Source organism: Pseudomonas sp. MHK4, from assembly GCF_054600775.1.
In genome coordinates this window covers 563027-619978 of record NZ_BAAIAK010000003.1, presented here as the reverse complement: position 1 = coordinate 619978, position 56952 = coordinate 563027, and the positions used below count along the sequence as shown (strand labels likewise).

Below are 56952 nucleotides of genomic sequence, written 5' to 3'. Positions count from 1 at the left end.
TCGGGCCAGTCAGCGAGCGCATTTGCAGACGATCGCGAGCGTATTTCAGGCCGCCCTGGAAACCGATTTCGGCGTGGGCCAGGCCTTGCAGCGCGGTACCCAGGCGTGCGGTGTTCATGAAGGTGAACATGCAGTTCAGGCCTTTGTTCGCCGGGCCGATCAGGTAACCGGTGGCCGCGTCGAAGTTCATCACGCAGGTGGCGTTGCCGTGGATGCCCATCTTGTGTTCCAGGGAACCACAGGATACGGCGTTACGCGCGCCAACCGAACCATCGGCGTTCGGCAGGAACTTCGGCACGATGAACAGCGAGATGCCTTTGGTGCCAGCCGGTGCATCCGGCAGGCGGGCCAGCACGATGTGGACGATGTTGTCGGCCATGTCGTGCTCACCGGCCGAGATGAAGATCTTGGTGCCGGAAACTTTGTAGGAACCGTCGGCCTGAGGCTCGGCCTTGGTGCGCAGCATGCCCAGGTCGGTGCCGCAGTGCGGTTCGGTCAGGCACATGGTGCCGGTCCATTCGCCGGAAACCAGCTTGGTCAGGTAAGCCTCTTGTTGCTCAGGCGTGCCGTGCTCGGAAATGGTGTTCATCGCACCATGGGACAGGCCCGGGTACATGCCCCACGACCAGTTGGATTCGCCAACCATTTCGCTGATTGCCAGACCCAGGGACTCCGGCAAGCCTTGGCCGCCGTGCTCCACGTCGTGGGCCAGGCTTGGCCAGCCGCCTTCGACGAATTGCTTGTACGCCTCTTTGAAGCCAGTCGGGGTCTTAACACCGGACTCGCTCCAAGTGCAGCCTTCGAGGTCGCCCACGCGGTTCAGCGGAGCCAGCACCTGCTCACAAAACTTGGCGCCTTCTTCAAGAATGGCGCTAACCATGTCTGGAGTTGCGTCTGCACAAGCCGGGAGGCTCTGATAGTGCGCCTCGTAGCCGAGCAGTTCGTCACGAACGAAGCGAATATCACGCAAGGGGGCCTTGTAGTCAGGCATAGCGATAAACCTCTGCTGATGTAACCGGGAATGAGCGACCGTCGTCGAAACGATCAAACAGTTGTTTGAAACATACGTTTACGCCTAAATCTTGTCAAGCACCGATCTTTTGCCATTCGTCATGCCACCCCCCATCAGCGCGCACGCGGGCCTGACGCCGTAGACCTGAGCAACGCGCAGCGCGAGAAATATATTGGATAGCAGGACTCACGCTGAAAACGTACCCGTCAGATGGTGCGCTTTCAGCGTGAGTTCAGGCGTAGGTATCGATCAGGGTGCCAAGCATTTCGTCGGAAGCCTTGGCGACTTTGGCACCCAGCTCCACCTGAAACCGGCCTTCGGCCATGGCGATAGTACTGCTCACGAGGTCTGATTGCTGACTACGGTCGACTGAACGCAGGCGATCGGCCTGGGCTTCGGAAGATTGGCTGGTCACCGAACGCTCGATCGTCGTGTTGGCGATTTGTCCGGCGGCTTGATCGACACGGTTCTGCCCCGCCTGAACAGTGCTCAGACCGGCATAAAAAGCGGTGTTTCCCGAGATTTCCATGGAAGAACTCGTCCTTGCAAAGAGTCGTCAACGCTCAATAAGAGCCGTCAGTACTCATTGAAGCAGACATACCGGGAAATCGCCCGTCAAAAACACTAATGGCACAATGCCGTGCCATAGCCAAATACCTAGTCCAGCAGATCCAGTTGCAGATGCTCCGCCACCGCTTCAGCCGTGACCACCTTGAGTTTCGGTACCCGCCCAAGGCACGGCGCCGGGAGACGTTCGGCGAGGGTCGCGAGGTTTTCTTCAAGGCGCGCGGTCTTCGGATCGATGATGTTGGCCACCCATCCCGCCAGTTGCAAACCGTCCCGGGCAATCGCCTCTGCCGTCAGCAACGCGTGATTGATGCAGCCCAGGCGTATACCGACCACGAGGATGACCGGCAGGTCCAGCGCCATCGCCAGGTCCGACAGATTATCCTGGTCCGCCAATGGCACGCGCCAGCCGCCAGCGCCCTCGATCAGGGTGAAATCGGCCTGCATGTCGAGAATCTCCCGCATCGGCGTCAGCAGCGATTGCACGGTCAACGCGATGCCTGCCTCGCGGGCGGCCAGGTGCGGCGCAATCGCCGGCTCCAACGCCAGCGGATTGACCTGGGTGTAGGTCAGGGGCAGCGAACACTCGGCCATGAGCGCCAGCGCGTCGGCATTGCGCAGGCCCTTGGGCGTCACCGCGCAGCCAGAGGCCACCGGCTTGCCCGCTGCCGTGCTTAATCCGGCTGATCGCGCGGCGTACAGCAGGCCGGCGGCAATCGTGGTTTTTCCGACGTCAGTGTCGGTACCGGTGATGAAATACGCGGAGCTCATAAGGGTTTCTCCAAAACGGCATACACCACTTGATAAGTCGCCGGCAGGCCTTGGGCCTGACGAAACTGCTCATAAGCCTCGACCAGGCCGAGTATCCGCGCCCGACCGGTCAAGCCGCCCGGCCGCCCGGGGTTCAAGTTATGCGCGCCCAAGGCCTTGAGTTCATGGGTCAGGCTGCGCACGTCCGGGTAATGCAGCACATGCGGTTGGTTTTCCAGGCTGATCGCCCGCAAGCCGCTGGCCGCGCACAGCTGTTGATAAACGCCGAACTCGCGGAAGCGGTTGACGTGCACCATGCCATCCACCTGACGCCAGCTGTCACGCAGTTCGAACAACGTGCCCACGCATAGACTAGCAAATGCGAAAACCCCACCGGGTTTCAGTACCCGATGGGCCTCGCTGAGTACCGAAGCGAAGTCCGCACACCATTGCACCGCCAGGCTGGAGAAAATCAGGTCGCACGTCGCATCGCGCAACGGCATGCGCTCGGCGTCGCCGGCGATGAAGTGCGTGGCGCCGCCCAATGGCCGCGCGTGATTGAGCATGCCTTCGGCGATGTCCAGCGCCAAGCCCTGGCCCGCGGGAAAACGCTCGCCCAGCGCCCGACTGAAATGGCCGGTGCCGCACCCAAGGTCGAGCCAGCGCTGCGGCACGAACGCCTGCGGCAATCGGCTGAGCAACTGGCTACCGACATCACGTTGCAACTCGGCCACGCTGTCATAGCTTTGCGCTGCACGGGAAAACGAGGCGGCAACCTGGCGTTTGTCGGGCAAACCGCCTGGCAGTTGGAAAAAGGATAAATCAGTCATCGCCGCTCTCATGCAAAAAGGCCTGGATCGCCCCCGCCACACCGTGGGGATTTTCCAGGAGGAACGCGTGGCCGGCCTGTTCGATCAGACCGATTTCGACATCCGGCAGCAACGCCAGTAACGCCTCGGCGGCTTCGGCCGGTACCAGCCCGTCGAGGCCGGCATACAGATGCAATTGCGGACCGCGGAACGTCTGCAGGGCCTGGCGGGTGTCCAGTTGCGCGAGCAACGCCAGGCCACTCATCAGCACCCCCGCTGAAGAGTGTGGCGCGCCCCCGAGCAACAGCCTCGACAAGCCGCGCGGGTCTTCGGCACCTTGGGCGCAGAGCAGAGAAAAGCGCTTCAACGTCGCGCGAGGATCGGCTGCACAACCCGCCAGAAAGGCATCGAAGGTTTCGCCGGGCATTGCGTTTGGCCATTGTTCATGGCTGACAAAAGAAGGGTTGCTCGCCAGGGTCAGCAGGCCACAGCAACGGTCGCCACGGCGCGCCGCCAACTCGGAGGCGAGCATGCCGCCCAGCGACCACCCGCCCAGCCAGGCGTCCTGTGGCACGCTGGCGTCGAGTTCATCGAGCCAATGTTCGAGATGGCTCGAATCCAGCTCAGGCAGCGGCTCGATTTCCACCCGCAGGTGTTCGTCCAGCCCCTGTAATGCGGCGGCCAACGGTTCCAATGGTGAAACCCCGAGGCCCCAGCCGGGCAGCAGAATCAGTTGATCACGCATGGCCAGGCTCCGGTCCCAGTCGTTGATAACAATCGGCCAGTCCCTCTAACAATAGCTGTACTTGCGCCTCGCTATGGGCGGCGGTCAGGGTCACGCGCAGTCGGGCGCTGCCGGCCGGTACGGTTGGCGGGCGGATCGCGCTCACCATCAAACCGCGTTCGCGCAGCATCTGCGACAACCGCACCGCGCGCCCGGCGTCACCGATCATGATCGGCTGGATCGGCGTGAAGCTGTCCATCAGCTCCAGGCCGATCTGTTCGGCACCGTGGCGGAACTGGCGGATCAGCGCCTGCAAATGTTCGCGGCGCCAGTGCTCGCTGCGCAGCAGCTCCAGGCTTTTCAGGGTCGCGCAGGCCAGGGCCGGGGGTTGGCTGGTGGTGTAGATGTAGGGGCGGGCGAACTGGATCAGGCTCTCGACCAGCTCTTCGCTGCCGGCGACAAAAGCACCTGCCGTTCCGAACGCCTTGCCGAGCGTACCGACCAGCACTGGCACGTCTTCCTGGCTCAGGCCGAAATGCTCGACGCTGCCACCACCCTGAGCACCCAGGGGACCAAAACCATGCGCGTCATCGACCATCAGCCACGCACCTTTTGCCTTGGCTTCCCGAGCCAGCGCCGGCAGATCGGCGATGTCGCCATCCATGCTGAACACGCCGTCGGTGACCACCAGCGTATTGCCGGTGGCTTTTTCCAGGCGCGTGGCCAGGCTCGTCGCGTCGTTGTGCAGATAGCGGTTGAAACGTGCGCCAGACAACAGCCCGGCGTCCAGTAGCGAAGCATGGTTGAGCCGGTCTTCGAGCACCGTATCGCCCTGCCCCACCAGCGCCGTGACCGCACCCAGGTTGGCCATGTAGCCGGTGGTGAACAACAAGGCGCGCGGGCGACCGGTGAGGTCGGCCAGCGCTTCTTCCAGGGCGTGATGCGGGCTGCTATGGCCGATGACCAGATGCGAAGCCCCGCCACCCACGCCCCACTTCGCAGCTCCGGCGCGCCAGGCTTCGATCACTTGCGGATGATTGGCCAGGCCCAGGTAGTCGTTGTTACAAAACGCCAGCAATGGCTGGCCGTCGACCACCACTTGCGGGCCTTGTGGGCTTTGCAGCAGTGGACGTTGGCGATAGAGATTTTCAGCACGACGGGCAGCCAGGCGTGCGGCGAGATCGAAAGACATGCAGGCCTCGGTGTCAGATCGTAGGAGCCGGCTTGCTGGCGATGGCATCGCCTCGGTCAATTTGATCAGCCGTGGTGATGCCATCGCCAGCAAGCCGGCTCCTACAGGTTCAACATTGATTACACGGCAGCGTTATAGAACTGCTCGCTGCTCTTCTGCTCCACCAGCGCCTGCTCGATCGCGGCCTGATGCACTTCGTCGGCGTGTTCTTCGCGGGCTTCCGGCAGGATCCCCAAACGTGCGAACAACTGCATGTCCTTGTCCGCCTGCGGGTTGGCAGTGGTCAGCAGTTTGTCGCCGTAGAAAATCGAGTTGGCGCCGGCAAAGAACGCCAGGGCCTGCATCTGCTCGTTCATGGCTTCGCGGCCGGCGGACAGGCGCACGTGGGATTTTGGCATCAGGATCCGCGCAACCGCGAGCATGCGGATGAAGTCGAACGGGTCGATGTCTTCGGCGTTTTCCAGCGGCGTGCCGGCGACTTTCACCAGCATGTTGATAGGCACCGACTCCGGGTGCTCCGGCAGGTTGGCCAGCTGGATCAGCAGGTTGGCGCGGTCGTCGAGGGACTCGCCCATGCCGAGGATGCCACCGGAGCAGATCTTCATCCCCGACTCACGTACATAGGCCAGGGTTTGCAGGCGCTCGCTGTAGGTGCGGGTGGTGATGATGCTGCCGTAGAACTCAGGCGAGGTGTCCAGGTTGTGGTTGTAGTAGTCAAGGCCGGCCTTGGCCAGCGCTTCGGTCTGGTCCTGGTCGAGGCGACCGAGGGTCATGCAGGTTTCCAGGCCAAGGGCTTTGACGCCTTCGACCATCTTCAGCACGTAAGGCATGTCTTTGGCCGACGGGTGTTTCCACGCCGCACCCATGCAGAAACGGGTCGAGCCGATGGCCTTGGCGCGCGCGGCCTCTTCGAGGACCTTCTGCACTTCCATCAGCTTTTCTTTTTCCAGGCCGGTGTTGTAGTGACCGGATTGCGGACAATATTTGCAATCTTCCGGGCAGGCACCGGTCTTGATCGACAGCAGGGTCGATACCTGGACGCGGTTGGCGTCGAAATGCGCGCGGTGCACCGTCTGCGCCTGGAACAACAGGTCATTGAATGGCTGAACGAAGAGTGCTTTGACTTCGGCCAAAGACCAGTCATGACGCAAAGTTGCAGAGGTGCTGGCGCTCATGGGCGTTTCCTTTGTTTTATGCTTTGGCAGGCGACCGGGAAAGGGAATTTCCACTGGCGCATCACAGGTGTTTCGGCATATTTAAGGAAGAGTCATGCGCTGTCAACCACGATACGATGGACCGGTTTACATCTGGTCAATAAACAACCAACACTGTTTACTGTGTGATGAAGCCGCCGATGGCGCCACGCCAATTTGCATGGCGTGCGAATCCGAACTGCCCTGGCTCGGCGATCACTGCCAGACCTGCGCCCTGCCCTTGCCCGCTGCCGGCCTGACGTGCGGCCAATGCCTAAGCCAACCGCCAGCCTTCGAACGAGTAGTCTCTCCCTGGACCTACAGCTTCCCGATCGACAGCCTGATTACCCGCTTCAAACACAGTGCGAAATGGCCATTGGGCCACCTGCTCGGCGAACTTCTTGCTCAATCCCTGCAACATCGCTTCGACGATGACCTGCCCCGACCCGATGCGCTGGTACCTGTGCCGATGGCTGCCCGGCGTCTGCGCCAACGAGGCTTCAATCAGGCTGCAATGCTGGCGCGTTGGCTCAGCGAACGCCTCGACGTGCCTTGCGATGAACGGTTGCTATCGCGGCCCCAGGACACCAATGCCCAACAGGACCTGAACGCCGCGGCCCGAAAAAAGAACCTGCATCATGCCTTCTCCCTGGCGCCCGACGCCTTGGTGAAGGGTCGCCACCTGGCGCTGGTGGATGACGTGCTGACCACTGGCGCAACCGCGCAAGCACTGGCTCGACTGTTGATGGATGCGGGCGCCACGCGGGTCGATGTCTATTGCCTCGCACGCACACCCAAACCTGGTGAGTCGCCGTGACTTGACTCCCGGGGCCCGAGCCGCCAACGTCCGCACATCGCCCTAGCCCAAAGCGTCTTGCCATGTCCTTGCCTACGTTGTTGTCCCAGCACATTGTCCGCCGCCCGCAACGCATTGCCCTGCTGCAACACATCGCCGAACAGGGCTCGATCACCCGCGCGGCGAAAAGCGCGGGCCTGAGCTACAAGGCCGCCTGGGATGCCATCGATGAACTCAACAACCTTGCGCAGAAACCGCTGGTGGAGCGCAGTGTTGGCGGCAAAGGCGGTGGCGGCGCGAAGCTGTCCGCCGAAGGCGAGCGAGTGCTGCGCCTCTATCAAAAGCTGCAGGTGTTGCAGGCCCAGGTACTGGAAGCTGCTGAAGACGCCAGCGACCTCGACCTGCTCGGTCGCCTGATGCTCAGGACCAGCGCACGCAACCAGTTGCACGGCAAGGTCATGGCCATTGAAACCCAGGGTCATAACGACCGGATCCGCCTTGAACTGGCCGAAGGCCTGAGCATCGCTGTGCAGATCACCCACGACAGCACCGTGCGCCTGGACCTGCAAACCGGCACCGAAGTGGTCGCCCTGATCAAGGCCGGTTGGCTTGATGTGCTGGGCAGCGGCGACGAAGCAACACCCGGACACAATTGCCTCGAAGGCGTCATCGAGGAAATCCTCGACGCCGAAGACGGCCCCTGCGAAGTGCGCATCGGCCTGCCCAATGGCCAGACGCTCTGCGCTCTGGCCGAGCCCTGGCATTTGCAATCGCGCAAGCTGACCCCCGGAAAACCAGTACGCGCGCAGTTCTCGCCCTCCAACGTATTGCTCGGCACGCCACTTTAAATACAACTGCAACAAAAGCTTCATCGCCCACCATTAAGGTGACTGCAAAAATCGCAGGGAGCCTGATGTGAGCCTATTAGAAGACAACCAACCCACCGACCTCGAACAGATGGTCGGCCTCAGCCGCCGTGGTTTCATCAGCGCAGGTGCCTTGTGCGGTGCCGCCATGTTCCTCGGCGGCAACCTGCTGAGCCGCAGCGCATTGGCCGCCAGTGTCAGCGCCGGCACCAGCCGGTTGCTGGGTTTCGAGAGCATTCCCGCCGCGACCAGCGACGCGATCACCCTGCCAGCCGGCTACAAGTCTTCGGTACTGATCAGTTGGGGCCAGCCCCTGCAGAACAACGGCCCGGCCTTCGACGCGAGCGGCAACGGCTCCGCCGAGCATCAGGAAGTCCAGTTCGGTGACAACAACGACGGCATGAGCCTGTTCGCCTTCCCCAATGACAACAACCGGGCGCTGATGGCGATCAATAACGAATACACCAACTACCGCTACCTCTACCCCCATGCGGGCATGCCGCAATCGGCGCAAGAAGTGCACAAGGCGCTGGCCTGCGAAGGCGTGTCGGTGATTGAAGTGCAGCGCAAGGATGGCCATTGGCAGTTCGTCCAGGGCTCGCCCTACAACCGCCGCATCCACGGCAACTCGCCGATCAACCTGAGCGGCCCGGCCGCCGGTCACGCGCTGCTGAAAACCAGTGCCGATGCGCACGGCAAAACCGTCCTCGGCACGTTCCAGAACTGCGCCAACGGCAAGACGCCGTGGGGCACCTACCTGACCTGTGAAGAGAACTTCACCGATTGCTTTGGCAGCACCAATGCCGAGCAGAAGTTCGACGCCGCGCAGAAACGCTACGGCGTGGTGGCGCCCAGCAAAGACATCAACTGGCATCAACACGATCCGCGCTTCGACCTGGCGAACAATCCCAACGAACTCAACCGCCACGGCTGGGTGGTCGAAATCGACCCGTTCGACCCGAAATCGACCCCGGTCAAGCGCACCGCACTGGGCCGCTTCAAACATGAAAACGCCGCCCTGGCTGAAACCAAAGACGGCCACGCCGTGGTGTACATGGGCGACGATGAGCGCGGCGAGTTCATCTACAAGTTCGTCAGCCGCGACAAGATCAACCACAAGAACCCCAAGGCCAACCACGACCTGCTGGACCACGGCACCCTGTACGTGGCCCGTTTCGACGCGGGCGACGGCAATGCCGATCATCCCAAAGGCCAAGGGCAATGGATCGAGCTCACCCACGGCAAAAACGGCATCGACGCCAACAGTGGTTTTGCCGACCAGGGCCAGGTGCTGATCCACGCGCGTCTGGCGGCCAGCGTGGTGAAGGCCACGCGCATGGACCGTCCGGAATGGATCGTCGTCAGCCCCACGGACGGCCAGGTTTACTGCACCCTGACCAACAATGCCAAACGCGGCGAAGACGGGCAGCCGGTGGGCGGGCCGAACCCGCGCGAGAAGAATGTCTACGGGCAGATCCTGCGCTGGCGCACCGACCGCGACGACCACGCCTCGAACACCTTTGCCTGGGATCTGTTCGTGGTCGCCGGCAACCCGCAAGTGCATGCCGGCACGCCAAAGGGCGGTTCGTCGAACATCACCGCGCAGAACATGTTCAACAGCCCGGATGGGTTGGCGTTCGATAAGGCCGGGCGCCTGTGGATACAAACCGATGGCGATTCGAGCAATGCCGGTGATTTCGCCGGCATGGGCAACAACCAGATGCTCTGCGCCGACCCTGCGACCGGGGAAATTCGCCGGTTCATGGTCGGTCCGATTGGCTGCGAAGTGACGGGCATCAGTTTCTCGCCGGACCAGAAGACGTTGTTCGTCGGGATCCAGCATCCGGGGGAGAACGGTGGTTCGACCTTCCCGGAGCATTTGCCCAATGGCAAGCCGCGGTCTTCGGTGATGGTGATTACCCGGGAGGATGACGGGATAGTCGGCGCCTGACAGGGCCCCTTCGCTGGCAAGCCAGCGAAGGCGTCAGCACAGTCACAACCTATCCATGTCTGTCTGCGCTACCATGCCTGGCCGGACGCAGCAGCCTGCTGCGCGCAGGAGTCAGCATGGCCCACCCGTTTGAAACGCTCACCCCAGACCTCGTGCTCGATGCCGTCGAAAGCATCGGTTTTCTCAGCGATGCCCGCATTCTGGCGCTCAACAGCTACGAAAACCGTGTCTACCAGGTCGGCATCGAAGACGCCGAGCCGCTGATCGCCAAGTTCTACCGTCCACAGCGCTGGACCAACGAAGCGATCCTGGAAGAACACCAGTTCACCTTCGAACTCGCCGGGGTCGACGTGCCTGTCGTCGCGCCGCTGATCCACAACGGTGAAACCCTGCACGAACACAATGGCTTCCGTTTCACCCTGTTCCCCCGCCGCGGCGGCCGCGCGCCGGAGCCCGGCAATCTCGATCAGCTGTATCGCCTGGGACAACTGCTCGGCCGTCTGCATGCGGTAGGCTCGACCAAGCCGTTCGAGCACCGTGAGGCACTGGCAGTAAAAAACTTCGGCCATGACTCGCTGGCAACCTTGCTCGAAGGCAATTTCATCCCCCGCAGCCTGCTGCCGGCCTACGAGTCCGTGGCCCGCGACCTGCTCAAGCGTGTGGAAGATGCCTACAGCAATACACCGCACCAGAACATCCGCATGCACGGCGACTGTCACCCCGGCAACATGATGTGCCGCGACGAGATGTTCCACATCGTCGACCTCGACGACTGCCGCATGGGCCCGGCAGTGCAGGACATCTGGATGATGCTGGCCGGCGATCGCCAGGACTGCCTGGGCCAGTTGTCGGAACTGATGGACGGCTACAACGAGTTCCACGACTTCAACCCCCGGGAACTGGCGCTGATCGAACCCCTGCGCGCGCTGCGCCTGATGCACTACAGCGCCTGGCTAGCCCGGCGCTGGGACGACCCGGCCTTCCCGCGCAGCTTTCCGTGGTTTGGTACCGAGCGGTATTGGGGGGATCAGGTACTGGCGTTGCGCGAGCAGCTGGCGGCGCTCAATGAAGAACCCCTGAAACTCTTCTGACTACACGAATCCCCCTGTAGGAGCGAGCTTGCTCGCGAAAAACACAAGGGCAACGCGTTTATCCAGACAGTACGCGTTATCGTTGACTTCCGTCGCGAGCAAGCTCGCTCCTACAGATACCGATGTTCACAATTGCCCAACCTATTCAGGCAGGACATCCGTAGACAAATCTCCTTACAATCCCCCTCTTTGTTAGCTGCCTAAGCAAGGATTCTGCATGCAAGCCGCCAACCCGCGTCGCGGGTACATCCTGGGCCTGAGTGCCTATATCATCTGGGGACTTTTCCCACTCTATTTCAAAGCCATCGCCAGCGTACCCGCGGTCGAGATCATCATTCACCGCGTGCTGTGGTCGGCGCTGTTCGGTGCTTTGCTGCTGATGGTCTGGAAACACCCGGGCTGGTGGCGCGAGCTGCGGGAGAACCCTCGTCGGCTGGCGATCCTGGCCCTGAGCGGCACGCTGATCGCCGCCAACTGGCTAACGTATGTGTGGTCGGTGAACAACGGGCGCATGCTCGAGGCCAGCCTCGGTTACTACATCAACCCCTTGGTGAACGTGCTGTTGGGGATGCTGATCCTCGGCGAACGGCTGCGCCGCATGCAATGGCTTGCAGTGGGGCTGGCGGCGGTTGGCGTGGCGCAACAGGTATGGCAAGTCGGCAGCCTGCCCTGGGTGTCACTGGTGCTGGCATTGACCTTCGGTTTCTACGGGCTGATTCGCAAGCAGGCGCCGGTCAAGGCGCTCCCGGGATTGGTGGTCGAAACCTGGATGCTGGTGCCGATCGCGCTGGGCTGGTTGCTGCTCAATCCAACTGCGAGCAGCGCCCAGGCTGAATTCTGGACCACCTCCCAAGCCTGGTGGCTGGTGGCTGCCGGCCCGGTGACGCTGGTGCCGCTGGTCTGTTTCAACGCCGCCGCGCGGCATCTGCCCTACACGACGCTGGGATTTCTCCAGTACCTGGCGCCGACCCTGGTACTGCTGCAAGCCGTACTGCTGTTTGGCGAGCATTTGTCGTCCAGTACGCTGGTGGCGTTCATCTTCATCTGGGCCGGCCTGGCGGTTTACAGCGTCGATGCCTGGCTCAGCCTGCGTCGCCGCAGCTGATCAAAAAACGCACAAACCTCTGCAGGCCACGTTCTCCGTGGCCTGCATCGATCCTTCCCAAGGTTATCCACAGCGTGATCCCCGCCGTTTGTGCGCAAGTTACTGAAACTGCTGGTTTTTTGATCAATACTTGAAAAGCCCCGGCCGGCGTGGCCTCGCGGGCTGTCTCTACAGGTTATCCACAGGCGGGTGCACGATTAATCTGGATAACCCAGTCAAGGCTCACTGCGCAGCACCAATTCCACCATCAGATCGTCCGCCAGGGTTTCCAGGCGCGATTGCAGCACGTCCAGGGACAGCGTCAACGGCACGGCCAGTATCGCTTCGGCGTGGAACAGCGGCTCGCTGCTCATGGGGGCCGGACGCACTTCAGTCACCAATCGCTCCAGGTTGACCCCCTGCTCACTGAGCAAGCGCGTAATGTCGCGCACGATCCCCGGCCGGTCATTGCCCACCAATTCCATGGCGATCGGTTTCCAGGTGCACGATTGCTCGATGCCGCTTTCGGCGATCAATACGCGAATGCCATGGGCCGACAATCCTTGCAAGGCATCAACCAGAGAGTCGTAGGCTTCCGCCGGTACCCCGACCCGAAGAATCCCGGCGAATTGCCCGGCCATGCGTGACATGCGGCTTTCCAGCCAGTTGCCGCCCTGCTCGGCAATGCATTGGGCTATGCGCTCGACCTGCCCAGGCTTGTCCGGTGCAAAAACAGTGAGTACGAGGTGGTCCATGGCGCAGCCCTCTTTTGTTATTGAAAGAGAAGTATAGGCAAGGGTTGTTACCGTGCTGAATCGACTGACGCCATCGCCTGTTGGAGCTGGCTTGCCAGCGACCAAGTGCGCCACCGACCTACTGCCCAGCCATAAATCGTGTACAACTTTTTATATTTAACTGGAACAATCTCATGGTTTTTTGAGAACATCCCGATCCGCGACGTGACTGCAATGCGTCACGGGGTCGCAGAACGACGTAATTAGTCTAATTTTCACAACCGCAACTCATCATGTAGTATGCCGCTGCGCGCACTACATAACGTTGGATCGATGTCCGCCACAGGCGCAGTCGCATCCCTGAAAGCCCTGTCAGCAAGGCCCTAAAGCCGTTGATTGGTCCCCACCCAGCCGTCAGAAATGGCATGTACTGGTCGCAGGGTTTGTGGTTTAAATGGCCAGAGGCTTCATTGTTAATTTGAAGAGCTGAAAAGCGAAATAGCTGAGCAGAGTGAGGCAAGCAATGACTGAACACGTTCAAGTCGGTGGCCTGCAGGTCGCCAAAGTCCTGTTCGACTTCGTGAACAACGAAGCCATTCCCGGTACCGGCCTCACCGCCGATAAGTTCTGGGCCGGTGCCGACAAGGTCATTCATGACCTGGCGCCGAAGAACAAAGCCCTACTCGCCAAACGCGATGATTTCCAGGCTCGTATCGATGGCTGGCACCAATCCCGTGCCGGTCAGCCACACGACGCCGTGGCCTATAAAGCCTTCCTGCAAGACATCGGTTATCTGCTGCCAGAAGCGGCCGATTTCCAGGCAACGACGCAAAACGTCGATGAAGAAATCGCCCGCATGGCCGGTCCACAGCTCGTGGTTCCGGTGATGAATGCCCGCTTCGCGCTCAATGCCTCGAACGCCCGCTGGGGTTCGCTGTACGACGCGCTCTACGGCACCGACGCCATCAGCGAGGCTGACGGCGCGGAAAAAGGCAAAGGCTACAACAAGGTTCGCGGCGACAAGGTCATCGCCTTCGCCCGCGCCTTCCTCGACGAAGCGGCGCCCCTGGCAGCCGGCTCCCACGTCGATTCCACTCACTACAAAATCGTTGACGGCAAACTGGTCGTCGCCCTCAAGGGCGGCAGCAACACCGGCCTGCGCAACGACGCCCAGCTGATCGGTTTCCAGGGCGATGCCTCGGCGCCGACCGCAATCCTGCTGAAAAACAACGGCCTGCACTTCGAAATCCAGGTCGATGCCAGCACCCCGGTCGGCCAGACCGATGCTGCCGGCGTCAAAGACATCCTGATGGAAGCCGCACTGACCACCATCATGGACTGCGAAGACTCGGTCGCCGCCGTCGATGCCGATGACAAGGTGGTGATCTACCGCAACTGGCTCGGCCTGATGAAGGGCGACCTGTCGGAAGAAGTCGCCAAGGGCGGCAAGACGTTTACCCGCACCATGAACGCCGACCGCACCTACACCGGTGTCGACGGTAACGCGGTGAACCTGCACGGTCGTTCGTTGTTGTTCGTGCGCAACGTCGGTCACCTGATGACCATCGATGCGATCCTCGACAAAGACGGCAACGAAGTGCCTGAGGGCATCCTCGATGGCCTGGTGACTTGCCTGGCGGCGATGCACAACCTCAACGGCAACACTTCGCGCAAAAACACCCGCACCGGCTCCGTCTACATCGTGAAGCCGAAGATGCACGGCCCTGAAGAAGCGGCGTTCACCAACGAGCTGTTCGGGCGCATCGAAGACGTGCTGGGCCTGCCGCGCAATACCCTGAAAGTCGGCATCATGGACGAGGAGCGCCGTACCACGGTCAACCTCAAGGCCTGCATCAAGGCCGCCAGCGAGCGCGTGGTGTTCATCAACACCGGCTTCCTCGACCGTACCGGCGACGAAATCCACACTTCCATGGAAGCCGGCCCGATGGTGCGCAAGGCCGACATGAAGGCGGAAAAATGGATTGGCGCCTACGAGAACTCCAACGTCGATATCGGCTTGAGCACCGGCCTGCAAGGCCGCGCGCAAATCGGTAAAGGCATGTGGGCGATGCCGGACCTGATGGCGGCGATGCTGGAACAGAAAATCGCTCACCCATTGGCCGGCGCCAACACCGCTTGGGTGCCTTCGCCGACCGCCGCAGCGCTGCACGCACTGCACTACCACAAGGTTGACGTGTTCGCCCGTCAGGCCGAACTGGCCAAGCGTTCCCATGCGTCGGTGGACGACATCCTGACCATCCCGCTGGCCGTGAACCCGCAGTGGACCGCCGAACAGATCCAGAACGAACTGGACAACAACAGCCAGGGTATTCTCGGTTATGTGGTGCGCTGGATCGACCAGGGCGTTGGTTGCTCGAAGGTGCCGGACATCAATGACGTCGGCCTGATGGAAGACCGTGCCACGCTGCGTATTTCCAGCCAGCACATCGCCAACTGGCTGCGCCACGGCATCGTCACCGAAGAGCAAGTGATGGAAAGCCTCAAGCGCATGGCGCCGGTGGTGGATCGCCAGAACGCTGGTGATGCGCTGTACCGTCCGCTGGCCCCGAACTTCGACAGCAACATCGCCTTCCAGGCGGCCGTCGAACTGGTGGTGGAAGGAACCAAGCAGCCGAACGGCTATACCGAGCCGGTTCTGCACCGTCGTCGTCGCGAGTTCAAGGCTGCCAATGGCCTGTAACTGAGCGTTGACGCCGGACATGAAAAAGCCCTGATCTTGCGATCAGGGCTTTTTATTTGACCTGTAGGAGCCGGCTTGCTGGCTCCTACAGATGGGTCAGGGCTCCATGCCTAACTCATGTTTGACCAGCCCCAACAATTTGCCGCTATCAATCGGCTTGAGCAGAAAGTCCACCACGCTCAGGTGCATCGCGGCGATGGCGTCTTTCACGTCGGCATCGCCGGAGACGATGATGATCGGCAACGCCGCCCGCACCGATTCGCGCACCTGGCGAATCAGGTCCAGGCCGTCGACATGGCCCATGCGCAGGTCGGTGATCACCAGACCAATCGAGGGTTTCTCTTCCAACATCTTGAGCGCGGCTTCACCGCTGGCTGCCGTCATGCAACGAATACCATCCAGCGCCAGAATCTCCGACAGCAACTCTCGAGCGTCCTTGTCGTCGTCGACGATCAGTACCCGCTGCGGCGGCAGATCGGGTTCCAGCATGACGTCACTGAGCGCCTGGCGCTCGGCATCACTCAAAATATCGTGGTCGGACATGGCATTCTCTACATGTTCAATTCAATTCCCTAGCACAGTGGTGAGACATCGCTAAGCACGCCATCAATGTGCACTCCGTCGGAAAATTTTCCAATAGGGGAAAGGTGAGGTTTTTCTCACGTTTGAGTAGGTTCTTTCCGACACTGCATCACGTTTGCGGCCTACCTAGACTTACGTCCAATGGGCACCCCGACCGTAGGGGTCGACCATGGGTAAGTCATCCGACAACAACAATTCAAAAAAAGACTGCGGTAATGGTTATGAGTAAAGCGGACGCCTTCACACAGGCAGGGAAAACCGCGGTGTTGCAGAACATCCAGGGCACTTTGCAATTCCTTCAGCGCTTCCCGCCTTTCAACCAGATGGAACACGCCCACCTGGCGTACCTGGTCGAGCAATGCCAACTGCGCTTCTACGCCCCCGGCGAGAGCATCATCAAGCCCGCGGACGGCGCGGTTGAGCACTTTTACATCGTCAAGCAGGGTCGGGTCGTCGGCGAACGTCCGCACACGGCCAAGGGCGGAACCGAAACCACCTTCGAAATCACCACCGGCGAGTGTTTCCCCCTCGCTGCGTTGCTGGGTGAGCGTGCGACCCGCACCGAACATCTCGCCGCCGAAGACACCTTTTGCCTACAGCTGAACAAATTGGCATTCATCAAATTGTTCGCCATTTCCGGCACCTTCCGCGACTTTGCCCTACGTGGCGTGAGCAGCCTGTTGGATCAGGTCAATCAGCAGGTCCAGCAAAGAGCCGTGGAAACCCTGGGCACCCAATACTCGCTCAACACCCGCCTGGGCGAATTGGCCATGCGCCATCCCGTGATGTGCAGCCCAACCACGCCCCTGCGTGAGGCCGTGACCCAGATGCACGAGCAGCAGGTCGGCAGCATTGTGATCGTAGATGAACATAAGGCGCCGCTGGGCATTTTCACCCTGCGCGACCTGCGCCATGTCGTGGCCAGCGGCACCGGCGACTTCAACGAGGCGATCGAGCGGCACATGACCCGGTCGCCGTTTTTCCTGTCTCCGGACCACAGCGCCTTCGACGCCGCGATTGCGATGACCGAACGGCATATCGCCCACGTCTGCCTGGTCAAGGATCAGCGCCTGTGCGGCGTGGTTTCCGAACGCGATCTGTTTTCCCTGCAACGGGTCGACCTGGTGCACCTGGCGCGCACCATCCGCAGCGCCCAGCGCGTGGAAAACCTGGTGCTGCTGCGCGGAGAGATTGGTCAACTGGTGGAGCGCATGCTGGCCCACGGTGCGTCTTCGACCCAGATCACCCACATCATCACCCTGCTCAACGACCACACCGTGTGCCGGGTGATCGAGTTGACCCTGGCCGAGAAAGGCGACCCCGGCATTGCGTTCAGCTGGCTGTGTTTCGGCAGCGAAGGTCGCCGCGAACAGACGCTGCACACCGACCAGGACAACGGCATCCTGTTCGAAGCAACGGACGCGGCCCACGCCGCCGAGATTCGCGGGAAATTGCTGCCCATCGCCCATCAGATCAACCAGAGCCTGGCGCTCTGCGGTTTCACCCTGTGCAAAGGCAACATCATGGCCGGCAATCCCGAGCTTTGCCTGTCACGGGCCGAATGGGCGCGACGCTTTGCAGCGTTTATCCGTGAAGCCACGCCAGAGAACCTGTTGGGTTCGAGTATCTACTTCGATTTGCGCGTGGTGTGGGGCAGCGAGCAAGGCTGCGAACAGTTGCGTCGGGGGATTCTCGACCAGGTGGCCGATAACCGCCTGTTCCAGCGCATGATGGCGGAAAACGCGTTGCGCAATCGTCCTCCCGTAGGACGTTTCCGCGAGTTCGTGCTGGCGCGCAAAAATGGCGAGAAAGCCACCCTGGACCTGAAGATCCAGGGCCTGACTCCCTTCGTCGACGGGGCGCGGTTACTCGCCCTGGCCCACGGCATCGAAGCGAACAATACGTTGGAGCGCTTTCGCCAGCTGGTGGCCAAAGAGGTCATCGAGCCACTGGACGGCGCGGCGTACGAAGAGGCCTATCACTTCATCCAGCAAACCCGCATGCAGCAACATCAGCGACAGACCCGGGAGAATCTGCCCTACTCCAACCGGGTCGATCCCGACAGCCTCAACCATCTCGACCGACGCATCCTGCGCGAATCCCTGCGTCAGGCTCAACGCCTGCAAAGCAGCCTGACTCTGCGGTATCAGTTATGAGCTATCAGCCATGAGCCTGTTTTCCTGGCTGCGCCCCGCCGGCCCGAGCCTGTCCGCCGACCTGCAACATCGCCTGCAACAGCTGCCGCCGGTAAGCGGATTGAGTGAGTGCAGCCTGCGCGAACAGCGCTGGGTCGTGCTCGACCTGGAAACCACCGGGCTGAACATGAACAAGGACCGGGTCCTGTCCATCGGCGCCGTGGTGATCGAGGATGGCGCGATCGATTTCAGTCGCCAGTTCGAACGCACCTTGCAATGCGACGAACTCAAACTCGGCCCCAGTGTGCTGATTCACGGCCTGGGGCCCAGCGCCATTGCCGCTGGCAGTGATCCGGCCGAAGCGCTGCTCGAATTCATGGAGTTTGTCGGCGACAGCCCGGTGCTGGCCTTTCATGCGCCGTTCGACCAGCACATGCTCGGACGCGCATTGAAGGATCACCTGGGCTACAAGTTGCAGCATGCTTTCCTGGATGTGGCGGACATCGCCCCGCTGCTGTGTCCGCAGGCCAACATCCGCGAGGCCGGCCTGGACGAGTGGATCGACTGGTTCAAGCTGGAAGTCTTTGAGCGCCACAACGCCAGCGCCGACGCCCTGGCCACCGCCGAACTGGCGCTGATCCTGTTCAGCCGCGCGCGCCAGCAGCAGATTCATAGCCCGTTGAACCTGCAGCAACGGTTGAACCAGTGGAAGCGGCGACAGCAAACCCATTCCTTTTAATACCACCACCCCCTGTAGGAGCGAGCTTGCTCGCGAAAAAACATCAGGCGCATCGGTCTTACCGGCAAAACGCGTCATCGTTGACGTTTTTCGCGAGCAAGCTCGCTCCTACAGGGCCCTACGACAAACCCTACCCGACCGGCGTCAATTGCTTACCGCCCTCAGCTCTGACACAATCGCGAACTATTCTCGTTAGTTAACACTTCCCAATCGGTGATGCTGCGTGTCGTCAGTCCCAAGCCCCCAAAGTGAGCTCGTCGGCGCGTTATATCGCGACCACCGCGGTTGGCTATTGGCCTGGCTGCGTCGCAATGTCGCCTGCCCGCAACGGGCCGAGGACTTGAGCCAGGACACCTTCGTGCGCTTGCTTGGGCGTGAGGAGCTGAAAGAGCCGCGCGAGCCGCGGGCGTTCCTGGTGGCGATTGCCAAGGGCCTGCTGTTCGACTATTTCCGCCGCGCCGCGCTGGAACAGGCCTACCTCACTGAACTGATGCTGATTCCAGAAGCCGAGCAACCGTCGGTGGAAGAACAGCAAATGATCCTCGAAGACCTGAAGAACATCGATCGCCTGCTGGGCAAGCTGTCGAGCAAGGCCCGCGCGGCGTTTCTCTACAATCGTCTCGATGGCCTCGGCCACGCGGAGATTGCCGAGCGCCTCGGGGTGTCGGTGCCGCGAGTGCGTCAATACCTGGCCCAGGGCATTCGTCAGTGCTACATCGCCTTGTACGGGGAGCCGACATGAGCGCGGTCAGTTCCAAGCCGGTGTCGGCGCAGGTGCTCGATGCCGCCATCGCCTGGCAACTGTCCCTGGACTCCGGCAACCCGGTGGAACGCGAGGAGTTCGCCAAATGGCACGCCGCCCACGAAGAACACGCCCGCGCCTGGCGTCAACTGGGCATGCTCGACCAGCGCTTCAGCATCGCCAGCGGCCCGGCCCGCACCGCCCTGCTGCAATCGCGCGAAGGCATTCGCCGCCGGGTGCGCAAGCTCGGCAGCGGCCTGGCCAGTGTCGTTGCAGTGCTCGGCCTGGCACTGTTTGCCGGCGAGCGTTACCTGCCGATCGACTATTGGCTGGCCGACCAGCGCACCGCCACCGGCGAGCAACGCACCATCCGCCTGGACGATGGCACCCTGATCAACCTCAACACCCACAGTGCGGTAGACGTGCGTTTCGATGAGAAGCAGCGGCTGGTCGTCCTGCAGGAAGGCGAAATCCTGATCGAAACCGGTCACGGCGATGCCCGGCCGTTTATCGTTGAAACCCGCGAAGGCAGCATGCGCGCCTTGGGTACGCGGTTCCTGGTCAAGCGCGAAGTGCAAGGCACGCGTCTGAGCGTGCTGCAATCAGCGGTGGCCGCCCATCCGCAATCGAGCCCCGAAGAGTTGATTCTGCGCGAAGGCCAGCAAATGCTGATTCGCAGCGACGGCCTGGGCCCGATTGCCGCGCTCAACCTCGGCGCCGATGCCTGGACCCGCGGCATGCTGGTGGTGGACAACGCGCGGCTGGAAGATCTGCTGCGAGAAATCGGTCGCTATCGTCCCGGTCACCTGGGTGTAGCGCCGGAAGTGGCTGACCTGCGGATCACCGGCAGCTTTCCACTCAAGGACACCAACCTGGCTCTGAACGCGTTGCTGCCGACCCTGCCAGTGCAGATCGAACAGCACACGCCATGGTGGGTGACGGTGGCGGCGAAAACCGAGGCCAAGCGCTGACGGTTTTTGTATCTCAATTGATGAATCGAAATTATTTTCATCCAGCCCTATCACTTTTTGGTTTTCGTCCGGCACCTAGGCAATTGAGAAGTATTCACTTTCAGGAGCCGCTGTATGTCCCGTTCGCTAGACACCTTGTTGCGCCCCAGTTTGCTGGCGCTTGCCATTGCCTTTTGCACCCCATTGGCAAGCAGCCAACTGATCGCCGCTGAACAGGCGTCCAGCGTTCGTGCCTACAGCCTGCCGGCCGCGCCATTGGCCAGCACCCTTAACCAGATCGCCAGCCAGGCCGGTCTGGCGCTGTCGTTGAACCCATCGCTGGCCGCTGGCAAGACTTCGGCCCCGGTGCAGGGCCAGTTCGACGCGGCTGGCGCCCTGCGCGAAGCCCTGCGCGGCACCGGACTGCAACTGGAACAAAGCGGCGGCACCTACACCCTGGTAGCGGTGCCTGAGGGCGCGATGGCCCTGCCGGCGACCAGCGTCATCGGTGTGGAAGCAGATCCTGAAAACGCCTGGGGCCCGGTGCAAGGGTATCTGGCCAAGCGCACCGCGGCCGGGACCAAGACCGATACGGCACTGGCCGAAGTACCGCGCTCGATCTCTGTCGCCACCCGCGAGCAGATGCAGGACCGTGCCGTACAGAATCTGGATGACGCCGTACGCTACATGCCCGGGGTCATTGCCAGCAGCTACGGCAGCGATAGCCGTGCCGAGTGGCTGAAGGTTCGTGGCTTTGAGCCCACCCAGTTCCTCGATGGCTTGCCGCTGCCAAAGGGCACTTACACCATGCCGAAGATGGAGACCTGGGACCTTGAGCGCGTAGCCCTGCTGCGTGGCCCTGCGTCCTCGCTTTACGGCCAGACACCACCTGGCGGCATGCTCGACATGGTCAGTCGGCGCCCTGATGCATTGGCCAGTAACGAAGTGCAATTGCAGGTCGGCAGCTACGAGCGCAAGCAGATCAGCTTCGACAGCACCGGCCCGGTCGATGACGAAGGGCGTTTTTTGTACCGCGTCAGCGGTGTGGTGCGTGATAGCAACACAACCATCGAGCACATTGACGACAAGCGTTACAACATCGCTCCCAGCCTGACCTGGAACATCGATCCCGACACCACGCTGACTTTCCTCAGCCAGTACAACCGTGACGATACCGGCACCACCAGCCAGTTCCTGCCGCTACAAGGCACCAAACTGTCCACGCCCGCCGGGGAAGTCAAATTCCACAAGAATCTCGGTGATCCGCAATGGGAGTTCTACGACAAGACCTATTACGCGTTGGGTTATGCCTTTGAGCACCGGATGAACGACGTCTGGCAGTTCCGTCAGAACCTTCGCTACACCAAGAGCGACCTGTCCTTCCAGAGCATCACCTCGGGCGGCTTCTACGGTTCGGTCGCAGACGACGGCACCCTGTCCCGGGGTGCCAACGTGGTTGACGAAGACCTCAGCCAGTTCGCCGTGGATAACAATTTCCAGGCCGATTTCGACACCGCTGCCATCAAGCACACCCTGTTGCTGGGGCTGGATCACCAACGCGTCAACACCAACTACAAATGGCTGTTCGGCAGCGCGCCGACCAGCAACATCACCAATCCGATTTACGGCCAGGACTTCAGTAACGTCCAATACACCGCGTTCAATGATTACAACCAGAAGACCCATGACACAGGCCTCTACGTCCAGGACCAAATGGCCCTCGACAACTGGCGCCTGACCCTGGGCGGTCGTCAAGACTGGCTGCACACCGATTCGACGTTCTACAACATGAACAACGCCAAGGACACCCGCGACGACACCCAATTCAGCGGCAACGCGGCCATCAGCTATGTGTTCGACTCCGGCTTTACGCCTTACGTCTCTTACGCCGAATCCTTCCAGGCAGAAGCGGGTGGCGCCAACGGCGAGGCATTCCGCCCGGGGACCGGCAAGCAATATGAAGTGGGGCTCAAGTACCAGCCCCCGGGTACCGACATGCTGTTCACAGCGGCGGCCTATGACCTGACCCGCAAGGACATCGTACTCAGCGACACCCTGGGCGTATCTCGCCCACTGGGTGAAGCGAAAGTCCGTGGCTTCGAGCTGGAAGCGACGGGTGACGTCAACGAGAACCTGAACCTGACCGCCTCGTATACCTACGCCAACAGCAAGATGACCAAAGTCACCGACCCACTGGACAAAAACCGCCCGCTGCCACTGACCCCGGAAAACCAGGCCGCTGCATGGGCTGACTACACCTGGCATACCGGTGTTCTGGATGGCTTCGGCATCGGCTTCGGCGTGCGCTATGTCGGCGAAACCGACAACATTGCCATCGGCAGCATGGCCTTCGTACGCGATCCGTCGGATGGCCACAGCGATTCCTACACTGTTTATGATGCAGGCGTTCATTACGACCTTGGCCGCCTGGACAATGTCCTCAAGGGCGTCAGTGTCAGCGTCAATGCCAACAACGTATTCGACAAGGAATACATATCGACCTGTGACGGCTTCTACTGCTACTACGGCGACCGTCGCAACTTCATGGCCAGCCTTGACTACAAGTGGTAACGGCTTGACCTGACAGGCCCAACGACCCGGCCGTCCTTCGTGGACGGCTTTGGTTTTTCTGAAGGCTATGAAATGAAAAGTAAAACAATTCGTCGCTGGTCCTTCGTCCACACCTGGACCAGCCTGATCTGCACCGTGTTTTTGCTGATGCTGGCACTGACCGGCCTGCCGTTGATCTTCCACCATGAGATCGACCATCTGCTGGGCGACGCCGCCGAGTTGAAGCAGATGCCGGCGGACACTCCGCAGCTGAATTTGCAGCAACTGGTGCAGGCGGCTGAAAAACATCGTCCCGGCGAAGTCATGCAGTACTTCGGTTTCGACGAAGACGAACCCAACGGCGCGATCGCGATCATGGCGGCCACTGCCGGCACCGAACCGAACTCGTCCCACACCTTCATGCTCGACGCCCGTACCGGCGAAGCGCTGGAGATGCCGTCGGCCAATGGCGGCTTCATGATGGTCATGCTGCGCCTGCACGTGGACATGTTCGCCGGGTTGCCGGGCAAGTTGCTGCTGGCGTTCATGGGTCTGATGTTCGCCGTCGCGATCGTGTCCGGCACCGTGTTGTATCTGCCGTTCATGCGCCGCTTGAAATTCGCCACCGTGCGCCAGGACAAGTCCACCCGCCTGCGTTGGCTCGACCTGCATAACCTGATCGGCGTGGTAACCCTGACCTGGGCGCTGGTGGTGGGTGTGACCGGCGTGATCAGTGCCTGCGCCGACCTGTTGATTGCCGCGTGGCGCAACGACAGTCTGAGTGCGATGGTTGCGCCGTATCGCGACGCACCACCGCTGACGCAACTGGCACCGGCCACTCGTTTGCTGGACATTGCCAAAGAAGTCGCACCCGGCATGCAGCCGGACTTCATTGCCTTCCCCGGCACGCGGTTCTCCAGCGAGCACCATTACGCGGTCTTCATGAAAGGCAGCACGCACCTGACCTCGCACCTGCTGACGCCGGTACTGATCGACGCCAGCACCCTGCAAGTCACCGCCGTGGCCGAGCGCCCCTGGTACATGGACGCCATGGGCATGTCGCAGCCGCTGCACTTCGGCGACTACGGTGGCATGCCGATGCAAATCCTCTGGGCGACCCTGGATGTGCTGACGATTATTGTGCTCGGCAGCGGCGTCTACCTGTGGGTGGTGCGGCGCAAGGCCGCGAAACCCGTGCTGGAAAAAGCGGAGAGTGTGGCATGAGGCCCCGGCAGTCGAATTTCTGGAAGGTGTTCGGCACCCCCACCGTCATCGCCTTGTTCACTGCGGCGGGGTTGTTTGCCGCACTGCTCGGTGACGGCGTGTGGGATGCCCTGAGCTGGCTTGGCCTGGGTATTCCGGCCACCCTCGCCTTGCGCGGCCTCCTCCAACGCCAATAACCCGCCACCCCCTGTAGGAGCGAGCTTGCTCGCGATAAACCTGAGAACGCCTCGGGGAGCCAGACTTCCGGCGTCATATTGAAGGCCATCGCGAGCAAGCTCGCTCCTACAAGTTATACGACGACAATGCCCCCCGCCCGTCGCCTCATCCGGCGAAATCCCAGACATATTTGTTGACACATTCACCCTTGCACTCCTATAAAGGCGCATGTTGTACGACAACCTACAACAATAAATGCGACACCCACAATAAATCCAAAAAAAATGACGGTGATGTGATGAAAGTCAAAGGCATCCGCTGGTGGATGGTCGGCCTGGTAACAGCCGGTCTGATCGTCAACTACCTCGCTCGCAATACCCTGTCAGTGGCCGCCCCGACCCTGATGAGCGAAATGAATATTTCCACCGAACAGTATTCGCACATCGTCGTTGCCTGGCAGGTTTGCTATGCGCTGATGCAACCGGTGGCCGGCTACATCATCGATGCCATCGGCACCAAAATGGGCTTTGCGATTTTTGCCTTCGCCTGGTCGATTGCCTGCGCGCTGGCGGCACTGGCGAGTGGCTGGCAGGGCCTGGCGTTCGTTCGCGGCCTGCTCGGGCTGACAGAAGCCGCGGGCTTGCCGGCCGCCGTGAAAGCCACCACCGAATGGTTTCCGGCCAAGGAGCGTTCGGTTGCGATCGGCTGGTTCAACATCGGTTCATCGATTGGCGCACTGCTGGCGCCGCCATTGGTGGTCTGGGCGATCCTGCACAGCGGCTGGGAACTGGCGTTCCTGATCGTCGGCGGCCTGGGCGTGCTCTGGAGCTTCCTGTGGGTGATCCTCTACAAGCATCCCCGGGATCAAAAACGCCTGGGCGATGAAGAACGCGCCTACATCCTCAGCGGCCAGGAAGACCACTTCAAGGAGCCGGCCACGAAAAAGGGCAGCTGGAAGAAAATCATCGGCAGCCGTAACTTCTACGCCATTGCCAGCGCGCGGATCCTCTCCGAGCCGGCCTGGCAGACGTTCAATGCCTGGATTCCGCTGTACCTGATGACCGAGCGGCACATGAACATCAAAGAGATCGCGATGTTCGCCTGGCTGCCGTTCCTCGCCGCTGACCTCGGCTGCGTGCTCGGTGGCTATCTGAGCCCGTTCTTCCACAAGCACTGCAAAGTGTCGCTGTTCACCTCGCGCAAAATGGTCCTGCTGTTTGGTGCCTCCTGCATGATCGGCCCGGCGTGCATCGGCCTGGTCGCCAGCCCGTACACAGCGATTGCGTTGCTGTGCATCGGCGGCTTCGCTCACCAGACCTTGTCCGGCGCGCTGTATGCGATCACCTCTGACTCGTTCGGCAAGAACGAAGTGGCCACCGCTACCGGCATGGGCGGCATGTTCGGCTACCTCGGCGCGGCTGCCTTCACCCTGGTGTTCGGCGTGATGGTGACCAAGATCGGCTACAGCCCGCTGTTCGTGACCCTGGCGATTTTCGACATCGTCGCCGCGTTCATCGTCTGGACGGTTGCCCGCGAACTCAAGCCTCAGCAGACCGCTGCGGGCCCACAGGCCGCATTGCAACCGGCGAACTGAGAAAGATCCCCTGTGGGAGCGAGCCTGCTCGCGAACGGCGTATCAGACGGCAATGATGTCGACTGACACGGCCCCTTCGCGAGCAAGCTCGCTCCTACATTGCCTCCACACGTTATGCTGCGTGACACCGCCACCGACCGAGTCACTGCCATGTCCACCCCGAGCATGACCCTGTACCACAACCCTCTCTCCCCCTTCGTCCGCAAAGTCATGGTGCTGCTGCACGAAACCGGTCAACAGGACCGCGTCGCCCTGCAAAACTGCGTACTCACCCCGGTCGACCCGGACCAGTCCCTGATCGACGACAACCCCCTGAGCAAGATCCCCGCCCTGCGCCTGGCCGATGGCAGCGTCATCCACGACAGCCGGGTGATCCTCGATTACCTCGACCACCAGCACGTCGGCAACCCGCTGATCCCCCGCGAAGGCTCGGCCCGCTGGCGGCGCCTGACCATCGCCTCCATGGCCGACGGGATCATGGACGCCGCGGTACTCGTACGCTACGAAGTCGCCCTGCGTGCCCCTGAAAAACACTGGGAGCAATGGCTCGACGGCCAACGCGACAAAATCCGCCGTGCGCTGGCGTTGCTGGAAAAAGAGGCGATTGCCGAGCTGACCAGCCATTTCGACGTAGCGGCGATCAGTGTTGCCTGTGCATTGGGTTATCTGGATCTGCGCCACCCGGACCTGGAGTGGCGATCGGCGAATCCGCAGTTGGCGACGTGGTATTTCGAGGTGAGCCAGCGGCCTTCGATGCTGGCGACGATGCCGAAGGTTTGACGCACAAAGCGCCATCACCCTAGCAGTTCTGATAGTAGGCAACGCCTGAGAAAACTCCGATGCTGAAGGTCCGCATTCATGGACCTTCAGCACTGGAGCTCAACCCATGCCTACGTCTTCACGTAAAACAATCCTGCTGGCTACTGATCAACAGCGCTCGGTGTTGAATGCACTCAACGCAACGCAACCCCATCTCCTTGCCTATACGCCCTACGGTCATCGTCCACTTGCAAACGGTTTGCTCAGCTTGCTCGGCTTTAATGGAGAGCTGCCGGATTCGGTGACCGGGCATTATCATTTGGGCAGAGGGTATCGGCAGTTCAATCCGGTATTGATGCGATTTAATAGTCCGGATAGTTGGAGTCCGTTTGGAAAGGGTGGCATTAATGCTTATGCGTACTGTGGAGGAGAGCCGGTAAATCGCTCTGATTCAACGGGGCACACCTGGCGACCGCTTAAAATTTTTCTAAGAAAAATCGGCGCAATGAAAAAAACCGCCGAACCCGAAACAGTTGTAAAAATTGGGGCATGGCAACAAGTTCCGGGCAACTCAGAGAGCGTACAGCCGCCCTCCCAACTCACCTCAAAACATACAAAAACAAAGCTGACAAAAAAGGATGAGAATCAGTTCCGAAAAGAGCTCAAACAAGCATTTGTCGACGGTGAGAACATGGACCAGAAGCTTCGCTTGAATAGCAGTATAAGCGGCAATTCAGCAGCCTCATCTAACAGGGCGCCGAACGGTGGAAATATAACTTCAAATTCTTCTGCCATTTCAGACTCTGTTGAACACATGCCAACACAAGAGCTTGCTCAATTTCGGAATACTGTAAATGCATGGCAAAATATCGGCACTGAAAGGATCAGCATTTTAAGAGCCATAGATAGTGAAACAACAATCAGAAATCTGAATTTCTATAAAGAACCACCCATTAGTAATAGGAATATACGTCGGGGAAAATAAAATTTCTCGCAAACAGTAAGAGCACCCACCCAGAAGCATTAATTGCACGCGAACTACTTACCCCAAAAAAACTTTCTCACTTCAATAAAATAACGCCTCCAGATGCAGTAACCGGTATCAAGTATCTCCATGCCGCCGATGAACACATTCGCAACACCTTGGATGCAGTCATTACAAATACCGGCCTGCTCAATCCAAGAAACCCTTTTTTAAACATCTGAATGAAGTAAAAATAAGAAATCTGAGGACCGGCCTACTTACTCAAAAAATGAACTGGCAAGTGTCATTTCCCATGTCTCATCCCTGCGCATTGATGGCACCAGTCGTGTCGCCGGAGACTTCAACGCAAATGATTTTGTTGAGACCGCGAACAAAATCAGAGACTCACGATGAGGCCAGGCAACCCTGAGTTAACTATTAACAATCCGGCTTGTCCGCCGTAAACCGTCGCGCCGGATTCACTGCCGCACCAAACTCTCGCAAGGCCTTGGCACCAATCAACAGCGGGTAATTGAAACTGCTACGGTCGGTGAGGTTAACCTCGACCGTTCGCTTGACGTTGCCCAGGCACAACTCCAAATCCACCACCGGACGCTTGGTCGGCGCGGCCACATCTTCATCCTCGTCCTCTTCTGAACGGGTCTTGATCTTGCTGATGCGCGCGACCTTATGTTCATAGACCTTGTTGCTCGCACCCTTGGTCGCCAGGCGGAATCGCACCCAGTCTTCACCATCACGAGTGAAGGTCTCGATGTCCTTGGCCGAAAGCGATGCGGTCAGTGCGCCGGTGTCCATTTTAGCCTTGAGCACTTCACCACCGATTTCCGGCAGCGAGATGTATTCGTAGCGCCCGTACAGAGTCGGCTCGGCGGCCATGACCGGCAGTGCGAGGAGTGAAAGCAATGCAAGAAGGGATTTCACGTACTGGGAGTCCTTGAGGAGTTGGCAGCGCAATTTTAGACCGTTGTTGAGCTGATCGTTCCCACAAGGGTAACGGTCCGGAGGTGAAACATTCGTCAGCACCGATTTGGCCTGTCGCCCGAAGCTGCTTATCATGGCGCGCCCAAACGCTTCCAAGAGTCATTTATGCGCCGCCTGCTCACCGGCTGTTTCGTCACATTGCTGTTGTTGCTCAACACCCTGGCCCTGATCGGACCGCTGATGGTGTTTGCCTTGCTCAAACTGGTCCTGCACGGGCGCTTTCGCGATTACGCCTCCTGGGTGGTGATGTGGATTGCCGAGACCTGGTCGGAGATCGACAAACTGATCTTTCGTCTGTGCATCCCCACCCACTGGGATATACGCGGCGGTGACGATCTGCGTCGCGACACTTCCTATCTGGTGATCAGCAATCATCAGTCCTGGGTCGATATTCCTGCGCTGATCCAGACGTTGAACCGGCGCACGCCGTTCTTCAAATTCTTCCTCAAGAGAGAACTTATCTGGGTACCGTTCCTGGGCCTGGCCTGGTGGGCGCTGGACTACCCGTTCATGAAGCGCTACAGCAAGGCGTTTCTGGCGAAGAACCCGGAGTTGGCCGGCAAGGATCTGGAGATCACCCGACAAGCCTGCGAGCTGTTCAAGCGCCAGCCGGTGACGGTGGTCAATTACCTGGAAGGCACCCGTTTTACCGCCGCCAAAAGCGCTCAGCAGCAGTCGCCCTTCACCCACCTGCTCAAGCCCAAGGCGGGTGGCGTGGCGTTTGTATTGGCGGCGATGGGTGAACAGCTCGATGCGGTTCTCGACGTGACCGTGGTGTATCCGCAGCCGGCGATTCCGGGGTTCTGGGACTTGATCAGCGGTAACGTGCCGAGGGTCATCATCGACATCAAGACCCGTGAGCTCGACCCGGCGCTGTGGCAGGGTGATTACGAAAACGATCCGCTGTTTCGTGAGAAGGTCCAGAACTGGGTCAACCAGCTCTGGATCGAGAAGGACCGGCGTATCGACGAGTTGCGCGCCGAAAGCCGCTGATCAACTGCCGATTCCGGTGCCGGTACCAGTGCCGGCGCCCCAAATTCCACCCAGGCTTTGCAGCAGCGAACCGCCGACACCCTGCTGACCGAAGTATTGCAGGATCACCGGAGCAAACACGCCGATCATGCCGGTGTCCATGCCCAGGGCGCTGAAGGCGTTGTTCAGGTCGTTGGTGTCCTTGACGTTGCCCAAGGCGTTATCCAGCCCAGCGGATTTACCGGTCGCCCCCAGCAAGCCCGCGAGCGCGCCCAGCTCACCGCCGCCCGACAGTGTGTCGATCCCCGGCACGCTTTTGGCCAGTTCCGAGTAGTCGGTCGAGCTCAATTGATTCTTCGCCAGCCCCAGCATCGCCCCGGCGCCACCGACGGCTTGTTGTGGCGTCACATTCAGTTGGCTGAGCGCGCCCAGCAGGTCCGCAGTCTGCGAAGTCGGCGCGGCCTCTGTGGCAGCATTATCGCCCTTCATCCCCGCAATGGCATTGGCCGCATCGCTCAAGCTGAACTGTGCGAAGACCGGGCTGGCCGCCAGGGTCATCAGCGAAGCCAGTACAAAACCGCGTGAAATCTTCATCCAGACATCCTCTTGTGCCATGAAAACGCCCGACTCACGGGCGCAAAGCTGCCGGTTTGACCGGGTATGAGCGGGCATGTTCCTCAGGCCCGGGACCATTTTCAACCCGCTCGTCGCAATACAGGTTTGAGGATTACAAACCTATCAGATCTGCTAGTAGGCAACGGCAGAAAAAGGAACGATGCTGTGAGAACGGATCTCTTAATCTTATCTGGCCCCCAATCGATGCCTATGCAATTAAACAACACAACGCTGCTGGTAACCGATCAACAGCGTTCGGTGTTAAACGTCCTCAACGAGCATCAGCCTCATCCCATCGCTTACACATCCTATGGCCACCGCACCCGGGAAAAAGGCTTGCTCAGTCCGCTGGGCTTCAACGGAGAACTGTCGGACCCGCTAACAGGGCATTATTTGTTGGGCAATGGCTTTCGGGCATATAACCCGGTATTGAAACGGTTCAACAGTCCAGACAGTTGGAGTCCGTTTGGGGAGGGCGGATTGAATGCGTATGCGTATTGTGTGGGGGATCCGGTAAATCGGAGTGATCCTACGGGGCATGTTTCACTACTCAACCGTTTCTTAAGTTTCCTGGGACGTACACCACGTGCGGCTCGGGCCGGCGGACGCACTATAGAAACTGGACGATTCTTGAACCCACTAGCACGTACCTCACATACACGCGGTACAGCAGCCTCTTCTATTTATTCGAGCGTTGGCACAAACAGCTCTTCAGGACTGCCCTCATCCTTGCCATCCGGATACGCGAGCGTTCGACCGTACAGCAGCGTCGACGCCTCTCTCGCTCCCTCTCTTCCTCATCGTCCGCCACCAGGAAGCTCTCGCTCAGGATCTGCTTTTTCAGTGCAGAATCCCGAAAAACTACCGAGCGGAAGGCCGTCCGAGGATATTCATAACTGGGCTGGGGAAACAATAAACTTTCCAAATGGAGAGCCAGCAGTACTGAGTGTGCGCCCAGCTTCAATTGTGCCCCTAGCGATACAAGATGCCGGCCATCGTTTAGGACAAAATATCAGAGCGAACACTCAGCTTTACCAAGAAGGTATTTTTCCAGTTTCACTGGAGGATTTACGCATTCAATTTCGTGAAAAATACATCTCTAAAATAAGAAAATCTTGAGCAAAATTAATCAGGGTACAAAGATAAACAGATGCTAGGAAAAGGGCGGTTTTGTCGCCCTTTTCCGTCTCTCGCCTCTTACTTACGCCGCACTAAACAACTTATGCGGATCAATCACAAACTTCTTCGGTACGCCCGCATCGAACTCGCCGTAGCCTTCCGGCGCCTGATCCAGGCTGATGACCTGCACGCCCACCACTTCGGCGATGTTGATGCGGTCCCACATGATTGCTTGCATGAGTTGGCGGTTGTACTTCATCACCGGGGTCTGGCCGGTGTGGAAGCTGTGGGATTTGGCCCAGCCCAGGCCGAAGCGGATGCTCAGGCTGCCCATTTTTGCGGCGGCGTCGACGGCGCCCGGGTCTTCGGTGACGTAGAGGCCCGGGATGCCGATCTTGCCGGCCACGCGCACCACGCCCATCAGCGAGTTGAGCACGGTGGCCGGGGCTTCGTGCTTGACGCCGTCATGGCCGTGGCCGCGGGCTTCGAAGCCTACGGCGTCGATGGCGCAATCCACTTCCGGTTCGCCCAGCAGCGCAGCGATCTGTTCGTGCAACGGGGTGTCGGAAGACAGGTCGGCGATTTCGAAACCCTGGGCCTTGGCGTGGGCCAGGCGGATGGTGTTGACGTCACCGACGATGACCACCGCCGCGCCCAGCAGGCGAGCGGAAGCGGCGGCAGCCAGGCCGACCGGGCCGGCACCGGCGATGTAGACGGTGCTGCCTGGGCCAACGCCGGCGGTTACGGCACCGTGGTAGCCGGTGGGCAGGATGTCGGAAAGGCAGGTCAGGTCACGGATTTTCTCCATGGCCCGGTCGCGATCCGGCAGTTTCAGCAGGTTGAAGTCGGCGTACGGCACCATGGCGTATTCGGCCTGGCCGCCGGTCCAGTCGCCCATGTCGACATAGCCATAAGCACCGCCCGGACGGGCCGGGTTGACGCTCAGGCACACGCCCGTGTGCATTTCCTTGCAGGAACGGCAGCGCCCGCAAGCCACGTTGAACGGTACGGACACCAGGTCGCCGATCTGCAGGTTCTCGACGTCGCTGCCCTTCTCGATCACTTCACCGGTGATCTCGTGGCCCAGCACCAGGCCGGTTTGCGCCGTGGTACGGCCGCGCACCATGTGCTGGTCGGAACCACAGATGTTGGTGGAAACCACACGCAGGATGACGGCGTGGTTGATCTTCCTGCCGCGCGGGTCCTGCATTTTCGGATAGTCGATTTTCTGTACTTCGACCTTGCCAGCGCCGAGATACACCACACCACGATTGCCAGACATGCTTTCACCTCGCTGTTGTTTTTATGTAGCGGTCGCGTCGCCAGGGATCGGCGGCGCGTTGATTGCTCGGGTTATTGCCTGTGTGTCTTGCGTTGTTTGTTGCGGCCCCTTCGCTGGCAAGCCAGCTCCTACAGGGGGAGGCGATCTAGAGAACGACCGTGCGATTGGCGTTCAAGAACACTCGTCGCTCAATGTGATAACCCACGGCCCGGGCCAATGTCAGCCCTTCGATATCCCGCCCCTTGGCGATCAGGTCTTCCGGGTAATGACTGTGATCCACCACCTCCACGCCCTGGGCAATGATCGGCCCTTCGTCGAGGTCGTTGTTGATGTAGTGGGCCGTGGCGCCGACCAGTTTCACGCCTTTGTTATAGGCCTGGTGATAAGGCTTGGCACCCTTGAAACCGGGCAGCAGGGAGTGGTGGATATTGATCGCCTTGCCATCGAGTTTGCGGCACAACTCAGGTGACAGCACTTGCATGTAGCGGGCAAGGATCACCAGTTCAGCGCCGGACTCTTCGATCACCTGCAACACCTGACGCTCCTGGGACGGTTTGTCGTTCGGGTCCAGGGGGAAATGGTAGTACGGAATCTGGTGCCAATCGGCCAACGGCTTGAGATCGGGATGGTTGGAGATCACGGCGGCGACATCCATCGACAACTGGCCGATGCGCTGGCGGTATAACAAGTCGTTGAGGCAGTGATCGGCCTTGGAGACCATGATCACCACTTTCGGCCGGTAATGCGGCGGGGTCAGTTCGAAGATCATGCCGAAGGATTCACCGCGTTCGGCCAGGCCTGCGCGAAACGACTGCTCGTCGAAGCCATCCGGTTGGCGGAATTCCACACGAATGAAAAAACGGCCCGAGAGCCGGTCATCGAAAGAGTGGTGTTCGGTGACGTAGCAGCCCTGCTCGAACAGAAAGCGCGTCACCGCGTCCACGGTGCCGAGCACGCTGGGGCAGTCGGCGGTCAAGATCCATGTGTCTGGGGCGCGGCTCATAGTGCGGTGACTCCTGAGAAATCGGTAAACCTACCTGTAGGAGCGAGCTTGCTCGCGATGGACGTCAACGATAACGCGTGCATCCTGAATCAACGCGTCGCCCTCTGGTCCTTCGCGAGCAAGCCCGCTCCTACAGGTGATCGCTGGTCAAGCCTGAACGCTAAGGCCGTATTCGGCAGAAGCATCCTGCAACCACAACCACCAGTAATCCGAGAAGCTGCGGCGAATCAGCAGTTCCCAGGTGTCTTCAGCGGTGTGACGGATCACCAGTTGCGACTTGGCGAACACCGTGCCGACGGCCTTGCCCACCGGGAAGTTGTTGGGGTGCACGTCGTAGCTGGTGGACTTCATCAACACCTGGCGCACGTTCGGGCCGCTCAGCTCGAGGATCTGCTGGCCACCGCTGACGTTGACGATCTGGATGTGCAGGTCGCCCAACGCTTCACGCAGCTTTTGCTCGGCGGCGAACTCTTCGCCGGTCGGCACGATCAGCAGCCATTCATCCGGCCCCATCCATTGCAGGCTGGTTTCACCTTTGACGGTGACGGTCAGCGCACCTGGCAATTCGATCCCCAGCGCCTTCTGCACGCCAGCGGCGAACGCAGCATCGTGGCCATCGCCACGGAGGGTCAGGTGGCCGAGGAGTTTTTTCTCGCGCACGGTCACACCGGCGCTCTTGCGACCCTTGCCCACCAGGCTTGGCAGGTCGGCGTGATGCAGCGACGACTCGGCCTTGGCCCCGGTGGTTGGGCGTTGTGGGTAAACATTGGCTGCGGTCATAAAGCACCTTTCCTGAATTCTGTTGGTTCTTGTGGTGGCTGCACTGCCGTCATCGCCAGCAGGGCTAGCTCCCACATTCAACTGTGGGAGCTAGCCCTGCTGGCGATTGGCAGCCCGCCCACAGATCTCGAGGTCGTTAAACGTTCTGGCGTTCGCCTTTCGGATCGAAGAACACCGAAGAAACGATTTCCGCCTCGATCACGCTGCCGTCCGCCAGTGGCGCAAACACACGCTCACCCATGCGGTTCAGGCCGCCCTTGACCACGCCCATGGCAAACGAATAGCCCAGGGAGTTGTGCGCATAGCTGGAGGTCACGTGACCGACCATGGTCATCGGGATCGACTGCTTGGTGTTGAACACCAGCTGTGCGCCTTCCGGCAGCCATTTGTTCGGGTCGATCGGCTTCAGGCCAACCAGTTGCTTGCGCTGGTCACGCACGCAGTCTTCACGGTTCATGCCACGCTGGCCGATCCACGAGAACGGTTTGGTGCGACCGACGCACCAGCCCATGTTCAGGTCGTCCGGGGTCATCGAGCCGTCGGTGTCCTGACCGACGATGATGAAGCCCTTCTCGGCGCGCAGCACGTGCATGGTTTCGGTGCCATATGGCGTCAGGTTGTACTTCTTGCCAGCATCGACAATTTTTTCCAGCACACCCATCGCATAGTCGGCTTGCACGTTGACTTCGTACGACAGTTCACCGGTAAACGAAATCCGGAACACCCGCGCCGGCACACCGCCCACCAGGCCTTCTTTCCAGGTCATGAACGGGAAGGCTTCGTTGCTCAGGTCGATGTCGGTGACTTCAGCGAGCAGCTTGCGGCTGTTCGGCCCGGACAGGGTCATGGTCGCCCAGTGATCGGTCACGGAAGTGAAGTACACCTTCAGCTCCGGCCATTCGGTCTGGTGGTAGATTTCCAGCCATTGCAGCACGCGTGCAGCGCCGCCGGTGGTGGTGGTCATCACGAAGTGGTTGTCGGCCAGGCAAGCGGTTACGCCGTCGTCGAAGACCATGCCGTCTTCTTTGCACATCAGGCCGTAGCGCGCCTTGCCCACGTCGAGCTTGGTCCAGGCGTTGGTGTAGATGCGGTTGAGGAACTCGCGCGAGTCCGGGCCCTGGATGTCGATCTTGCCCAGGGTCGACGCGTCCAGCAGGCCGACGCTGTCGCGCACGGCTTTGCATTCGCGCTTCACGGCGGCATGCATGTCTTCACCGGATTTCGGGAAGTACCAAGGTCGTTTCCACTGACCGACGTCTTCGAACTCGGCGCCGTTTTTCAGGTGCCAGTGATGCAGTGCGGTGAAACGCACCGGCTCGAAGATGTGCCCACAGTGACGACCGGCCACGGCGCCGAAGGTTACCGGCGTGTAGTTCGGACGGAACATGGTGGTGCCCATCTGCGCGATGGTCACGTTCAGCGAACGGGCGGCAATGGCCAGGCCGTTGACGTTACCGAGCTTGCCCTGATCGGTGCCGAAGCCCAGCGCGGTGTAGCGCTTGACGTGTTCGACCGACTCGAAGCCTTCGCGGGTCGCCAGTTCGATACCGGCCGCAGTGACGTCGTTTTGCAGATCGACGAATTGCTTCGGCGCACGAGCAGTGACTTTCTCGTAAGGCACTTGAAACAATGCCAGCGTCGGCTCTTCCTGGCGGACCAGGGCTTTTGGCAACTTGGCTTCGACCGGACCGAAGCCGGCTTCGCTGGCGGCGCGCACACCCCCTTCAAAACCGTCGGCCAGGGAATCGCCAAGGCCGTAGACACCGTTGATGCCACCGACGCATACGCGTTTCTGCGGCGCCTCACCCGGCACAAAACCGAGGATGTCTTCGCGCCAGATCGGCTTGCCACCCAGGTGCGAAGCCAAGTGGACTACCGGGCTGTAGCCGCCGGAACTGGCGAGCAGGTCGCATTCGAGCCATTCGCCCGGGCTGGTGACCTTGTGTCCTTTGACATCGATGGCGGCCACACGGGCAGCGGTCACGCGCTTGCTGCCACGGGCTTCGATCACAGCGCTACCGGTGAGGATGCGGATGCCTTTGGCACGCGCCTCTTCCACCAACGCACCACGCGGGTTGCTGCGGGCGTCGGCGACGGCCACCACTTGCAGACCGGCATCGAGCCAATCCAGGGCCACGCGGTAGGCATGGTCGTTGTTGGTCGACAGCACCAGCTTCTTGCCCGGTGCCACGCCGTAGCGGCGAATGTAAGTCGAGACTGCGCCAGCGAGCATGTTGCCCGGCACGTCATTGTTGCCGTAGACCAGTGGGCGCTCATGAGTGCCGGTCGCCAGCACCACGCGCTTGGCGCGAACGCGGTGGATGCGCTGACGCACCTGGCCAATCGGGGCGCGGTCGCCGAGGTGATCGGTCAGCCGCTCGTGAATGGTCAGGAAGTTGTGGTCGTGATAACCGTTGACCGTGGCGCGCGGCAACAGCAGCACGTCCGGGGTGTTCTTCAGTTCGGCGATGACGCTGGCGACCCACTCGGTCGCAGGCTTGCCGTCGAGGCTTTCGCGGGAGTCGAGCAGGCTGCCGCCGAACTCTTCCTGCTCGTCAGCCAGGATCACGCGGGCACCGCTGCGCGCAGCCGCCAGTGCAGCGGCCAGGCCTGCAGGGCCGGCGCCGACGATCAGCACGTCGCAGTGCTGGTTCATGTAGTCGTAGGTGTCCGGATCATTCTCGGTCGGCGAGCGGCCCAGGCCGGCAGCCTTGCGGATGTACTTCTCATAAGTCATCCAGAACGATTGCGGGTACATGAAGGTTTTGTAGTAGAAGCCCGGTGGCATCAGCTTGCCGCCGACCTTGCCGAGAATCCCCATCATGTCGTTGTTCACGTTCGGCCAGCCGTTGGTGCTGGTAGCGACCAGGCCCTGGTACAGCGCTTGTTGCGTGGCGCGTACGTTGGGAATTTGCGTGGCTTCGGTGGCGCCGATCTGCAGCACCGCGTTCGGCTCTTCGGCACCGGCGGCATAGATGCCGCGCGGGCGGGAATACTTGAAGCTGCGACCGATGATGTCGACGCCGTTGGCCAGCAATGCAGCGGCCAGCGAATCGCCCTCGAAGCCTTTGTAGCTCTGGCCGTTGAAGGTGAAGGTCAGGACTTTGTTGCGGTCGATCCGTCCGCCGTTGGACAGGCGATTGATCTGGCTCATACCTTCTCTCCCAGAGCCGTGGTGGCCGCTTTCGGGCTATCGGTCTTGTCGGTGAATTGTGGCTTGGTGCCGATCTTGTAGGTTTCGAGAATCTCGTACGTCACGGTGTCACGGGTGGCGTTGAAGTACTGGCGGCAACCAGCGACGTGATCCCACAGCTCATGGTGCAGACCGCGAGGGTTGTCGCGGAAGAACATGTAGTCGCCCCACTCCTCGTCGGTGCAGCTGTTCGGATCCAGTGGACGCGGGATGTGCGCCTGGCCGGATGCATGGAATTCCTCTTCGGAGCGCAGCTCGCCGCAGTGAGGACAGAAGATATGCAACATGGGGATTTCTCCTGTTAGTGGGCAACCGCAGCAGCGCCGTGTTCGTCGATCAACGCACCGTTGTGGAAACGGTCGATGGAGAAAGGTGCGGCCAATGGGTGCATTTCACCCTTGGCCAGGCTGGCGGCAAATACGTTGCCCGAGCCAGGTGTGGCCTTGAAGCCGCCGGTGCCCCAACCGCAGTTGAAGAACATGTTCGGTACCGGGGTTTTCGAAATGATCGGGCAGGCATCCGGGGTGGTGTCGACGATGCCGCCCCACTGACGGTTCATGCGTACGCGGGACAAGACCGGGAACATCTCGACGATGGCCTGGACGGTGTGCTCGATCACCGGGTACGAACCACGCTGGCCGTAGCCGTTGTAGCCGTCGATACCGGCGCCGATCACCAGGTCGCCCTTGTCGGACTGGCTGATGTAACCGTGCACGGCGTTGGACATGATCACGCTGTCGATGATTGGCTTGATCGGCTCGGACACCAGCGCTTGCAGCGGGTGGGATTCGATCGGGAGACGGAAACCGGCCAGTTTGGCCATGTGCCCGGAGTTACCGGCAGTCACTACACCGACGCGCTTGGCGCCGATGAAGCCCTTGTTGGTTTCAACGCCGATGCACACGCCGTTTTCCTTGCGGAAGCCGATCACTTCGGTCTGCTGGATCAGGTCCACGCCCAGTGCGTCGGCGGCACGGGCAAAGCCCCAGGCCACGGCATCGTGACGGGCCACGCCGCCGCGACGCTGGACGGTGGCGCCCATCACCGGGTAACGGGTGTTCTTCGAGCAGTCGAGGTACGGGATCTCGTCGGCCACTTGCTTGGCATCGAGCAGTTCGCCGTCGACGCCGTTGAGGCGGTTGGCGCTGACCCGGCGCTCGGAATCACGGATGTCTTGCAGGGTGTGGCACAGGTTGTAGACGCCGCGTTGGGAGAACATCACGTTGTAGTTCAGGTCCTGGGACAGGCCTTCCCACAGTTTCATCGCGTGTTCGTACAGGTGCGCCGACTCGTCCCACAGGTAGTTGGAGCGCACGATGGTGGTGTTGCGCGCGGTGTTACCGCCGCCCAGCCAGCCTTTCTCGACCACGGCCACGTTGGTGATGCCGTGTTCCTTGGCCAGGTAATAGGCGGTCGCCAGACCATGCCCGCCACCGCCGACGATGACCACGTCGTAGACCTTCTTCGGGGTCGGCGTGCGCCACATGCGCTGCCAGTTTTCGTGGTGGCTGAGGGAGTGTTTGAAGAGGCCGAAGCCTGAGTAGCGTTGCATAGTCATTTACTCCAAAACCGCGCTCAGCGATAAACCGGGAAGTCCGCGCACAGTGCCGATACTTGCTGGGCGACATTGGCCTCGACATCGGCATCGCCGAGGTTGTCGAGGATGTCGCAGATCCAGCCGGCCAGTTCGACGCACTGGCTGACCTTGAAGCCGCGAGTGGTCACCGCCGGGGTGCCGATGCGCAGGCCGGAGGTCACGAACGGCGACTGTGGATCGTTCGGGACAGCGTTCTTGTTCACGGTGATGTGGGCGCGACCGAGTGCTGCATCTGCCTCTTTGCCGGTGAGGCCCTGACGGATCAGGCTGACCAGGAACAGGTGGTTGTCGGTACCGCCGGACACTACATCGTAGCCGCGTTTGATAAATACGCCGGCCATGGCCTGGGCGTTGTCGATCACTTGCTGCTGGTAGGCCTTGAAGCCTGGCTCCAGCGCTTCCTTGAAGCACACCGCCTTGCCGGCGATCACGTGCATCAGCGGGCCGCCCTGGGCACCGGGGAACACAGCAGCGTTGAGTTTTTTCTCGATCTCTTCGTTGGACTTGCACAGGATCAGGCCGCCACGTGGACCGCGCAGGGTCTTGTGGGTGGTGGTGGTGACCACGTCGGCATACGGCAGCGGATTCGGGTACAGGCCGGCAGCGACCAGACCGGCTACGTGGGCCATGTCGACGAACAGCAGGGCACCGACCTTGTCGGCGATCTGGCGGAAGCGTGGGAAGTCGAGGGTCTTGGAGTAGGCCGAGAAACCGGCAACGATCATCTTCGGCTTGCACTCGACGGCCAGGCGCTCGACTTCGTCGTAGTCGATCAGCCCGGTCTTGGTGTCGATGCCGTACTGCACGGCGTTGTACAGCTTGCCCGAGGACGACACCTTGGCGCCGTGGGTCAGGTGACCGCCATGGGCCAGGCTCATGCCCAGGATGGTGTCGCCGGCTTGCAGCAGGGCCAGGTACACGGCGCTGTTGGCCGAGGAACCGGAGTGTGGTTGCACGTTGGCGTAGTCGGCACCGAACAGCTGCTTGGCGCGTTCGATGGCCAGGGCTTCAACCTTGTCCACGTGCTCGCAGCCACCGTAGTAGCGCTTGCCTGGATAGCCTTCGGCGTATTTGTTGGTCAGGCCGCTGCCTTGCGCTTCCATGACGCGTTTGCTGGTGTAGTTCTCTGACGCGATCAGCTCGATGTGATCTTCCTGACGTTGCTCCTCGGCATTCATCGCCGCCAGCAGTGCATCGTCGTAACCCTGGATCTGGTCTTGCTTGCTGAACATCGCGTCTCTCCCAGCGGCGGCGGTGCGCCTTTCGTCTCGGTGAGGCACTGGCTTTTCGGCAGTGCCCTTTGATGCCGATGGTATGACCGGCGCAGACAGGTCAAATGCCTACGGACGCCACGCAAAGGTGCGTTTACGACATGGCGGGAAATGCTCTGACAGACACACCCTCCTAATCTGCGCAAATCCCTGTGGGAGCCAGCCTGCTGGCGATGACGGCGGCACAGGCGACACTGATGGTGGCTGAACCTCCGCAATCGCCAGCAGGCTGGCTCCCACAGGGGTTATGTGAAGACTTGGCGGACTGCGAGCAACAGCAGGAAATGCAGCGGATACAGCGCATACGCCCAGCGGCGCATCGGTGGTGCTTTTACGTCATGCAGGTGTCGCAACAGGAACAGCCCCAGCCATGGCGCAATCAGACAAGTGACGATGGCGGGAATGGCCGCAGGGTTGCCCAGCCGCGCGGCGTAATACAGCACCTGCCATTGATTGGCCGCCAGACACACCAGCCCCGGCAGCAGCGCGTAATACCAGGGACGACGGATCACCAGCAGCAGCGCCAATGGCAACAGGACCCCAAAGAAACCGAACATCACTTTTTGCGTGAGCAGCGCCGCCAGCAGCAAGGCGACTGCCGCCAGCAACCGCGATTGCAGCGTCGGCTGTTGCCAGCCACGCGCCACCAACAGGCCAAGGACCAGGGTGGGCATCACGTTCAGCGTGTCGTGCTCGGGAATGAACATACGGTAGGGAATTTCACTCACCGCGCTGAACAGCAACAGCCAGCCCAGATAGCGCCATTGCCCACTGCTCTCCACAGCAGGCTTTCGCGCAAGATTGGCGGCCATTGCCAGACAGAACCACGCAAACGCCAATCGCCCAGGCACATACAACAAATCGACGGAGTAACCGACATATCGCAGGTGATCGAGCACCATGCACAAAAGCGCCAGCCACTTGAGCAGATCCAGTGCATGGTCGCGCTGCTTTAAGTGTGTAGTCACGTGCATAATTGCCCGGCATCCTTGTAATTTTCTGACAGCGACATCCCGTGTGCTCTCCTGACGATCTTGGGTACAGTGCGCACCATCATTGACCACGAGACGCTTCACCATAAGCGTCCCGACCACGGAAGCAGGCCATGACCGATAAGAGCCAACAATTCGCCAGCGACAACTATTCCGGCATCTGCCCTGAAGCCTGGGCTGCCATGGAACAGGCCAACCATGGCCACCAGCGCGCTTACGGCGACGACGAGTGGACCGCCCGCGCGTCCGACGATTTCCGCAAACTGTTTGAAACCGACTGCGAAGTGTTCTTCGCCTTCAACGGTACCGCCGCCAACTCTTTGGCCCTGTCGTCGCTGTGCCAGAGTTACCACAGCGTGATCTGCTCGGAAACCGCCCACGTCGAAACCGACGAATGCGGCGCACCGGAATTCTTCTCCAACGGCTCCAAGTTGCTGATCGCCCGCACTGAAAACGGCAAGCTGACGCCGGATTCGATCCGCGAAGTCGCGCTCAAGCGCCAGGACATCCACTACCCCAAACCCCGCGTCGTGACCCTGACCCAGGCCACCGAAGTCGGCAGTGTCTACACCCCGGACGAAATCCGCGCCATCAGCGCCACCTGCAAGGAACTGGGCCTGAACCTGCACATGGACGGCGCGCGCTTCTCCAACGCCTGCGCGTTCCTCGGCTGCACGCCAGCGGACCTGACCTGGAAGGCCGGCGTTGACGTCCTGTGTTTCGGCGGCACGAAAAACGGCATGGCCGTGGGCGAGGCGATCCTGTTCTTCAACCACGCACTGGCTGAAGACTTCGACTACCGCTGCAAGCAGGCCGGGCAGCTGGCTTCAAAGATGCGCTTCCTCTCCGCCCCTTGGGTCGGGATCCTGGAAAACGGCGCCTGGCTCAAATACGCCCACCACGCCAACCACTGCGCGCAACTGCTGGCCGAACTGGTGAGCGATATTCCAGGCGTGGAGCTGATGTTCCCGGTCCAGGCCAACGGCGTGTTCCTGCAACTGTCGGAACCGGCCATCGCCGCACTGACCGCCAAGGGCTGGCGTTTCTACACCTTCATCGGCAACGGCGGCGCACGCTTCATGTGCTCGTGGGATACCGAGGAAGAGCGCGTACGGGAATTGGCCAAAGATATTCGTGAAGTGATGAGCGCCTGACGCCAAACCTGCAGGAGCTGCCGCAGGCTGCGGCAGCTCCTTCAGGGATTTTCGGTGTGAGTTAGAACTCGATACGCACGTCACCCTTCGGCACGCTGCAGCACGACAGGATGTAGCCTTCGGCTTCGTCTTCCTCGGTGATCCCGCCGTTGTGCTCCATCTCCACTTCGCCACCCAGCTTCAATACCTTGCAGGTACCGCAGATGCCCATGCCGCAGGCTTTTGGAATCAGCAGACCGGCCTTGGCTGCCGCGGCGTGAACCGTCTCGCCCGGCGCCACTCGAATGCTCTTGCCGGACGCGACGAACTCCACCTGATGCAGATCCGCCACGTCGAGTTCCGGTGCGTCGGCCGCCTGTTCGGCATGTTCCACGGCGTCGGCACGCGCCTCTGGCGGGGTCGCGCCGAAGGATTCCTCGTGGTAACGCGACATGTCGAAGCCAGCGGCTTCCAGCAAGCGCTTGACCGCATTCATGTACGGTGTCGGGCCGCAGCAGAACACTTCGCGCTCAAGGAAGTCCGGCGCCATCAATTCGAGCATTCGGTGGTTGAGGTAGCCGCGATAACCGGCCCAGGGCTCACCCATGCCGTGCTTCTCGCAGATCAGGTGCAGGCTGAAGTTATCGATCCGCGACGCCATGTGTTCCAGCTCGCGATGGTAAATGATGTCCTTGGGCGAACGAGCGCTGTGGATAAACACCATGTCGACATTGCCGTTGGTGTCGTAGAACCAGCGCGCCATGGACATGACCGGCGTGATACCGACGCCGCCGCTGAGATAAAGCACCTTGGGCGCGGTGAAGTCCATGGCATTGAACAGCCCGACCGGTCCGTGTACCGCCAGCTCCTGGCCTTCGTGCAGGGTGTCGTGCAGCCAGTTGGACACCTTGCCGCCCGGCACGCGCTTGATGGTTACCGAAAAGCTGTACGGCACCGACGGCGAGCTGGAAATGGTGTACGAGCGCATGATCGGCTGGCCTTCGATTTCCAGCTCCAGGGTGACAAACTGCCCCGGCTTGAAAAAGAACAGGATCGGCTGGTCAGCCATGAAGCAGAAGGTGCGCACATCCCAGGTTTCCTGGATGACTTTGACGCAACGGACGATGTGCCGGCCATTGGCCCAGGTCTGGGTGGTTACCGGGTTCAGGAAGCTGTTGGACATGCTGATCTCCACGGCCGACTGTCGGCCTTCATGTTGGCGATTCTGCGTATAGCGCGGACCACCCATTTACCTATCTGCGACATTCACATGCTTATCGCGACCAGGCCCCAACTACCGGGGCTTGCGCGTCGGGAACAGATTGCACCATGTCGCCCATGGATAAGGTTCTGGCCAGCGCCGGCCCCACACTCGCTCCACACAACGACAGTTTTTTACACCTTGCGTAGCAACCCTGATTAGTCACTTTCGCCGGCCACACAGAATGGCCTTGAGGATCAAACGATGGACGTCACTACTACCCTTAGCCTGGGCGATCCGCTGGAACCCGCACGCAAGGCCACCGCGCAGATGCTGCAAGAGCGCGAGCGCACGTTCTCGCTGCCGCAGCCGTTTTACTCTGACGAGCGCCTGTTTGATATCGACATGCAGGAAATCTTTCAGAAAGAGTGGTTGATCGCCGGCATGACCTGCGAGATCCCCACCAAGGGCAACTACCTGACGCTGCAAGTGGGCAAGAACCCGATCATCGTGATTCGCGGCGCAGAAGGCGTCGTGCACGCCTTCCATAACGTCTGCCGCCACCGCGGTTCGCGCCTGTGCACCAGCGAAAAAGGCAAGGTCGCCAAACTGGTCTGCCACTACCACCAGTGGACGTACGAACTGGACGGTCGCCTGCTGTTCGCCGGCACCGAGATGGGCGCCGACTTCGACATGAAGCAGTACGGCCTGAAACCGGTGAACGTGAAGACCGCCGGTGGCTACATCTTCATCAGCCTGGCGGAAAATCCGCCGGCCATCGATGACTTCCTGTCGACGCTCAACCATTACATGGAACCGTACGACATGGAAAACACCAAGGTGGCGATCACCACCACCTTGATGGAAAAGGCCAACTGGAAGCTGGTGCTGGAAAACAACCGCGAGTGCTACCACTGCAATGCGTCGCACCCGGAGCTGCTGAAAACCCTGCTGGAATGGGACGACGTCACCGACCCGCGCGCCGACCAGGCCTTCAAGGACCACGTGGCCGCTTCCGCCGCCGCCTGGGAAGCCGAGAAGATCCCTTATGCCCACGCCAGCTTCGGCCTGCGTAACCGCATCGTGCGCATGCCGCTGCTCAAGGGCACCGTGTCGATGACCCTGGACGGCAAACAGGGCTGCGCCAAGCTCATGGGCCGTATCAAGAACCCCGACCTGGGCTCGATGCGCATCCTGCACCTGCCGCACTCGTGGAACCACTGCATGGGCGATCACATCATCGTGTTCACCGTGTGGCCGATCAGCGCACAGGAAACCATGGTCACCACCAAGTGGATCGTGCACAAGGATGCCGTTGAAGGTGTGGACTACGACGTGGAGCGCATGCGCCAGGTCTGGGACGCCACCAACGACCAGGACCGTCGCCTGGCAGAAGAAAACCAGCGCGGTATCAACTCCACCGCTTATCAGCCAGGGCCCTACTCCAAGACCTATGAGTTTGGTGTGGTGAACTTTGTGGATTGGTACAGCGAGCGCCTGTTGAGCAACCTGGGTGCCGAGCCTGCGCCGTACCTCAAAGGGGTTCCGGTTCAAGGCTAATGCACCCCCCTGTAGGAGCGAGCTTGCTCGCGAAAAACCTGAGAGAACCGCGGGGTGTCAGGCTCCCGCGTCATCGTTGACCTCCATCGCGAGCAAGCTCGCTCCTAACAAGGGCTTGCTCGCGACAGGTTATCCCCCGCACCACATTTCCCATTGTTTAGAACTGTACGAAATATGACCTATTCCGTTCAGCGCTATGCTCTACGCGCCTCCCAGCCTTCCGCAAACAAGTTATCCACACCTCCACCCACAGCAAATGGGGACAACTGTGGAAACACGCAAAACTTTTTCCACAAAAACTAAAGAAAAACCGTGACTTATCCAAAACCAGGGTTTGCAGTAGCGATTGATCATTTTTTGACCTAAAGCTCGAAAGCCACGCCGCACCTGGCCTGCAGAGGATCGCGAACACCTTATCCACAGAAACGCCAACAGTCTTTGGGGGCAACTTCCAGAGGGTTGTGGAAAACCACTGAAAGCCGCGATATTTCTAGGTTTGCGGACGGTTTGTTGATTGAAACAGTCGACTTGATCATTTTTCAACCAACAGCCTGAAAGACATGAATTTAAAGGCCTGCAGCGTTAAGCAAACATCTTATCCACAGAAGCGCCAACAGAGATTGGGGGCAAGTTCGCTCACTTGTGCACATTCACGTTGGGAAAAAAGCCATGAAAAACCGGGGTTTAGGCTGGTTGTTTTTTGATCTGATGGCTGCAGCCCGCGATCTGTATAGGTTACAGCGAGGGGCGAACATGTTATCCACAGAAGCGCTAACAGGGATTGTGGGTAAACCGGTCAACGGTTCTAAAACGATCAAACCCGGTTAAAACATGAGCGACCCGACTCGACGTCCAGGTTCAATTCAAAATCATTGAAGGCGCGCCACCCGAGCAAGATCGACGGCACATAACGCCCCTGCAACCACGACGGCGGAATGGAGAAGCCCGGGTAATATTTGTAAGTGAGGACCTGGGTATCACCGGGCAACTTCAATTCACCGTTGAAAGTTTGATAGCGCTGTTTCTCTGCGGGGCTAACGGTTGAGTGGTCGGACTTCACGACGTTGAACAATTCACCCGGCGCAGCCGATGTCAGGTAGTCAACGTTTCCGGTATCCACGATTGCCACCGTTGCCCGGTTATCCAGCCCTGCGGCGATCGTCAGCCTTTGGTTGATGTCCATGCGGGTGTAGGCAATCGGCGAGTCGCACCGCGCGACCAGGGCGGCATTGAGCACCAGGGTTGTGCGGGTGATTTTCAGGCGTCCCAACTTACTGATCAGATCGAGCCCCAGCAAGTTGTCCCGGTCGCTGACAAAAACCAGCACATTCCTGAACTCGCTTTCTCCTACCTTGATGGAATCAAGAATCCCCAATCTGGCAGACAGTTCGCGCTCGCCATAAAACGTGCTGTAGGCGTAGTGGGAGTCAGTCAACAACTTGACCCCCATCAACCTTGCCGTTTCGGCATTGACCCGGGTTTGCGGGGCGCCTGTGTCGAGAACGAAACGCGCCAAGTGACCATTGCCCGCGCCGACATCGATAAACGGCAGCACCTCTTCAGCAATGAACGCGTCACTGGCATACGGATGGATCGGCAACACCTCGCGGCGTTTGTTTCTTGTTACCGAGAAGTCCTCGGTCGCCCTCAGGATCGAGAGGGATTCGTTGCCAAACATTGAAAACAGGCTTTTCAGTTCTGGATCGGCCTCTATCGCCCGGGCGTGTCTGCGCTTGATGGCCAGAAGGTAATCAGGCAATTGGTTGGCGGCCTTGGCTTCGAACATTCGGGCGATGACGGACACTGAACAATTCAGGTTCTTCGCGGCGTCCAGCACTTGGTCGCAACGCTGGCGCATTTGCTCGAGGGTCGCTTTTTGACCTTGTTCAGACGCTATCCACTGATAGAAATCGGCCTCGGGCGTGTTGGCTTGCATAGCCGCCATCGAATCCGCAGACAACAGTGCAAGGAGCGTCAGGGTCCGACCGAAAGCCTTCATGTTCAACCCGTTCATAAGAACAGCGCACATAAAACTATAGTTCACAGCGGCAAGTACGCTTTTTACATGCCCGCAGCCAGCAAACGCCGCTGGCGAAAGCGCATTAACCCGTTTAGTACCCTACCAAACCGTGAGCAACGCGAACACTATCAGTTCTGCTAGGGTCCAAGTTGTATTGTTCAAAACAAAATCTGTTTACACTCAGGCAAGCAGTTATTTCCAATTGCCTGGGTTGTTGAAGAAGTCCTTGGCCGGCTTGGAGGTTAAACGGTGATGTGGCACGGCAAGCTATCGTTGATAGCGCCTAGCCATCGAAGCGCCAAAGGTTTTACGCTGATTGAATTACTACTGACACTGGCTCTGCTGGCCACTCTTTCGACAGTAGCTTATCCGCTGACGGCGATGATGGGAAAACGCGACCGGGAACTTGAACTGCAGCGTTCGCTGCGGGAGATACGGCGGGCGATTGATTCTTATAAAGAAGCGGCGGACGACGGGCGTATAGAAATAAGCATCAGTAACAGCGGTTACCCCCCCAACTTGCAAGCCTTGGTCCTGGGTGTCACGGACAAGAGTGATCTCAATGGCAGGAAAATGTTTTTCTTACGCCGTATCCCCCGCGACCCCGTTTGTGAATGCCCGGAACTTTCACCGATCGATACCTGGCAGTTACGCAGTTACCAAAGTAGTTCCGACAACCCATCCGAGGGAGAAGATGTTTTTGACGTTTCATCCCGCAGTCAACGGGAGAGTCTCAATGGGACGTCCTACAGCCAATGGTAACCGGGTTTCCCGGGGCTTTACCTTGATCGAACTATTGGTGGTCATGGCGATCATTGCCACTCTCATGACGCTCGTCACCCCCCAATACTTTCGCCAACACACCAAGGCTCAGGAAACCGTACTTCGACATAACCTTACGTCAATCCGCCAGTCCCTGGACCAATATCGAGAAGATCACGGCAGCAACCCACAATCCCTCCAGGAACTGGTAAACCGCCGCTACTTGAGGGAAATCCCCATCGACCCACTTACCGGCAAGCGCGACACCTGGCAATTACAAGCCTCCGATGACCAAGGCCTGGGTGATGTACGCAGCGGCGCCTCAGGCCAGGGCAATGATGGAACGCCTTATGCGGACTGGTAAACAGCACCCATGCTGACACCTGCATGGAATGCCGGAAGCTCTTCAATTCCCCCGTTGCCACATCCTTTATTTCTTCTCTTGTCTTCACCCGACCGCTCGTCGCAACTGGTATTTATAACAGCTAGTCGCCTACGTTCGCTTGGCGTATTCATTTAACACATGAGTTTTATCCTGCAGTTTTTCCGGGCTCATCCCAAATAAAGCGAAATGAACATGCCAATGAAACAGCACAATTCGATTGGTCACGGGGAAGAATTCATATCGCTATTTCAGATGCGGGATTTTCTATTAAACACACGCTTAAAAGAAACAATCACGATCAACTTCAAGCAGCACCAGCAGGGCTCTGTGTTCATGGGCATGTTGGTTTCAGTGGCGATTGTCGCGGTCATGCTGATGGAGGCGGGCACACTTTGGTCGAGCGTGCTGCAGCGCGAACGTGAACTGGAACTCCTGGCCCGTGGCGGTGAAATACGCCGGGCTATCGGCCTTTATTACCAGCATGGGCAAATTTTTCCTAAAACCCTCGACGACCTGGTGCTGGACCGTCGCATGCTGACCACCAAACGTTACTTGCGCCGGGTTTATAAGGATCCCCTACTGGATACCAACGAATGGGGCCTGATCAAAGGTCCGGGTGACACCATCATGGGCGTCTTCAGTACCGCCAAGGGAACACCTTTCAAGCAAAACAACTTCTCCAAGGAGAATCAAAGTTTCACAGGACAAGGCAGTTATCAAGGGTGGATGTTTCTGTATGGCCCTGGACAGAGTAACCCTGCAAAAAGCGTCACGCCCAATGGAGCTGAACCTACTGGATGAAGCCGACAGCAACGCCTTTCCCTGATTGTTCCATGCAGTTCGGAACACACTTATCTGAATTGAAGGTGGACACCCACATGAAGAACTTACAGCGAAATATGCACGCATTGCTGCGGTGGCTGATGGCGGCATTGTTTTTACTACCAGCACTAGGCTGGACCCATGGAGCTGTTGATATTCCTGTTTCACGACAGGTTCATTGCTATACGCTTCCAGATTTCTGGGGAGGCACCAATGATCCGGCCTGTAAAGCTGTGCACAACGAGAGTGGAACGTACCCGGGACAACAATGGAACGAAGTTGCAAAATTGATAAAAAGTAGCGAAGGCTACGACTACAACGATCAGTCTACCGTCGAAAAAATGATACCGGATGGTAAACTTTGCTCGGCAGGCGACCCGCTTAAAGATGGCCTTAATCTACCCTTGGCAACATGGGACAAAACAACTGTAACGCCTAAAAATGGCACCATTGAGGTGCGAATCATTGGCACAGCCCCCCATGTGCCCAGCTTCGTGAAAATTTATCTCAGCGAACCCGGCTATAACGCGGCGACGACGAAATTGAAGTGGAGCGACCTGAAAAAAATCCATGAAGAACAGTTCACGTCATTTCGTACCGACTGGGGCACCCAGCTGCCGAAAGTTACAGGCGCGAGTGGTTTCTTCAAGGTCAACGTAGAAATCCCCCCTGGCCGCACAGGTGACGCCGTGCTGTATACCCGGTGGCAGCGTGTAGATCCCGATGGCGAAGGGTTCTACAACTGCAGCGACATCACCATTGCCGGTGGAGGGGCACCTGATCCGCTGCATGATCTTGGCCCATTCATTGGTTCCGACATGGATCGCATCAAACCAGGTGACTCGGTGCATTTCCGCATCCTCGACGATACACCTGCCGCCAAGGAAATCGTCGATATCACGCACAAGATTGACCAAAGCAATTTGAACCCTAACATCTGGGGTCGTCAGGTAGCTGAAAAAGTGGGGGCGAATATCGCCAAGATTGGTGAAAAAAGTGGCACTAATGTGGTGTTCAACGCAACCAATGCTAGCGCCAACTCTGTTTACGCAACCAAGGAGGCTTACACCAAAGCCATGTCCATCATCGCCGGGGGTGGTGAGACGCCTGTCAATCCGACGGCGCCGGTAGCAAGGATCACGGGGCCTGCCACATTGGTTTCAGGACAGACTTATACTTTTTCTGGCCAGTCCTCTGTCGGGTACAACGGCAGGTTAGCCTTTAGTTGGGCGCCCGCCGGGGAGACCGAAAAACTGGACGGCGACACAGTGACATTCAAGGCGTTCACCTCCTCACAACCGACACCACACATCGTACGGTTGAACGTGCGCGATGCACAAAACAAGAAAACCAGCCAAGCCGAATTCCCCGTGACAATCAATCCTGCGGGCGGCGGTAACCCGGACCAATGGGTAGAAGGTACGGAATACACAGCGGGCGCTGTTGTGTCCAACAAAGGCAGTCGTTATGAGTGCAAGCCATGGCCATTCACTGGCTGGTGTAAAGGACCTGCAAGTGCGTATGAACCCGGCGTAGGACGCGCCTGGACAGATGCTTGGGATGAAGTAAAAAAATAGAATAATAGGCTCATCGGTATAAGCGCCGCGTGCTTTTGTGGCGCTCGTACCTGAAATTTATATCTCCTTAACCATCACCGATAACAGAAAGCACAAACAACACCTTACACAGCTTTAAATAAGCATCACCGCCACTGCAAAAAGAACAATAGCTAATACATAGTCACAAACATCGAAGTCCTACCGGAAGTGCCCTCTGAAGTTGGGCCGGGAGAGTAAAAAGTAAAACGCCTTACCTAGGCACTTCCCAAAAGGTATCGCCATGATTTGGTTATCGTTACATCTTCGTACGTTGCGTGCGCAACACGGCTTCACCTTACTGGAGCTTTTGGTCGTGCTGTTGATCATCGCCCTGCTGGCCGGTTACGTCGGACCGAAGATGTTCGATCGCCTTGAATTAGCCAAGGTGCAATCCGCCAAAGGCCAGATGAAGTCCCTGGGTGATGCCTTGAATCAGTATCGCCTGGACAACAGCCATTACCCCAGCGAAGCCCTGGGCTTGAAAGCACTGACCGAACGCCCGGCGTCCGAGCCCAATTGGCATGGCCCTTATCTGCCCAAAGGCGCACCGCCAGACCCGTGGAACAATCCCTATCTGTTGAAAAACCCCGGCGCAACCCACGAAATCGAAATTATCTCCCTGGGGCGCGATGGCCAGGCCGGAGGCGAAGGAACGAACGCCGACATCGTGTTTGGTCAATGACCATGAACCGCTGCGTCCCGGTACTGGCCGCCTTGTTATGGGTCAACGGCTCACACGCCAATTGCTGGCAACTGGCGGGCAGCCGTTATCACATCGACCCGCTATTGCTCTACGCCATCGCCAAGGTCGAGTCCAACCTGACCCCATCCGCCCGTAACTTCAACAGCGACGGCAGCCATGATATCGGCCTGATGCAAATCAACAGCCGTCATCTACCGGTATTGGCGCAATTCGGCATCACCGAACAACACCTGCTGACCCAACCCTGCACGAGCGTGATCGTTGGCGCGTGGGTGCTCGCCGGGTTCATCCGCGAGAAAGGTTACGACTGGCAAGCTGTCGGCGCCTATAACGCCGGCACCCGTCCCGGGCGCGATGCCCGACGCACGCGCTACGCCGCCGCTGTCTGGCGATACTACGGCGAACTGCAGCGGCGCCGCTCACAACTGGCCGGGCAGACACCATGAACGACTTCGACGTACGCATCATTCGCGATGGTCATTTGCAGACCTTGCGCGTCCAGGCTCCGGACCTTGCCCAGGCTCGCCGGCAACTGCAGGACGAGGGTACGCAGATCATCTCTGTGCAAGCGCGTCGACAGCTGAAACTGCCCAGCCGCCGCACAAAATTTGCCCTGGGTCTGTTCATCCAGGAACTGGTGGTACTGCTGGACGCCGGCCTGGTGCTGGTGGAAGCGGTGGAAACCTTGCGCGACAAGGCAGAGCCCGGCGTCAATCGGCAGGTCATGAGCGAGCTGCTGGAATCGATGTACCAGGGCAACGCACTGTCCCGGGCGATGCAGCTCAAGCCGCAGACGTTCCCTTCGCTGCTGATCGCCACCGTGGCCTCTTCGGAGCACAGCGGCCAATTGTCCGTCGCCTTGCGACGTTATCACCACTTTGAGGCGCATCTGGAAACGGTGAAGAAGCGCGTCAGCGGTGCGCTGATGTATCCCCTGGTGGTACTGAGTGTTGGCGCGTTGGTCCTGTTGTTCTTGTTGTTTTTTGTGATCCCCAGATTTGCCTCGGTGTTCGATGCGGTAGCTGATCTGCCGGCGACTGCGCGGTTCATGGTTTGGTGGGGTGCACTGGTGCAAGCGCGCGGGATGGAGCTGATGCTTGGCACCCTGGCGGCTGTCGCCGGACTCGTGCTGCTGCTGCGCAGCGCCGCCTTCAAGCAGCGTGCCGCCGCACTGTTCTGGAAAATCCCGAGCCTGGGCGCCCAACGCACGCTGTTTATCCTCGCCCGTTTTTATCGCACCGCCGGCATGTTGCTGATGGGCGGGATGCCGGTAGTGACGGCGATCGAGCTGTCCGGTGCGCTGCTGCCCGGCGAACGCCAGGGCTCACTGCACCAGGCCATTACAGACATCCAGGCCGGCCAGCCACTGTCGACTTCTCTGGCACGGCATCAACTGACCACTGCTGTCGCTGAACGCCTGTTGCGGGTCGGCGAGCAAAGCGGCGAATTGGCAGCCATGTGCGAACGCATCGCGCAATTTCACGACGAAGCGCTCGAACGGGCCATCGAATTGTTCAGCAAAGTCTTCGAGCCACTGCTGATGCTGGTGGTCGGCGGCTTGATCGGGCTGATCGTGTTCATGTTGTACATGCCGATTTTCGAGCTGGCTGGCTCCATCCAGGGGTAATGCGATGATTGATCAAATCGGACAATGGCAAACGCTGGCCGACCAGAAAGGGCTATCGATGGCCAACTATCTGCTGGAGGAACTGAACAAGGCGCCCGAGCAATTGCCAGCGATTGCCACCCGCCTGGGCCTGAAGGCTATCGACCCGCAGGCGCTCGACGGCCATTGGCGTTTCGACCTGCTGCCACTGCCACAGGCGTTGATTCATCATCTGCTGGTAGTGGACTGGCAAGGTGAACCCTGCCTGGTGTTGGGGGATCCGTTTTCACTGGCCAGTCGGCGCTGGATCCAGTCTTCGAAAACCTTGCAGCCACTGCCGCTGGGCATGAGCTTGCCAGGCGCGGTGAAAGCGCAGCTGACCCTCGCCGAAGCCAGCCAACGGGTCATGCAACCTTTCGGCGAAGACGACGAAAACGCTCGAGTCATGCAGGCAGCCCAAGAGATTTCCTTGAGCAGCATCGCCCAGGATGACAACGCGGTGGTGCGCCTCGTCAACTCCATGTTGTTCGATGCCCTGCAAAGCCGCGCCAGCGATATTCACGTCGAAACCACCCCTCAGGGCCTGGAGATCAAGTACCGCATCGACGGCGTGCTGCAAAAGATGGGACAGGCCGCCGGCCTGGACATGGCCGAGCAGTCTCTGTCGCGGATCAAGGTCTTGTCAGAGTTGGATATCGGCGAACGACGGGTGCCCCAGGACGGCCGTTTCAAGGCCCGGATCCAGGCCCGCGAGGTGGATTTCCGGGTTTCGATCATGCCCAGTATCCACGGGGAAGACGCCGTGCTGCGTATCCTCGACAAATCGCAGCGAGGCGAATCCTTGAGCCTCGACACCCTGGGACTGGCCCCAGACACCATCGAGCGCATCCGCACCCTCGCCAGCGAGCCCTACGGCATGTTGCTGGTGACGGGACCGACCGGCAGCGGCAAGTCCACCACCCTGTATGCCGCCTTGTCGGAGACCAACACGGGCGAGAAAAAAATCATCACCATCGAGGACCCGGTGGAATACGAGTTGCCGGGCGTATTGCAAATTCCAGTCAATGACAAAAAGGGACTGACCTTCGCCCGTGGTCTGCGCTCGATCCTGCGCCATGACCCAGACACGATTCTGGTGGGGGAAATCCGCGACGGGGAGACCGCTGGCATTGCCGTGCAGGCAGCGTTGACCGGGCATCTGGTGATGTCCTCGGTGCATGCCAACAGCGCCTTCAGCGTGCTGGAGCGCTTCATCTACATGGACGTGGAACCGGCCAGCTTTGTCGAGGCACTGAACGGCGTGGTCGCCCAGCGACTGGTACGGCGTATCTGCGAGGAGTGCGCCGTGGATGTCGAGCCCGATGCCGAACTGTCGCGGCTCGCGAAGCTGTCGCACGTGCATTTGGAGAACGCCAGGTACCGGGTCGGCAAGGGTTGTGAGGCGTGTCGTCACACCGGCTATCGCGGGCGATTGGCACTGGCCGAGGTGTTAACCGTCACCGACAGCATCAAGGAAGGCTTGCTGCAACGCAGTTCGGCGTCTGCCCTGCGGGAACTGGCGCAGCAAGCCGGGCACCTGTTTATGCGCGATATCGCACTGGCCAGCGCTGCCGCAGGCCACACCACACTCAAGGAGATCCACCGTGTCATCTCTCTGTATTGAACATGTGGTGTTGCTGCAAAGCACAGGGGCCACATGGGCCGCTCGCCCCCGCTGGAAAACGGGAACGACCTGGCGCGGTCACCAGGACGGCGACCCCCTGGGTGCTTGCGCCACGCTGCTGGAACAGGTGCCCAGAGGGCGTTTGCGCTACCTGGACCGGGTCACGGTGCTGCTTGGTTTCCCCCACGCGCATTACTGGATGCTGCCTTGGCAAGCCGGCCTCTACAGCCAGGCCGACTGGCAAGGTTACGCCCGGGCGAGCTTCAACCAGCAGACCGGTCTCGACCCGCTCCCCTGGCAGGTACAGGTCGCCTCCGCAGGCTTTGGTCACAGCCGACTTGCGGTGGCCACCCCCCTGGACCTGCTGGAAGACTTGCGCACGCTGTTCAAACTCAAGGCCATGCCCTTGGACACTTGTGCCCCCTTGTTGACGGCAGCGTTGCAGCATTACGCCAAACAATTACCTGGCGACTGTGTATTGGCGGTGCCTGAAACCAGCGCCCTCGGTTGCGTGTACATGCAGCACGGGGCAGTCAGTCAGGTCTGCTTGATCCACACCGCGCCCGACAGCCTCTTGAGCGACAATCTGTTCACCGCAAACCTGCTGGTTGAGCAACACGCACCCGCCACCTTTGTCGCAACCCATCGACCCATTGCGCCACCAGAACACTGGTTGGGACCACCCCACCCCTGGTTGTTGGAGCCCGCACCATGAACCTCGCGTTCTGGAAACGCTGGAGCCGCTGGCAACGCCTGCGGGCCCCGCGCTCACCGACGGTCGATTTTCTTCACCCCGACGGCGCCCTTCGTCCCCTTGTGGCGTTGCTATGGCTGATCACCCTGATGGTGGTGTTCACGACATGGGAGCACTGGCAACAGATGCACGATCAGCAGCGCCAGACCGACGAGCTGGAACAGCAATTCATCCAACTGGCCCGACAACAGGAACAACTGATTCAGTCTGCCATCCACCTTTCGCCACGGCAAAAACAACAGCTGGCGATCTTCGCTGAGCAAGCAGCCACCCCTTTCCCGCTGCTCGATGCCTTGGGGCAGGCATGGTCCCGGGAAGTGGCTCTGACACGCCTGGAGGTCAACACCCAGACCCAAATACTGAACCTGGACCTGGAAGCCCGGTTGCTGGGCGACGCGTTTCGTTTTGTCGAGCGGCTCAAGGCTCTGGAGGGGATCCATGTGAGCCTGCAGCAAAGCAGCCGCAAGACCAACGATCCGTCCCGCCCGGTGCTGGTAAAGCTCACACTTGGCGGCGGGTAAGTCATGATCAAGCGTTTGACTCGTTACCTGCCGCCCCGTACTCAATGGCTAACACGCCTGCGGTGGCAACTGGTGTATTGGCAGCAAATCCTTGGCTTCTGGGGTGTGCTCGCCCTCGGGATCATGACCGGCACGCTGTTGGTCAAATTGACGCTGATTGGCCCGGCCCTTGAACAGGATGCCTTGCGTCGCCAGGAACTGCAGTCAGCTATCGCAGAACGCCCCCAGGATGTGCAGGTCACCGAGCCGGCAGCGATAGAGAAATTACCCGATGCCCAGGCCTTCGCCACTCGCCTGGAAAAGATCCTCACGCTGATTCAGCAACAGGGTTTCAGCATCGATCAGACGACACTGTCCTACTCCACGCCCGGCGATAGCGGCTTGCAACGCCTGGACATCGAAATTCCGCTGACGGGCACTTACCCAGCATTACGTCAGGCCTTGGCGGCCGTGGTGCAAGAGCCGGCGATACGCATCGAGAATCTCACCCTGGAGCGCAAGGAGATCGACGCCGCGCACCTGACCATCGGCCT

52 protein-coding genes and 1 pseudogene (2 of these 53 only partly in view) are annotated in these 56952 nt (G+C 59.8%); 32 read left to right on the top strand and 21 right to left on the bottom strand.

Translation table 11 applies throughout. From position 1 onward, the window contains the following. The 7 genes from ACYP2Q_RS11520 to bioB form a co-directional block, all read right to left on the bottom strand. Positions 1 to 991, bottom strand: the 5' portion of a protein-coding gene (locus ACYP2Q_RS11520) for a phenylacyl-CoA dehydrogenase (protein ID WP_459730551.1). 815 nt of this gene lie to the left of the window's left edge; only the first 991 of its 1806 coding nucleotides appear in the window; it begins with the start codon at positions 989 to 991; its stop codon lies off the left edge, out of view. Between the two features lie 253 nt (positions 992 to 1244). Then, positions 1245 to 1541 (bottom strand): pyrroloquinoline quinone biosynthesis protein PqqE, encoded by a 297-nt coding sequence (locus ACYP2Q_RS11515; RefSeq protein WP_459730550.1) that lies wholly within the window; start codon positions 1539 to 1541, stop codon positions 1245 to 1247. Between the two features lie 128 nt (positions 1542 to 1669). After that, positions 1670 to 2350, bottom strand: a complete 681-nt coding sequence (bioD, locus tag ACYP2Q_RS11510) for a dethiobiotin synthase (protein WP_459730549.1) — start codon at positions 2348 to 2350, stop codon at positions 1670 to 1672. Continuing rightward, a complete protein-coding gene (gene bioC / locus ACYP2Q_RS11505; protein WP_459730548.1) occupies positions 2347 to 3159 on the bottom strand; it encodes a malonyl-ACP O-methyltransferase BioC in 813 nt (270 codons plus the stop codon). Before bioC ends, bioD begins: the two co-directional genes overlap by 4 nt. Continuing rightward, positions 3152 to 3883, bottom strand: coding sequence for an alpha/beta fold hydrolase (locus ACYP2Q_RS11500; protein WP_459730547.1), 732 nt, complete (start codon positions 3881 to 3883; stop codon positions 3152 to 3154). Before ACYP2Q_RS11500 ends, bioC begins: the two co-directional genes overlap by 8 nt. Beyond that, positions 3876 to 5054 (bottom strand): 8-amino-7-oxononanoate synthase, encoded by a 1179-nt coding sequence (bioF, locus tag ACYP2Q_RS11495; protein ID WP_459730545.1) that lies wholly within the window; start codon positions 5052 to 5054, stop codon positions 3876 to 3878. Before bioF ends, ACYP2Q_RS11500 begins: the two co-directional genes overlap by 8 nt. Positions 5055 to 5173: 119 nt before the next feature. Next, entirely contained in the window at positions 5174 to 6229 is a 1056-nt protein-coding gene (gene bioB, locus ACYP2Q_RS11490) for a biotin synthase BioB (RefSeq protein WP_459730544.1), read from the bottom strand. 94 nt (positions 6230 to 6323) lie between these two features. Between bioB and ACYP2Q_RS11485 the strand changes: the two genes are divergently transcribed. The 5 genes from ACYP2Q_RS11485 (at position 6324) to rarD (ending at position 12056) form a co-directional block, all read left to right on the top strand. After that, entirely contained in the window at positions 6324 to 7064 is a 741-nt protein-coding gene (locus ACYP2Q_RS11485) for a double zinc ribbon domain-containing protein (protein WP_459730543.1), read from the top strand. A 62-nt stretch (positions 7065 to 7126) separates the two neighbouring features. Continuing rightward, the gene (locus tag ACYP2Q_RS11480) at positions 7127 to 7891 is read left to right on the top strand and encodes a TOBE domain-containing protein (RefSeq protein ID WP_459730542.1); all 765 of its coding nucleotides are present in this window, start codon (positions 7127 to 7129) and stop codon (positions 7889 to 7891) included. 67 nt (positions 7892 to 7958) lie between these two features. Next, positions 7959 to 9860 (top strand): PhoX family protein, encoded by a 1902-nt coding sequence (locus tag ACYP2Q_RS11475; protein ID WP_459730541.1) that lies wholly within the window; start codon positions 7959 to 7961, stop codon positions 9858 to 9860. A 116-nt stretch (positions 9861 to 9976) separates the two neighbouring features. Then, the gene (locus tag ACYP2Q_RS11470; RefSeq protein ID WP_459730540.1) at positions 9977 to 10951 is read left to right on the top strand and encodes a serine/threonine protein kinase; all 975 of its coding nucleotides are present in this window, start codon (positions 9977 to 9979) and stop codon (positions 10949 to 10951) included. Positions 10952 to 11168: 217 nt separating this feature from the next. Then, positions 11169 to 12056 carry an EamA family transporter RarD gene (rarD, locus tag ACYP2Q_RS11465; RefSeq protein WP_459730539.1) on the top strand — a complete coding sequence of 296 codons (888 nt, stop codon included), beginning with the start codon at positions 11169 to 11171 and terminating at the stop codon, positions 12054 to 12056. A gap of 215 nt (positions 12057 to 12271) precedes the next feature. On the opposite strand, the gene ACYP2Q_RS11460 is transcribed toward rarD, so the two are convergent. After that, entirely contained in the window at positions 12272 to 12790 is a 519-nt protein-coding gene (locus ACYP2Q_RS11460) for a glycine cleavage system transcriptional repressor (protein WP_274075541.1), read from the bottom strand. A 502-nt stretch (positions 12791 to 13292) separates the two neighbouring features. Here ACYP2Q_RS11460 and ACYP2Q_RS11455 point away from each other — a divergent pair. After that, positions 13293 to 15470 (top strand): malate synthase G, encoded by a 2178-nt coding sequence (locus ACYP2Q_RS11455; RefSeq protein ID WP_459730538.1) that lies wholly within the window; start codon positions 13293 to 13295, stop codon positions 15468 to 15470. 96 nt (positions 15471 to 15566) lie between these two features. Here ACYP2Q_RS11455 and ACYP2Q_RS11450 read toward each other — a convergent pair whose 3' ends face one another. Beyond that, positions 15567 to 16013, bottom strand: coding sequence for a response regulator (locus ACYP2Q_RS11450; RefSeq protein ID WP_459730537.1), 447 nt, complete (start codon positions 16011 to 16013; stop codon positions 15567 to 15569). A gap of 254 nt (positions 16014 to 16267) precedes the next feature. Between ACYP2Q_RS11450 and ACYP2Q_RS11445 the strand changes: the two genes are divergently transcribed. The 10 genes from ACYP2Q_RS11445 (at position 16268) to ACYP2Q_RS11400 (ending at position 27886) form a co-directional block, all read left to right on the top strand. Then, entirely contained in the window at positions 16268 to 18208 is a 1941-nt protein-coding gene (locus ACYP2Q_RS11445) for a putative nucleotidyltransferase substrate binding domain-containing protein (protein WP_459730536.1), read from the top strand. 10 nt (positions 18209 to 18218) lie between these two features. Further along, positions 18219 to 18926: a 3'-5' exonuclease gene (locus ACYP2Q_RS11440; RefSeq protein ID WP_459730535.1), complete on the top strand. Its 708-nt coding sequence runs from the start codon at positions 18219 to 18221 to the stop codon at positions 18924 to 18926. A 223-nt stretch (positions 18927 to 19149) separates the two neighbouring features. Then, positions 19150 to 19668, top strand: a complete 519-nt coding sequence (locus ACYP2Q_RS11435) for an RNA polymerase sigma factor (protein WP_032831242.1) — start codon at positions 19150 to 19152, stop codon at positions 19666 to 19668. Further along, positions 19665 to 20639, top strand: a complete 975-nt coding sequence (locus tag ACYP2Q_RS11430; RefSeq protein ID WP_459730534.1) for a FecR domain-containing protein — start codon at positions 19665 to 19667, stop codon at positions 20637 to 20639. The genes ACYP2Q_RS11435 and ACYP2Q_RS11430 overlap by 4 nt, the downstream gene beginning before the upstream one ends. Before the next feature lie 114 nt (positions 20640 to 20753). Further along, positions 20754 to 23189, top strand: a complete 2436-nt coding sequence (locus ACYP2Q_RS11425) for a TonB-dependent siderophore receptor (protein WP_459730533.1) — start codon at positions 20754 to 20756, stop codon at positions 23187 to 23189. Positions 23190 to 23261: 72 nt separating this feature from the next. Beyond that, positions 23262 to 24392, top strand: a complete 1131-nt coding sequence (locus tag ACYP2Q_RS11420; protein WP_459730532.1) for a PepSY-associated TM helix domain-containing protein — start codon at positions 23262 to 23264, stop codon at positions 24390 to 24392. Then, on the top strand, positions 24389 to 24568 hold the full coding sequence (locus ACYP2Q_RS11415) for a hypothetical protein (RefSeq protein ID WP_459730531.1): 180 nt from the start codon (positions 24389 to 24391) through the stop codon (positions 24566 to 24568). The genes ACYP2Q_RS11420 and ACYP2Q_RS11415 overlap by 4 nt, the downstream gene beginning before the upstream one ends. A 278-nt stretch (positions 24569 to 24846) precedes the next feature. After that, positions 24847 to 26142, top strand: coding sequence for an MFS transporter (locus ACYP2Q_RS11410; protein ID WP_459730530.1), 1296 nt, complete (start codon positions 24847 to 24849; stop codon positions 26140 to 26142). A gap of 150 nt (positions 26143 to 26292) precedes the next feature. Next, the gene (locus ACYP2Q_RS11405; protein WP_459730529.1) at positions 26293 to 26922 is read left to right on the top strand and encodes a glutathione S-transferase; all 630 of its coding nucleotides are present in this window, start codon (positions 26293 to 26295) and stop codon (positions 26920 to 26922) included. A gap of 106 nt (positions 26923 to 27028) precedes the next feature. Beyond that, on the top strand, positions 27029 to 27886 hold the full coding sequence (locus ACYP2Q_RS11400; protein ID WP_459730528.1) for an RHS repeat-associated core domain-containing protein: 858 nt from the start codon (positions 27029 to 27031) through the stop codon (positions 27884 to 27886). 417 nt (positions 27887 to 28303) lie between these two features. Here the strand turns inward: ACYP2Q_RS11400 and rloA2 are convergent, their stop codons facing one another. Continuing rightward, complete coding sequence (gene rloA2 / locus ACYP2Q_RS11395; protein ID WP_274075557.1) at positions 28304 to 28807, bottom strand: retropepsin-like aspartic peptidase RloA2; 504 nt, start codon at positions 28805 to 28807, stop codon at positions 28304 to 28306. Between the two features lie 165 nt (positions 28808 to 28972). Between rloA2 and ACYP2Q_RS11390 the strand changes: the two genes are divergently transcribed. Then, complete coding sequence (locus tag ACYP2Q_RS11390; protein WP_459730527.1) at positions 28973 to 29860, top strand: acyltransferase; 888 nt, start codon at positions 28973 to 28975, stop codon at positions 29858 to 29860. Here ACYP2Q_RS11390 and ACYP2Q_RS11385 read toward each other — a convergent pair whose 3' ends face one another. Next, positions 29861 to 30433, bottom strand: a complete 573-nt coding sequence (locus ACYP2Q_RS11385) for a DUF2780 domain-containing protein (RefSeq protein ID WP_459730526.1) — start codon at positions 30431 to 30433, stop codon at positions 29861 to 29863. A 66-nt stretch (positions 30434 to 30499) separates the two neighbouring features. Here ACYP2Q_RS11385 and ACYP2Q_RS11380 point away from each other — a divergent pair. Both ACYP2Q_RS11380 and ACYP2Q_RS11375 read left to right on the top strand, forming a co-directional pair. After that, positions 30500 to 30934: pseudogene (locus tag ACYP2Q_RS11380) on the top strand (RHS repeat-associated core domain-containing protein); the annotation flags it as partial. A gap of 363 nt (positions 30935 to 31297) precedes the next feature. Next, on the top strand, positions 31298 to 31573 hold the full coding sequence (locus ACYP2Q_RS11375; RefSeq protein WP_459730634.1) for a hypothetical protein: 276 nt from the start codon (positions 31298 to 31300) through the stop codon (positions 31571 to 31573). Positions 31574 to 31655: 82 nt separating this feature from the next. Here ACYP2Q_RS11375 and fdhA read toward each other — a convergent pair whose 3' ends face one another. The 8 genes from fdhA to ACYP2Q_RS11335 all read right to left on the bottom strand — a co-directional run bounded on the left by fdhA (position 31656) and on the right by ACYP2Q_RS11335 (position 41673). Next, positions 31656 to 32855: a formaldehyde dehydrogenase, glutathione-independent gene (gene fdhA / locus ACYP2Q_RS11370; RefSeq protein ID WP_046818240.1), complete on the bottom strand. Its 1200-nt coding sequence runs from the start codon at positions 32853 to 32855 to the stop codon at positions 31656 to 31658. Between the two features lie 145 nt (positions 32856 to 33000). Then, a complete protein-coding gene (purU, locus tag ACYP2Q_RS11365) occupies positions 33001 to 33858 on the bottom strand; it encodes a formyltetrahydrofolate deformylase (RefSeq protein WP_034147445.1) in 858 nt (285 codons plus the stop codon). Between the two features lie 147 nt (positions 33859 to 34005). After that, on the bottom strand, positions 34006 to 34638 hold the full coding sequence (locus ACYP2Q_RS11360; RefSeq protein ID WP_459730525.1) for a sarcosine oxidase subunit gamma: 633 nt from the start codon (positions 34636 to 34638) through the stop codon (positions 34006 to 34008). 136 nt (positions 34639 to 34774) lie between these two features. Then, positions 34775 to 37792 carry a sarcosine oxidase subunit alpha gene (locus ACYP2Q_RS11355; protein ID WP_459730524.1) on the bottom strand — a complete coding sequence of 1006 codons (3018 nt, stop codon included), beginning with the start codon at positions 37790 to 37792 and terminating at the stop codon, positions 34775 to 34777. After that, positions 37789 to 38118, bottom strand: coding sequence for a sarcosine oxidase subunit delta (locus ACYP2Q_RS11350; protein WP_438659005.1), 330 nt, complete (start codon positions 38116 to 38118; stop codon positions 37789 to 37791). The genes ACYP2Q_RS11355 and ACYP2Q_RS11350 overlap by 4 nt, the downstream gene beginning before the upstream one ends. Positions 38119 to 38132: 14 nt before the next feature. Next, positions 38133 to 39383 carry a sarcosine oxidase subunit beta gene (locus ACYP2Q_RS11345; protein ID WP_008057117.1) on the bottom strand — a complete coding sequence of 417 codons (1251 nt, stop codon included), beginning with the start codon at positions 39381 to 39383 and terminating at the stop codon, positions 38133 to 38135. Between the two features lie 23 nt (positions 39384 to 39406). Next, a complete protein-coding gene (glyA, locus tag ACYP2Q_RS11340) occupies positions 39407 to 40660 on the bottom strand; it encodes a serine hydroxymethyltransferase (protein ID WP_459730523.1) in 1254 nt (417 codons plus the stop codon). 284 nt (positions 40661 to 40944) lie between these two features. Then, entirely contained in the window at positions 40945 to 41673 is a 729-nt protein-coding gene (locus tag ACYP2Q_RS11335; protein ID WP_459730632.1) for a TraX family protein, read from the bottom strand. Between the two features lie 131 nt (positions 41674 to 41804). Between ACYP2Q_RS11335 and ACYP2Q_RS11330 the strand changes: the two genes are divergently transcribed. Next, the gene (locus tag ACYP2Q_RS11330; RefSeq protein ID WP_459730522.1) at positions 41805 to 42845 is read left to right on the top strand and encodes a threonine aldolase family protein; all 1041 of its coding nucleotides are present in this window, start codon (positions 41805 to 41807) and stop codon (positions 42843 to 42845) included. A gap of 61 nt (positions 42846 to 42906) precedes the next feature. Here the strand turns inward: ACYP2Q_RS11330 and gbcB are convergent, their stop codons facing one another. Next, positions 42907 to 44007, bottom strand: a complete 1101-nt coding sequence (gene gbcB, locus ACYP2Q_RS11325) for a glycine-betaine demethylase subunit GbcB (RefSeq protein ID WP_459730521.1) — start codon at positions 44005 to 44007, stop codon at positions 42907 to 42909. A 282-nt stretch (positions 44008 to 44289) separates the two neighbouring features. Here gbcB and gbcA point away from each other — a divergent pair, with 282 nt between their 5' ends. Beyond that, positions 44290 to 45585, top strand: coding sequence for a glycine-betaine demethylase subunit GbcA (gene gbcA / locus ACYP2Q_RS11320; RefSeq protein ID WP_459730520.1), 1296 nt, complete (start codon positions 44290 to 44292; stop codon positions 45583 to 45585). An 814-nt stretch (positions 45586 to 46399) separates the two neighbouring features. Here the strand turns inward: gbcA and ACYP2Q_RS11315 are convergent. Continuing rightward, on the bottom strand, positions 46400 to 47584 hold the full coding sequence (locus ACYP2Q_RS11315; RefSeq protein WP_459730519.1) for a retropepsin-like aspartic protease: 1185 nt from the start codon (positions 47582 to 47584) through the stop codon (positions 46400 to 46402). Between the two features lie 273 nt (positions 47585 to 47857). On the opposite strand from ACYP2Q_RS11315, the gene ACYP2Q_RS11310 reads away from it, so the two are divergent. The 11 genes from ACYP2Q_RS11310 to ACYP2Q_RS11260 form a co-directional block, all read left to right on the top strand. Then, complete coding sequence (locus ACYP2Q_RS11310) at positions 47858 to 48367, top strand: type II secretion system protein (RefSeq protein ID WP_459730518.1); 510 nt, start codon at positions 47858 to 47860, stop codon at positions 48365 to 48367. Continuing rightward, on the top strand, positions 48342 to 48731 hold the full coding sequence (locus ACYP2Q_RS11305; RefSeq protein ID WP_459730517.1) for a type II secretion system protein: 390 nt from the start codon (positions 48342 to 48344) through the stop codon (positions 48729 to 48731). The genes ACYP2Q_RS11310 and ACYP2Q_RS11305 overlap by 26 nt, the downstream gene beginning before the upstream one ends. 219 nt (positions 48732 to 48950) lie before the next feature. Further along, entirely contained in the window at positions 48951 to 49553 is a 603-nt protein-coding gene (locus ACYP2Q_RS11300) for a type II secretion system protein (protein WP_459730516.1), read from the top strand. Positions 49554 to 49630: 77 nt separating this feature from the next. Next, complete coding sequence (locus ACYP2Q_RS11295) at positions 49631 to 51151, top strand: lytic polysaccharide monooxygenase (RefSeq protein WP_459730515.1); 1521 nt, start codon at positions 49631 to 49633, stop codon at positions 51149 to 51151. Between the two features lie 262 nt (positions 51152 to 51413). Beyond that, positions 51414 to 51854, top strand: coding sequence for a type II secretion system major pseudopilin GspG (gene gspG / locus ACYP2Q_RS11290; RefSeq protein WP_459730514.1), 441 nt, complete (start codon positions 51414 to 51416; stop codon positions 51852 to 51854). Positions 51855 to 51856: 2 nt separating this feature from the next. Beyond that, complete coding sequence (locus ACYP2Q_RS11285; protein ID WP_459730513.1) at positions 51857 to 52321, top strand: transglycosylase SLT domain-containing protein; 465 nt, start codon at positions 51857 to 51859, stop codon at positions 52319 to 52321. Beyond that, positions 52318 to 53502, top strand: coding sequence for a type II secretion system F family protein (locus ACYP2Q_RS11280; RefSeq protein WP_459730512.1), 1185 nt, complete (start codon positions 52318 to 52320; stop codon positions 53500 to 53502). The genes ACYP2Q_RS11285 and ACYP2Q_RS11280 overlap by 4 nt, the downstream gene beginning before the upstream one ends. Positions 53503 to 53506: 4 nt before the next feature. Next, positions 53507 to 55144: a GspE/PulE family protein gene (locus tag ACYP2Q_RS11275; RefSeq protein WP_459730511.1), complete on the top strand. Its 1638-nt coding sequence runs from the start codon at positions 53507 to 53509 to the stop codon at positions 55142 to 55144. Then, positions 55125 to 55859, top strand: a complete 735-nt coding sequence (locus ACYP2Q_RS11270; RefSeq protein WP_459730510.1) for a hypothetical protein — start codon at positions 55125 to 55127, stop codon at positions 55857 to 55859. Before ACYP2Q_RS11275 ends, ACYP2Q_RS11270 begins: the two co-directional genes overlap by 20 nt. Then, a complete protein-coding gene (locus ACYP2Q_RS11265) occupies positions 55856 to 56419 on the top strand; it encodes a hypothetical protein (RefSeq protein ID WP_459730509.1) in 564 nt (187 codons plus the stop codon). Before ACYP2Q_RS11270 ends, ACYP2Q_RS11265 begins: the two co-directional genes overlap by 4 nt. Before the next feature lie 3 nt (positions 56420 to 56422). Beyond that, positions 56423 to 56952 carry the 5' portion of a GspMb/PilO family protein gene (locus tag ACYP2Q_RS11260; RefSeq protein WP_459730508.1) on the top strand. Its footprint extends 31 nt past the window's final position, so the window shows 530 of its 561 coding nt (coding positions 1-530); it begins with the start codon at positions 56423 to 56425; its stop codon lies beyond the right edge, outside the window.

What these genes read in the sequence shown, in the direction of transcription:
- bioF (WP_459730545.1), bottom strand. Translation starts at nt 5,054, where the DNA reads ATGTCTTTCGATCTCGCCGCACGCCTGGCTGCCCGTCGTGCTGAAAAT.
- ACYP2Q_RS11315 (WP_459730519.1), bottom strand. Translation starts at nt 47,584, where the DNA reads ATGAAGGCTTTCGGTCGGACCCTGACGCTCCTTGCACTGTTGTCTGCG.
- ACYP2Q_RS11445 (WP_459730536.1), top strand. Translation starts at nt 16,268, where the DNA reads ATGGTTATGAGTAAAGCGGACGCCTTCACACAGGCAGGGAAAACCGCG.
- rarD (WP_459730539.1), top strand. Translation starts at nt 11,169, where the DNA reads ATGCAAGCCGCCAACCCGCGTCGCGGGTACATCCTGGGCCTGAGTGCC.
- ACYP2Q_RS11350 (WP_438659005.1), bottom strand. Translation starts at nt 38,118, where the DNA reads ATGTTGCATATCTTCTGTCCTCACTGCGGCGAGCTGCGCTCCGAAGAG.
- ACYP2Q_RS11265 (WP_459730509.1), top strand. Translation starts at nt 55,856, where the DNA reads ATGAACCTCGCGTTCTGGAAACGCTGGAGCCGCTGGCAACGCCTGCGG.
- gspG (WP_459730514.1), top strand. Translation starts at nt 51,414, where the DNA reads ATGATTTGGTTATCGTTACATCTTCGTACGTTGCGTGCGCAACACGGC.
- ACYP2Q_RS11460 (WP_274075541.1), bottom strand. Translation starts at nt 12,790, where the DNA reads ATGGACCACCTCGTACTCACTGTTTTTGCACCGGACAAGCCTGGGCAG.
- ACYP2Q_RS11300 (WP_459730516.1), top strand. Translation starts at nt 48,951, where the DNA reads ATGAAACAGCACAATTCGATTGGTCACGGGGAAGAATTCATATCGCTA.
- ACYP2Q_RS11360 (WP_459730525.1), bottom strand. Translation starts at nt 34,638, where the DNA reads ATGACCGCAGCCAATGTTTACCCACAACGCCCAACCACCGGGGCCAAG.
- gbcA (WP_459730520.1), top strand. Translation starts at nt 44,290, where the DNA reads ATGGACGTCACTACTACCCTTAGCCTGGGCGATCCGCTGGAACCCGCA.
- ACYP2Q_RS11440 (WP_459730535.1), top strand. Translation starts at nt 18,219, where the DNA reads ATGAGCCTGTTTTCCTGGCTGCGCCCCGCCGGCCCGAGCCTGTCCGCC.
- bioD (WP_459730549.1), bottom strand. Translation starts at nt 2,350, where the DNA reads ATGAGCTCCGCGTATTTCATCACCGGTACCGACACTGACGTCGGAAAA.
- ACYP2Q_RS11275 (WP_459730511.1), top strand. Translation starts at nt 53,507, where the DNA reads ATGATTGATCAAATCGGACAATGGCAAACGCTGGCCGACCAGAAAGGG.
- purU (WP_034147445.1), bottom strand. Translation starts at nt 33,858, where the DNA reads ATGAGCCGCGCCCCAGACACATGGATCTTGACCGCCGACTGCCCCAGC.
- ACYP2Q_RS11400 (WP_459730528.1), top strand. Translation starts at nt 27,029, where the DNA reads ATGCCTACGTCTTCACGTAAAACAATCCTGCTGGCTACTGATCAACAG.
- bioC (WP_459730548.1), bottom strand. Translation starts at nt 3,159, where the DNA reads ATGACTGATTTATCCTTTTTCCAACTGCCAGGCGGTTTGCCCGACAAA.
- ACYP2Q_RS11305 (WP_459730517.1), top strand. Translation starts at nt 48,342, where the DNA reads ATGGGACGTCCTACAGCCAATGGTAACCGGGTTTCCCGGGGCTTTACC.
- ACYP2Q_RS11425 (WP_459730533.1), top strand. Translation starts at nt 20,754, where the DNA reads ATGTCCCGTTCGCTAGACACCTTGTTGCGCCCCAGTTTGCTGGCGCTT.
- ACYP2Q_RS11355 (WP_459730524.1), bottom strand. Translation starts at nt 37,792, where the DNA reads ATGAGCCAGATCAATCGCCTGTCCAACGGCGGACGGATCGACCGCAAC.
- ACYP2Q_RS11415 (WP_459730531.1), top strand. Translation starts at nt 24,389, where the DNA reads ATGAGGCCCCGGCAGTCGAATTTCTGGAAGGTGTTCGGCACCCCCACC.
- ACYP2Q_RS11295 (WP_459730515.1), top strand. Translation starts at nt 49,631, where the DNA reads ATGAAGAACTTACAGCGAAATATGCACGCATTGCTGCGGTGGCTGATG.
- ACYP2Q_RS11455 (WP_459730538.1), top strand. Translation starts at nt 13,293, where the DNA reads ATGACTGAACACGTTCAAGTCGGTGGCCTGCAGGTCGCCAAAGTCCTG.
- ACYP2Q_RS11335 (WP_459730632.1), bottom strand. Translation starts at nt 41,673, where the DNA reads ATGCACGTGACTACACACTTAAAGCAGCGCGACCATGCACTGGATCTG.
- ACYP2Q_RS11310 (WP_459730518.1), top strand. Translation starts at nt 47,858, where the DNA reads ATGTGGCACGGCAAGCTATCGTTGATAGCGCCTAGCCATCGAAGCGCC.
- gbcB (WP_459730521.1), bottom strand. Translation starts at nt 44,007, where the DNA reads ATGTCCAACAGCTTCCTGAACCCGGTAACCACCCAGACCTGGGCCAAT.
- ACYP2Q_RS11405 (WP_459730529.1), top strand. Translation starts at nt 26,293, where the DNA reads ATGTCCACCCCGAGCATGACCCTGTACCACAACCCTCTCTCCCCCTTC.
- bioB (WP_459730544.1), bottom strand. Translation starts at nt 6,229, where the DNA reads ATGAGCGCCAGCACCTCTGCAACTTTGCGTCATGACTGGTCTTTGGCC.
- ACYP2Q_RS11470 (WP_459730540.1), top strand. Translation starts at nt 9,977, where the DNA reads ATGGCCCACCCGTTTGAAACGCTCACCCCAGACCTCGTGCTCGATGCC.
- ACYP2Q_RS11500 (WP_459730547.1), bottom strand. Translation starts at nt 3,883, where the DNA reads ATGCGTGATCAACTGATTCTGCTGCCCGGCTGGGGCCTCGGGGTTTCA.
- ACYP2Q_RS11385 (WP_459730526.1), bottom strand. Translation starts at nt 30,433, where the DNA reads ATGAAGATTTCACGCGGTTTTGTACTGGCTTCGCTGATGACCCTGGCG.
- ACYP2Q_RS11430 (WP_459730534.1), top strand. Translation starts at nt 19,665, where the DNA reads ATGAGCGCGGTCAGTTCCAAGCCGGTGTCGGCGCAGGTGCTCGATGCC.
- fdhA (WP_046818240.1), bottom strand. Translation starts at nt 32,855, where the DNA reads ATGTCTGGCAATCGTGGTGTGGTGTATCTCGGCGCTGGCAAGGTCGAA.
- glyA (WP_459730523.1), bottom strand. Translation starts at nt 40,660, where the DNA reads ATGTTCAGCAAGCAAGACCAGATCCAGGGTTACGACGATGCACTGCTG.
- ACYP2Q_RS11390 (WP_459730527.1), top strand. Translation starts at nt 28,973, where the DNA reads ATGCGCCGCCTGCTCACCGGCTGTTTCGTCACATTGCTGTTGTTGCTC.
- ACYP2Q_RS11485 (WP_459730543.1), top strand. Translation starts at nt 6,324, where the DNA reads ATGCGCTGTCAACCACGATACGATGGACCGGTTTACATCTGGTCAATA.
- ACYP2Q_RS11410 (WP_459730530.1), top strand. Translation starts at nt 24,847, where the DNA reads ATGAAAGTCAAAGGCATCCGCTGGTGGATGGTCGGCCTGGTAACAGCC.
- ACYP2Q_RS11480 (WP_459730542.1), top strand. Translation starts at nt 7,127, where the DNA reads ATGTCCTTGCCTACGTTGTTGTCCCAGCACATTGTCCGCCGCCCGCAA.
- ACYP2Q_RS11450 (WP_459730537.1), bottom strand. Translation starts at nt 16,013, where the DNA reads ATGTCCGACCACGATATTTTGAGTGATGCCGAGCGCCAGGCGCTCAGT.
- ACYP2Q_RS11280 (WP_459730512.1), top strand. Translation starts at nt 52,318, where the DNA reads ATGAACGACTTCGACGTACGCATCATTCGCGATGGTCATTTGCAGACC.
- ACYP2Q_RS11330 (WP_459730522.1), top strand. Translation starts at nt 41,805, where the DNA reads ATGACCGATAAGAGCCAACAATTCGCCAGCGACAACTATTCCGGCATC.
- ACYP2Q_RS11345 (WP_008057117.1), bottom strand. Translation starts at nt 39,383, where the DNA reads ATGCAACGCTACTCAGGCTTCGGCCTCTTCAAACACTCCCTCAGCCAC.
- ACYP2Q_RS11515 (WP_459730550.1), bottom strand. Translation starts at nt 1,541, where the DNA reads ATGGAAATCTCGGGAAACACCGCTTTTTATGCCGGTCTGAGCACTGTT.
- ACYP2Q_RS11420 (WP_459730532.1), top strand. Translation starts at nt 23,262, where the DNA reads ATGAAAAGTAAAACAATTCGTCGCTGGTCCTTCGTCCACACCTGGACC.
- ACYP2Q_RS11285 (WP_459730513.1), top strand. Translation starts at nt 51,857, where the DNA reads ATGAACCGCTGCGTCCCGGTACTGGCCGCCTTGTTATGGGTCAACGGC.